At 36.0% G+C, this 57,671-nt stretch carries 54 protein-coding genes, 5 pseudogenes and 1 other annotated feature (2 of these 60 only partly in view); of the genes and pseudogenes, 7 read left to right on the top strand and 52 right to left on the bottom strand.

Annotated elements, in window-relative coordinates:
• From pstB to AC0L8O_RS05560, 9 genes and pseudogenes are all read right to left on the bottom strand, one after another.
• Positions 1–416, bottom strand: partial view of a phosphate ABC transporter ATP-binding protein PstB gene (gene pstB / locus AC0L8O_RS05600; protein WP_232230083.1) — the 5' portion only. It extends 388 nt beyond the left edge of the window; 416 of the gene's 804 nt are visible here — the first part of the coding sequence; it begins with the start codon at positions 414–416; its stop codon lies beyond the left edge, outside the window.
• Positions 417–459: 43 nt separating this feature from the next.
• On the bottom strand, positions 460–1,344 hold the full coding sequence (gene pstA / locus AC0L8O_RS05595; RefSeq protein WP_026558742.1) for a phosphate ABC transporter permease PstA: 885 nt from the start codon (positions 1,342–1,344) through the stop codon (positions 460–462).
• 2 nt (positions 1,345–1,346) lie between these two features.
• Positions 1,347–2,252 carry a phosphate ABC transporter permease subunit PstC gene (gene pstC / locus AC0L8O_RS05590; protein ID WP_051475377.1) on the bottom strand — a complete coding sequence of 302 codons (906 nt, stop codon included), beginning with the start codon at positions 2,250–2,252 and terminating at the stop codon, positions 1,347–1,349.
• Positions 2,253–2,432: 180 nt separating this feature from the next.
• Entirely contained in the window at positions 2,433–3,425 is a 993-nt protein-coding gene (locus AC0L8O_RS05585) for a PstS family phosphate ABC transporter substrate-binding protein (RefSeq protein WP_078432553.1), read from the bottom strand.
• A gap of 418 nt (positions 3,426–3,843) precedes the next feature.
• Positions 3,844–5,132 (bottom strand): annotated as a pseudogene (locus tag AC0L8O_RS05580) (MFS transporter).
• Between the two features lie 157 nt (positions 5,133–5,289).
• Positions 5,290–5,898 (bottom strand): superoxide dismutase SodA, encoded by a 609-nt coding sequence (sodA, locus tag AC0L8O_RS05575; protein WP_473446904.1) that lies wholly within the window; start codon positions 5,896–5,898, stop codon positions 5,290–5,292.
• Between the two features lie 157 nt (positions 5,899–6,055).
• A complete protein-coding gene (locus AC0L8O_RS05570) occupies positions 6,056–6,541 on the bottom strand; it encodes a DUF456 domain-containing protein (protein ID WP_473446903.1) in 486 nt (161 codons plus the stop codon).
• 192 nt (positions 6,542–6,733) lie between these two features.
• A complete protein-coding gene (locus AC0L8O_RS05565; RefSeq protein WP_473446902.1) occupies positions 6,734–8,527 on the bottom strand; it encodes a methyl-accepting chemotaxis protein in 1,794 nt (597 codons plus the stop codon).
• A 238-nt stretch (positions 8,528–8,765) separates the two neighbouring features.
• Complete coding sequence (locus AC0L8O_RS05560) at positions 8,766–10,397, bottom strand: Na/Pi cotransporter family protein (RefSeq protein WP_473446901.1); 1,632 nt, start codon at positions 10,395–10,397, stop codon at positions 8,766–8,768.
• A gap of 238 nt (positions 10,398–10,635) precedes the next feature.
• Here AC0L8O_RS05560 and AC0L8O_RS05555 point away from each other — a divergent pair, with 238 nt between their 5' ends.
• From AC0L8O_RS05555 to ispG, 3 genes are all read left to right on the top strand, one after another.
• Positions 10,636–11,415 (top strand): DUF1189 domain-containing protein, encoded by a 780-nt coding sequence (locus AC0L8O_RS05555; protein ID WP_394186399.1) that lies wholly within the window; start codon positions 10,636–10,638, stop codon positions 11,413–11,415.
• Between the two features lie 142 nt (positions 11,416–11,557).
• Entirely contained in the window at positions 11,558–11,878 is a 321-nt protein-coding gene (locus tag AC0L8O_RS05550) for a LysM peptidoglycan-binding domain-containing protein (protein WP_473446900.1), read from the top strand.
• A 140-nt stretch (positions 11,879–12,018) separates the two neighbouring features.
• Positions 12,019–13,131, top strand: a complete 1,113-nt coding sequence (ispG, locus tag AC0L8O_RS05545) for a flavodoxin-dependent (E)-4-hydroxy-3-methylbut-2-enyl-diphosphate synthase (RefSeq protein ID WP_026558733.1) — start codon at positions 12,019–12,021, stop codon at positions 13,129–13,131.
• 62 nt (positions 13,132–13,193) lie between these two features.
• Here the strand turns inward: ispG and AC0L8O_RS05540 are convergent, their stop codons facing one another.
• Positions 13,194–13,382, bottom strand: a complete 189-nt coding sequence (locus AC0L8O_RS05540) for a hypothetical protein (protein WP_473446898.1) — start codon at positions 13,380–13,382, stop codon at positions 13,194–13,196.
• Between the two features lie 100 nt (positions 13,383–13,482).
• Positions 13,483–13,872 (bottom strand): DUF4190 domain-containing protein, encoded by a 390-nt coding sequence (locus tag AC0L8O_RS05535; protein ID WP_473446897.1) that lies wholly within the window; start codon positions 13,870–13,872, stop codon positions 13,483–13,485.
• Between the two features lie 142 nt (positions 13,873–14,014).
• On the opposite strand from AC0L8O_RS05535, the pseudogene AC0L8O_RS05530 reads away from it, so the two are divergent.
• A pseudogene (locus AC0L8O_RS05530) lies at positions 14,015–14,585 on the top strand (hypothetical protein).
• A gap of 37 nt (positions 14,586–14,622) precedes the next feature.
• Here the strand turns inward: AC0L8O_RS05530 and AC0L8O_RS05525 are convergent.
• Genes AC0L8O_RS05525 through AC0L8O_RS05515 form a run of 3 tightly spaced genes read right to left on the bottom strand, consistent with a single transcriptional unit; the run spans position 14,623 to position 16,652 of the window.
• On the bottom strand, positions 14,623–15,036 hold the full coding sequence (locus tag AC0L8O_RS05525; protein ID WP_251683902.1) for a Fur family transcriptional regulator: 414 nt from the start codon (positions 15,034–15,036) through the stop codon (positions 14,623–14,625).
• The gene (locus AC0L8O_RS05520; RefSeq protein WP_473446896.1) at positions 15,033–15,875 is read right to left on the bottom strand and encodes a metal ABC transporter permease; all 843 of its coding nucleotides are present in this window, start codon (positions 15,873–15,875) and stop codon (positions 15,033–15,035) included. The genes AC0L8O_RS05525 and AC0L8O_RS05520 overlap by 4 nt, the downstream gene beginning before the upstream one ends.
• A 15-nt stretch (positions 15,876–15,890) precedes the next feature.
• On the bottom strand, positions 15,891–16,652 hold the full coding sequence (locus tag AC0L8O_RS05515) for a metal ABC transporter ATP-binding protein (RefSeq protein ID WP_026558727.1): 762 nt from the start codon (positions 16,650–16,652) through the stop codon (positions 15,891–15,893).
• A gap of 178 nt (positions 16,653–16,830) precedes the next feature.
• Between AC0L8O_RS05515 and AC0L8O_RS05510 the strand changes: the two genes are divergently transcribed.
• A complete protein-coding gene (locus tag AC0L8O_RS05510; RefSeq protein ID WP_473446895.1) occupies positions 16,831–17,085 on the top strand; it encodes a DUF2624 domain-containing protein in 255 nt (84 codons plus the stop codon).
• 128 nt (positions 17,086–17,213) lie between these two features.
• Here AC0L8O_RS05510 and AC0L8O_RS05505 read toward each other — a convergent pair whose 3' ends face one another.
• Both AC0L8O_RS05505 and AC0L8O_RS05500 read right to left on the bottom strand, forming a co-directional pair.
• The gene (locus tag AC0L8O_RS05505; RefSeq protein ID WP_473446894.1) at positions 17,214–18,107 is read right to left on the bottom strand and encodes a deoxyribonuclease IV; all 894 of its coding nucleotides are present in this window, start codon (positions 18,105–18,107) and stop codon (positions 17,214–17,216) included.
• 11 nt (positions 18,108–18,118) lie between these two features.
• Positions 18,119–19,435: a DEAD/DEAH box helicase gene (locus AC0L8O_RS05500; protein WP_473446893.1), complete on the bottom strand. Its 1,317-nt coding sequence runs from the start codon at positions 19,433–19,435 to the stop codon at positions 18,119–18,121.
• A gap of 204 nt (positions 19,436–19,639) precedes the next feature.
• Here AC0L8O_RS05500 and vrrA point away from each other — a divergent pair, with 204 nt between their 5' ends.
• Both vrrA and AC0L8O_RS05490 read left to right on the top strand, forming a co-directional pair.
• Positions 19,640–20,287, top strand: a complete 648-nt coding sequence (vrrA, locus tag AC0L8O_RS05495) for a VrrA/YqfQ family protein (RefSeq protein WP_473446892.1) — start codon at positions 19,640–19,642, stop codon at positions 20,285–20,287.
• Between the two features lie 149 nt (positions 20,288–20,436).
• Positions 20,437–21,381 carry a 4-hydroxy-3-methylbut-2-enyl diphosphate reductase gene (locus AC0L8O_RS05490; RefSeq protein ID WP_473446891.1) on the top strand — a complete coding sequence of 315 codons (945 nt, stop codon included), beginning with the start codon at positions 20,437–20,439 and terminating at the stop codon, positions 21,379–21,381.
• 44 nt (positions 21,382–21,425) lie between these two features.
• On the opposite strand, the pseudogene AC0L8O_RS05485 reads toward AC0L8O_RS05490, so the two are convergent.
• From AC0L8O_RS05485 to lepA, 36 genes and pseudogenes are all read right to left on the bottom strand, one after another.
• Positions 21,426–22,548: pseudogene (locus AC0L8O_RS05485) on the bottom strand (Nif3-like dinuclear metal center hexameric protein).
• Between the two features lie 2 nt (positions 22,549–22,550).
• Entirely contained in the window at positions 22,551–23,261 is a 711-nt protein-coding gene (locus AC0L8O_RS05480) for a tRNA (adenine(22)-N(1))-methyltransferase (RefSeq protein WP_473448685.1), read from the bottom strand.
• 97 nt (positions 23,262–23,358) lie between these two features.
• The gene (cccA, locus tag AC0L8O_RS05475; protein ID WP_026558719.1) at positions 23,359–23,721 is read right to left on the bottom strand and encodes a cytochrome c550; all 363 of its coding nucleotides are present in this window, start codon (positions 23,719–23,721) and stop codon (positions 23,359–23,361) included.
• A 332-nt stretch (positions 23,722–24,053) separates the two neighbouring features.
• Positions 24,054–24,590: a hypothetical protein gene (locus AC0L8O_RS05470; RefSeq protein WP_473446890.1), complete on the bottom strand. Its 537-nt coding sequence runs from the start codon at positions 24,588–24,590 to the stop codon at positions 24,054–24,056.
• A gap of 126 nt (positions 24,591–24,716) precedes the next feature.
• Complete coding sequence (rpoD, locus tag AC0L8O_RS05465) at positions 24,717–25,835, bottom strand: RNA polymerase sigma factor RpoD (protein WP_026558718.1); 1,119 nt, start codon at positions 25,833–25,835, stop codon at positions 24,717–24,719.
• Positions 25,836–25,970: 135 nt separating this feature from the next.
• A pseudogene (gene dnaG / locus AC0L8O_RS05460) lies at positions 25,971–27,796 on the bottom strand (DNA primase).
• A 32-nt stretch (positions 27,797–27,828) separates the two neighbouring features.
• Complete coding sequence (locus AC0L8O_RS05455; RefSeq protein ID WP_473446889.1) at positions 27,829–28,233, bottom strand: YaiI/YqxD family protein; 405 nt, start codon at positions 28,231–28,233, stop codon at positions 27,829–27,831.
• Positions 28,234–28,604: 371 nt separating this feature from the next.
• Positions 28,605–29,420, bottom strand: a complete 816-nt coding sequence (locus AC0L8O_RS05450; protein ID WP_026558715.1) for a pyruvate, water dikinase regulatory protein — start codon at positions 29,418–29,420, stop codon at positions 28,605–28,607.
• Between the two features lie 26 nt (positions 29,421–29,446).
• Complete coding sequence (locus AC0L8O_RS05445; RefSeq protein WP_473446887.1) at positions 29,447–30,076, bottom strand: helix-turn-helix transcriptional regulator; 630 nt, start codon at positions 30,074–30,076, stop codon at positions 29,447–29,449.
• Positions 30,077–30,464: 388 nt separating this feature from the next.
• Complete coding sequence (glyS, locus tag AC0L8O_RS05440) at positions 30,465–32,519, bottom strand: glycine--tRNA ligase subunit beta (RefSeq protein ID WP_473446886.1); 2,055 nt, start codon at positions 32,517–32,519, stop codon at positions 30,465–30,467.
• Positions 32,512–33,399 (bottom strand): glycine--tRNA ligase subunit alpha, encoded by an 888-nt coding sequence (glyQ, locus tag AC0L8O_RS05435; protein WP_026558712.1) that lies wholly within the window; start codon positions 33,397–33,399, stop codon positions 32,512–32,514. The genes glyS and glyQ overlap by 8 nt, the downstream gene beginning before the upstream one ends.
• A gap of 284 nt (positions 33,400–33,683) precedes the next feature.
• Positions 33,684–33,857 (bottom strand) — a binding site (T-box leader).
• 50 nt (positions 33,858–33,907) lie between these two features.
• Positions 33,908–34,663, bottom strand: a complete 756-nt coding sequence (gene recO / locus AC0L8O_RS05430; protein ID WP_026558711.1) for a DNA repair protein RecO — start codon at positions 34,661–34,663, stop codon at positions 33,908–33,910.
• Positions 34,664–34,696: 33 nt separating this feature from the next.
• A complete protein-coding gene (locus AC0L8O_RS05425) occupies positions 34,697–34,840 on the bottom strand; it encodes a YqzL family protein (RefSeq protein WP_078432371.1) in 144 nt (47 codons plus the stop codon).
• Between the two features lie 129 nt (positions 34,841–34,969).
• The gene (gene era / locus AC0L8O_RS05420; protein ID WP_078432372.1) at positions 34,970–35,881 is read right to left on the bottom strand and encodes a GTPase Era; all 912 of its coding nucleotides are present in this window, start codon (positions 35,879–35,881) and stop codon (positions 34,970–34,972) included.
• Positions 35,871–36,302, bottom strand: coding sequence for a cytidine deaminase (locus AC0L8O_RS05415; RefSeq protein WP_473448683.1), 432 nt, complete (start codon positions 36,300–36,302; stop codon positions 35,871–35,873). The genes era and AC0L8O_RS05415 overlap by 11 nt, the downstream gene beginning before the upstream one ends.
• 153 nt (positions 36,303–36,455) lie before the next feature.
• A complete protein-coding gene (locus tag AC0L8O_RS05410) occupies positions 36,456–36,839 on the bottom strand; it encodes a diacylglycerol kinase family protein (protein ID WP_026558708.1) in 384 nt (127 codons plus the stop codon).
• Positions 36,811–37,293, bottom strand: a complete 483-nt coding sequence (ybeY, locus tag AC0L8O_RS05405) for an rRNA maturation RNase YbeY (protein WP_473446885.1) — start codon at positions 37,291–37,293, stop codon at positions 36,811–36,813. Before ybeY ends, AC0L8O_RS05410 begins: the two co-directional genes overlap by 29 nt.
• Positions 37,293–39,446 carry an HD family phosphohydrolase gene (locus tag AC0L8O_RS05400; protein WP_473446884.1) on the bottom strand — a complete coding sequence of 718 codons (2,154 nt, stop codon included), beginning with the start codon at positions 39,444–39,446 and terminating at the stop codon, positions 37,293–37,295. Before AC0L8O_RS05400 ends, ybeY begins: the two co-directional genes overlap by 1 nt.
• 227 nt (positions 39,447–39,673) lie before the next feature.
• Positions 39,674–40,642: a PhoH family protein gene (locus AC0L8O_RS05395; protein WP_026558705.1), complete on the bottom strand. Its 969-nt coding sequence runs from the start codon at positions 40,640–40,642 to the stop codon at positions 39,674–39,676.
• Between the two features lie 3 nt (positions 40,643–40,645).
• Positions 40,646–41,833, bottom strand: a complete 1,188-nt coding sequence (gene yqfD / locus AC0L8O_RS05390; RefSeq protein WP_026558704.1) for a sporulation protein YqfD — start codon at positions 41,831–41,833, stop codon at positions 40,646–40,648.
• A gap of 150 nt (positions 41,834–41,983) precedes the next feature.
• Complete coding sequence (gene yqfC, locus AC0L8O_RS05385) at positions 41,984–42,271, bottom strand: sporulation protein YqfC (RefSeq protein ID WP_026558703.1); 288 nt, start codon at positions 42,269–42,271, stop codon at positions 41,984–41,986.
• A gap of 69 nt (positions 42,272–42,340) precedes the next feature.
• Positions 42,341–42,835, bottom strand: a complete 495-nt coding sequence (locus AC0L8O_RS05380; protein WP_473446882.1) for a hypothetical protein — start codon at positions 42,833–42,835, stop codon at positions 42,341–42,343.
• Positions 42,836–42,902: 67 nt separating this feature from the next.
• Positions 42,903–43,895, bottom strand: coding sequence for a flotillin-like protein FloA (gene floA / locus AC0L8O_RS05375; RefSeq protein WP_473446881.1), 993 nt, complete (start codon positions 43,893–43,895; stop codon positions 42,903–42,905).
• A 28-nt stretch (positions 43,896–43,923) separates the two neighbouring features.
• A complete protein-coding gene (locus tag AC0L8O_RS05370; protein ID WP_473446880.1) occupies positions 43,924–45,246 on the bottom strand; it encodes an NfeD family protein in 1,323 nt (440 codons plus the stop codon).
• A gap of 265 nt (positions 45,247–45,511) precedes the next feature.
• Positions 45,512–45,958: a GatB/YqeY domain-containing protein gene (locus tag AC0L8O_RS05365; protein ID WP_026558699.1), complete on the bottom strand. Its 447-nt coding sequence runs from the start codon at positions 45,956–45,958 to the stop codon at positions 45,512–45,514.
• Between the two features lie 14 nt (positions 45,959–45,972).
• Positions 45,973–46,146, bottom strand: coding sequence for a 30S ribosomal protein S21 (gene rpsU, locus AC0L8O_RS05360; protein WP_015595024.1), 174 nt, complete (start codon positions 46,144–46,146; stop codon positions 45,973–45,975).
• Between the two features lie 218 nt (positions 46,147–46,364).
• Complete coding sequence (deoC, locus tag AC0L8O_RS05355; RefSeq protein ID WP_473446879.1) at positions 46,365–47,033, bottom strand: deoxyribose-phosphate aldolase; 669 nt, start codon at positions 47,031–47,033, stop codon at positions 46,365–46,367.
• A gap of 164 nt (positions 47,034–47,197) precedes the next feature.
• A complete protein-coding gene (gene mtaB / locus AC0L8O_RS05350) occupies positions 47,198–48,559 on the bottom strand; it encodes a tRNA (N(6)-L-threonylcarbamoyladenosine(37)-C(2))-methylthiotransferase MtaB (protein ID WP_473446878.1) in 1,362 nt (453 codons plus the stop codon).
• 6 nt (positions 48,560–48,565) lie between these two features.
• Entirely contained in the window at positions 48,566–49,321 is a 756-nt protein-coding gene (locus AC0L8O_RS05345) for a 16S rRNA (uracil(1498)-N(3))-methyltransferase (protein WP_473446877.1), read from the bottom strand.
• A gap of 18 nt (positions 49,322–49,339) precedes the next feature.
• On the bottom strand, positions 49,340–50,278 hold the full coding sequence (prmA, locus tag AC0L8O_RS05340) for a 50S ribosomal protein L11 methyltransferase (protein WP_473446876.1): 939 nt from the start codon (positions 50,276–50,278) through the stop codon (positions 49,340–49,342).
• Positions 50,279–50,319: 41 nt separating this feature from the next.
• Positions 50,320–51,440, bottom strand: a pseudogene (gene dnaJ, locus AC0L8O_RS05335) (molecular chaperone DnaJ).
• Between the two features lie 250 nt (positions 51,441–51,690).
• Complete coding sequence (dnaK, locus tag AC0L8O_RS05330) at positions 51,691–53,523, bottom strand: molecular chaperone DnaK (RefSeq protein WP_473446875.1); 1,833 nt, start codon at positions 53,521–53,523, stop codon at positions 51,691–51,693.
• 29 nt (positions 53,524–53,552) lie between these two features.
• Positions 53,553–54,134, bottom strand: a complete 582-nt coding sequence (gene grpE / locus AC0L8O_RS05325; protein ID WP_473446874.1) for a nucleotide exchange factor GrpE — start codon at positions 54,132–54,134, stop codon at positions 53,553–53,555.
• A 103-nt stretch (positions 54,135–54,237) separates the two neighbouring features.
• Complete coding sequence (gene hrcA / locus AC0L8O_RS05320; RefSeq protein WP_473446873.1) at positions 54,238–55,269, bottom strand: heat-inducible transcriptional repressor HrcA; 1,032 nt, start codon at positions 55,267–55,269, stop codon at positions 54,238–54,240.
• A gap of 111 nt (positions 55,270–55,380) precedes the next feature.
• On the bottom strand, positions 55,381–56,517 hold the full coding sequence (gene hemW / locus AC0L8O_RS05315) for a radical SAM family heme chaperone HemW (RefSeq protein WP_473448680.1): 1,137 nt from the start codon (positions 56,515–56,517) through the stop codon (positions 55,381–55,383).
• 106 nt (positions 56,518–56,623) lie between these two features.
• Positions 56,624–57,671: the 3' portion of a translation elongation factor 4 gene (lepA, locus tag AC0L8O_RS05310; RefSeq protein WP_473446872.1), read on the bottom strand. Its footprint extends 776 nt past the window's final position; the window shows 1,048 of its 1,824 coding nt (coding positions 777–1,824); its start codon lies beyond the right edge, outside the window; its stop codon occupies positions 56,624–56,626.

Below are 57,671 nucleotides of genomic sequence, written 5' to 3'. Positions count from 1 at the left end.
ATCTCATCTAAAATAGCTTTATTTTTTATCCCATGAATTCGAGGTCCATATGCTATATTATCATATATGGATTTCGGGAATGGGTTAGGTTTCTGGAACACCATACCTACCCTAGTTCTTAAATCTTCAACCGTATAGCTTTTATCTAGTATACTCTTTTCTCTATACCTAATATCTCCTGAAATACGAACAACCGGTATTAATTCAACCATTCTGTTTAACGTTTTTATAAATGTTGATTTCCCACAACCAGAAGGACCAATAATTGCTGTAACTTCATTTTCATAAATGGAAAGATTAATGTTTTTTAATGCCTGGTCCCCACCGTACCATAAATTTAAATCCTTTGTATCATAAACAATTTTCTTTTTATCTACTTGATTCCCGTCTCTATCTATATTCGTTACTTTTCTCATTTCACGATCGGATAATACTGCCATTGTTAAAAACCCCCGAAAATTAAAATCTATTTTGAAACTTATTTCTAATGATAATTGCAATTGAATTCATTAAGAATAATACGATTAAAAGAACAACAATTGTCGCAGCTGCAAGATTTGCATACTCAGCCACAAGTGCTGAATCAACAGTCCAGTAATAGATCTGCATTGGTAACACTGTAAATTTATCAAAAATTCCATCTGGGAGTGGAATTAACAAAGCCGGAATACCAATAACAACAAGTGGAGCTGTTTCACCTATAGCTCTTGAAAGAGATAGTATTAAACCCGTTAAAATACCAGGAATTGCTGCCGGCAAGACAATGTTTTTAATTGTTTGCCACTTAGTAGCTCCCATTCCGTAAGATGCTTCCCTTAGATACTGTGGAACAGCGCGAATAGCCTCCTGGCTTGCAACGACAACGATTGGAAGTACCAATAAAGACATCGTTAGACCACCGGCAAGCACTATGTTTCCTAATTCAAAACTACGTACAAACACAGTTAAGCCTAAGATACCGAATACAACAGAAGGAACACCTGCCAAATTAGAAATATTCGTTTGAATAATAGATTTTAATTTTCCATTCTTTGCATATTCCTCTAAATAAATGGCTGTTCCGACTCCTAAAAACATCGTAACTGGAGCAACAACAACCATTAACCATAAAGTCCCTGCAATTGCGCCCATGATACCAGCACGTTCTGCGGTTGTTGACAGTTTACTTGTAATAAACTGAAAATCAATCCATCCAATACTATCTGAGTATACTCTATAGATTAATGTTAATAATATGACTAATCCGAAAAGTGTTGCTAATAGGAAAAGCCCTTTTGCAAGATTATTTGCAAATAGACGTGACCCCATTTTCTTTTGTACTTGTTCGACATTTACATATTTCATAATCAATACTCCTCCCTATATTTACGAGAAATATACTGGGCAACGAGGTTCATAATGAGTGTAAATACAAACAAAGTCATTGCGACAGCGTACAAACTGTAATAAATTGTTGAACCAGCAGGAGCTTCCCCTCCTGTTACTTCAACGATATAAGCAGTCATCGTCTGCATTGATTGTGTAAGATCAAACGTAAAGTCTTTATTACTTCCGCTTGCTATAGCGACAATCATTGTTTCTCCAATAGCACGGGAAATTCCTAATACAAATGAAGCAATCACTCCGGATATAGCTGCTGGAATAACAACTTTCCAAGTCACCTCAAGTTTTGTTGAACCGAGAGCAAGAGCACCTTCTCGCATTGAGTTCGGGACAGAACTCATTGCATCCTCAGAAAGTGAGGCTACCATAGGAATAATCATAATACCCATTACAATACCGGGACTCAGAATATTAGTTGGATCTAAAGCTGGGATAAAGGATCTCAATAAAGGTGTTACAAAAGTATATGCAAAGAAACCATATACAATTGTAGGAATACCAGCAAGAATTTCAAGTATTGGTTTTAATATTCTACGAACTTTATCGGAAGCATACTCACTTAAGAAAATAGCTGCCATTAAACCAACAGGAATAGCCACAAACATCGCAATTACTGTAGAGTAAATCGTCCCTGTCAGTAATGGAAGTACACCAAATTGTGCGTCATCACCTAGTGGATTTAATATAGTTCCAGTATAGAAGTCTAAAAAAGGAACATCTTTGAAAAAGTTTATTGTTTCAGTTAATAAAGTAATAACTATGCCAAGAGTTGTAAGTATTGAAATCGTAGCAATAGCCAATAAAAATTTAGGCATAACCTTTTCTGTGACAGAAGTTAGATTTGTAGAGCTTCTCTTTTTTTCAATCATGTCACGGATGCTTTCTTTGTTATCCAAGATCGAAAACCCCTTTCATCCTCCATTTATTTTATTTGGGGGAGGTGAAATTTTTAGTAGTTTATATTAATAGAGGAAACACATAAGAAGATGAGAAGCTAATCTTCTCATCAACTTCTCATCTTCTGTGAATAGGAAAAGCAATAATTATGATTATTTTAATCCTTCTAGGAAGCTGATAGACTCTTGAATTACTTCATCTTTTAATGGAGCAAATCCAGTTTCTGAAGCTACAGTTTGAGCATTTTCCATAGCATAGATTGCATAATCAAGCACTTGAGGCTTCTCTTTTGCCATTCCAACATTTAAATATGTGAAGACTGGGCGAGTAAATGGTTTATATGCTGCTGCATCATCCAAACCGATAGTATCTAAACTTGGAGCAACAGGACCATTACCAAAGTCAACATTTACTGCGTTTAGCTTGTCTTTATTGCTGTCGTAGTAACCATATCCAAAGAATGCAATAGCATTTTTATCTTTAGAAACAAGATCTACAAGAGTAGAATATTCTTGTTGTAAATTTACAGAATCAACAAAGTCTTTTTCTTCCATAATCGTTTCAAACATGAATTCGTTTGTACCATGGTTTTCATTAGGACCCATTGGTTTGATTTCTTCAGCTGGCCATTCAGGGTTGATATCAGACCATTTAGTTACTCCACCTTCAGCAAGGAAGATCTTTACTACTTCTTCTTGAGTCATTTCTGTTGCCCAATCGTTTTCTTTGTTAATAACAAATGTTAAACCATCAAGAGCAACTTGGAATTCTTTGTATTCAATACCTAATTCATCTGCTTTTGCCGCTTCTTCGTCTTTGATTTCACGTGATGCATCGTTGAAATCTGTTCCGTTTTCAGCTACTAAGAACTTTTCGAAACCAGCAGAAGTACCTGCACGGCTTACTTCAACGGAAACTTCTTCATTTTCAGTCATATAATTTTCTGCCATTTTTGCCATAAAAGGATAAACTGTACCTGATCCATCTATTACAACGCTACCTTCTAATGCAGTTTCTTCTTCATTTGAATCTCCGGATCCAGTGTTTGATTCTTCTTCTGTAGATGCTCCATTGCCACATGCTGCTGCGAATACTACTAAAATTCCCATTACTAAAAGTAATACTAAGCTCTTAAAGCTTTTCATTGCCATATTCCCCCTAAAGAGTGTTTTTTGTTTTGTCCTACGAGTAATAGAATAACGCTTGAGTATTAATGACGTTTTAAGCAAATGTAAAGGTTTTGTAAATTCGTGGTGGAGATTGTCACATTTTGTTTGATAGGGGGCATGCACGTGTATTAAACATAATTTTTGGAAGTTAATAAGAAAGTGATTGTAGGAATTGTTTGACAGAAACACAAAATTTGGGAAAAGAATTAATTGTAGATTTGGAAAGAAGAAATTTAAAAATGAAAAATAAAGCTGGATTATGAGGTATCTTCTACACCTAAACAGCCAATAGATGTTGAAGCATTTGGGGGAAAAAGAAAAATTAATAACATAAAACAAAAGTAAATATCCTAATGAATCTAACATAGGGGAAAATCGAATATAAGTTTCCCCTTTACCCACTACTATCACCATCAACAAGATTGTTTTTTAAAACTGGTTTATGTCCTGTGTGCTCAATGCTTTTATCACTTTCTTTCAGATGAACATGTTTTACAAAAAAGTAGATAACAAAGTGTCCCGCACCAATAATTGCAAGTAAAACCGGAATACTTTGTTTTTCATCAAAGAAAGAAATAGCAATAATAAACCCAACTATTGAAACAATTCTTCCTGCATTAAGAAAAATCTCTTTTACGACAATATATTCAATTCTCGCCTTGGCAGCACTCCATGCTTTTCCTATAACGTCATATGTTAACGACATGTATGGAACGAGTAACATTGGGTAGCCAATTGCAATAAGAGCTCCATAAATAAGTAATCTTTGATAGGTCACGTCAAAAAGTATTAAGAAAATCGAAACATACAGTAGCGTTCCACCTATTAGTATGAAACGTTTACGCTTCGTTTTCTTTATCACTCTTGTTGCAAGATAATAGCCCAGAAAAGCAACCGCGGAATTAACCAAACCAAAAGTTCCTAATGCCAGTTCACTTCCGGTAGAAATAAAAACAAATACACCAATTACAAAAGCAAAAGTCCCTTCACGTAAACCCTGAAAGAAATGTGCTCTGGTAATAAGCCCCCAATTTTTGTTCTTTTTCCTTTCATGGAAAATTCGGGCTAATATATAATCTCCTTCTGCTTTTCTTCTCTTTAAAAAAAGCTAAGCACTACTGCACCTGAAAACAATATGAGAGATATAGTGAAGATTGTTGTATAACCAGTAAAATTTTTTAACCTGGAAATAACAAAGCCTGCAACGATTGGACCAACCATTCCTGCTGTGGAATTCATGACACCTAAAAATCCATTAAAAAAGTCCCTCGTTTCAGGTTCTGTGATTTCAAATGTTAAAACATTGAATGCAAGCCAATAGAAACCATACCCTATCCCTAATGTACCACCTAAGAGAAAGAGAAATTTTGCAGCAGAGCCTCCTATCATGAGGACAATTAAGAAGAATGCTGCTAAGAAAATAACTCCAAGTCTTAAAACGATTACACGGTCAATTTTTTTAGCTAATCTACCTGCAAAGATAAATGTTAGAGGTTGCATGACCACTATTGATAAATTATAAATGGCCAAGTCAATAAACTTTCCTGATTGTTTCCACAAGTAAACATTCACAAACGTATTAGAAAGCGCAATACTTAATGAATACAATCCACCTATCACTAATAATAAAACTAAATCCTTACTGACATCTACATCACCAATAATCTTCTTCATTTTTGACATAACAACTACTCCCCTTCAACTTCTAATACATAGTTTGTCTTATCGGATTGTAGTTATGTATTTAGATTGTAAATAGTAGCAGTCATTTAAGAGAAGATTTCAAATTAAAAAGGACTAACAGAATGTTAGCCCTCTCTTTTCCGAAAAAATTTTTTTATTATTTCGCTGCGTTAAAACGCTTAGAAACTTCATCCCAGTTTACTACATTCCAGAAAGAAGCAATGTAGTCTGGACGACGGTTTTGATAATTTAAGTAATATGCATGCTCCCAAACATCTAAACCAAGAACTGGTGTTTTACCTTCCATTAGAGGAGAATCTTGGTTTGGAGTACTAGTAACCTCTAGCTCACCTTTATTAACTACTAACCAAGCCCAACCTGAACCGAAACGAGTAGTTGCAGCTTTCGCAAACTCTTCTTTGAAGCTATCATAGCTTCCAAATTTAGCGTTAATTGCATCAGCAAGCTCACCTGTCGGCTCACCGCCGCCATTTGGTGATAAGATCGTCCAGAAAAGACTATGGTTAGCATGTCCACCACCATTATTACGTACCGCTGTACGAATAGCTTCTGGAACAGCGTCTAAGTTAGAAACTAACTCTTCTACACTTTTTCCTGCTAAATCAGCATTGCCTTCTAATGCTGCGTTTACATTTGTAATGTAAGTGTTGTGATGTTTTGTGTGATGGATATTCATTGTTTCTTTGTCAATATGTGGTTCTAGTGCATCATAAGCATAAGGTAATTGTGGTAATTCATAAGCCATTGTTAATTCCTCCTTAATATATGTACGAGTTAATAGCCAATATAGGCTTCTCAATTCCTAGGTTACCAAAATTGTCCTATACTTTCAATTGAAAAGCCTTAAACACAAATAACAGTCTTCTCACAAAAAATAAATTATATGCAAGAGGAATTCCTTCCTACCTTAGAACCTGAAAGAGGAAATAACCAATCATTATTAATTGAATAAGTCCTTTTGCAAAAACACCTGAAATAAATCCTATTAAAGAACCAAAACCCGCGTGAAGGGCATCTTTTAAGGTCTTTTTATGGAATAAAAGCTCTGCTACAACCGCCCCAATAAAAGGACCAATTATAATTCCAAAGAATGGGATAATAAAAGGACCAACTAAAAGACCAATTGTACTTCCCCAAATAGCCGCTTTACTTCCTCCGAATTTTTTAACTCCCAATAGATTTGCAAGATAATCCGCTCCGAATAACAAAGCAATAAAGAGCCCCTGTATAATCCAAAAAATCCATGTTAATTCAGTAAAGGTAAAGAACAAACCATATAATAAAAATCCTATGACAATGAATAGCACACTTGGGATGATTGGGTAAATAAGTCCTATAAAAGCAACAACAAACATTAGGATGATCATTGACCAATAAATTATTTGCATGGCAAAAACCTCCTTGAAAGAATTTTTCTCGGCTATGTAAAACAAGTTTCAGTTCTTACTTAGAATCCTTCTCACTGTCTTAAAGCTATTTTATTATTAGGTGCATACACCTTTTCTCTAGTTTATATATATTGGATACAAATTATAAATGACAGGTTGTATAAATATGAGAATTTATACAACCTGTCATTTTTAGTTTACGTTAAATTGTTTGGAAATGCCAGATAATGAATTGGATAATCCTTTTAATTGTAGTCCAATTTCATGAGTACTTTCCATCTGTTGTATTTGATCATTACTTGTTGAAAGCATTTCTTCAGTACTGGCAAGGGTTTCTTGTGAAATGGATGCAAAGCTTAATGTTTGTTCTTCAAGGTCTGGAAGTACCAATTTTAATTTTTGAAGCTCTCCTTGCATTCCTTGGAGTTTCTTACTAACTGTATCGATTTCTATCATTAATTCATCAAATGATGATTTTGAATCGTTTGCTGTTTCAAGATAGCGTCTTATCTTTAGAAGCATTTCATCAAATTCATTTGTAGCACGTATAGTTACATCTTCCATTTCAGAAATTGATTTGGAGATGTCTACAGTAGCAGAAGAAGATTGCTCAGCTAGTTTACGTACCTCGTTTGCAACGACGGCAAATCCCTTTCCTGCTTCACCTGCTCTTGCAGCTTCGATTGTGGCATTAAGAGATAATAACTTCGTCTGATCAGCAACACCTTTTATTAAACCAACAAGATTTGTTATTGAAGATGAATGCTCTTTTACTTCTTGTATGGTTGATGTCATGTGTTCAAAATCTCTCTCAAAACTGTTAATGGTATTAATTAAGTATGTATTATTCTTTTCCCCACGCTTAGCTGATCTATTCATATCCTCAGAGCTTTGAAATACCATATCCATACCAGAGATTAATATTTGTATTTTTTGTTTCATTGATTGAAATCCATTTACAGTACTATCCGAGCTGCTTGCTGTTTGTTCAGCCCCGTGTTTTACAACATTAATAGCTGTTATTAACTGACGGCTATAAGAAAGGGCATCTTCAGAAGAAAGACTCAATTTTTCTCCGGTTGTTTCCAGTTCTGTTGTTGTTTCATTTATTTCATTTATAACGTTACTCATCTGTTCAATCATCATATTAAAGCTTACTTTTAGTGATTGAAGCTCTGGAATGGTTGTATTAATTAAGGCTTTTTTCTTTAAATTCCCTTCGCGCACCTCTGTCATAACATTCCGAAGTTCAGTCAAAGGTTTTGTTACACTGCGAACAAACAAAATTAGCAAGATGATTGAAATAACTAAACTCACTACAATTACAGCGAACATAAATTGTGCCATATCATTAATCGGTCCCAAATAAGATGCTGTTGGGACGATTAAAAGGTATTTCCCATTAACCTCAGGCATGTTAATAACAGAAATGGTATAGTCTTCTCCTTTAATTGTTTGGTGAAAAACCCCTTTTTCTTCTTTTGCAATCTTTTCTTTAAAAGCATCTGTGAAAGGGATTGTTGAATGATTACTAACTTTAAATGTGTTGATTTCTCCATTGGCATAATAATATAAATGAGATTGAATCCCGTCTGTTTCTAACTGCCGTTGTTGATCACGAATACTAATCTCTAACTGCTGCATAAAATATGCCTCATCACTTACATATAAAAACTTTAAGTTTTTCGCAACATATGTCATTACTTCAGACTCACGACTTATACGATTTTCGATTGTTTCAATAGTTGTATCCTTTGCCTTAATATAAGAACTAATACCTACAATAGTAACAGAAACAATTAATAAGAAAATAAATAAGAACAATAAACGATTTTGTAAACTAAACTTCTTAAATGCTTTATCAAATAAACGGTTGGATGCAGACAGATTTTTATTCATTTTTTTCTTGTTCTGATTATGTTTTTTCTGGTCAAACTTCTTATGTATAAAAGTATTATTGATGTGGTCAACCCATTTCTTTACCAAACCGAATCCTCCATCTCTCGTGTAATTTCGACTAATTATAACATCGAAATATTAAGCTAGTGTTAAGATTGAAATACGTCAATAAGACATATTTCTTATTTTCGATCAAGGATTTACGGCCTACTATTATCTTTTCTTTTAGTGTTAAAAATATATATAAGAAAAAGGCTGTATTAAATTCACTTTAACACAGCCTTAAAATAAGAAACCTTGTTTCCCTTATATATTCAATTTAAGATTAGTCTCTATAACCTAAAACAGCTTCTGCAATGTTAACGGAATGATCACCAATCCGTTCTAAATTGCTTATGATGTCAACAAAAACAATACCAGCTGAACCTGTACAGCTACCTTCGTTAATACGCATAATATGCTTTTTGCGAAGGGTTCTTTCCATCTTATCAATTTGCTCTTCAGATTTTAATACTTTTGATGCTAATGCTGTATCTTTGTCATCAAGAGCTGTTACTGAATCCTTTAATGTTTGAATCGTTAATTCAAACATATCTTCTAAATCTTTTTTAGCTGAATCAGTTAGTTTAACCTTGTTCGTTAATTGGTAACCAACTAATTCTACTACATTTTCAATATGATCACCAATACGTTCTATATCCCTAACTGTGTCCATTAGCATGCTATGTTCTTCAGACTCTGTCGGAGACATTTCACTTCTTGATATAAGTATTAAATAGTCTGTAATTTTTCGATCTAGGTTATTAATCGCATCTTCAAGTTGCATGGCGGTGTCTGCATTTTTTTGAGAGTATGTTGCTTGGTAATCTCTTGCTGCTTCTAAACCAATTGTTGCAAATTGTCCCATACGAAGGACTTCTTCCTTTGCCTGTCCCAGTGCAATAGATGAAGATTGTTCTATAAATATTGGATCTAAGTGTTTTGTTTTATACTCAATTACTGAATCTTCCCCCGGAATTAACTTCGTCACTATAAAGGCTAAGAAACCAATAAATGGTAATTGAATCAACGTATTTGTAAAATTAAACGTACCGTGTGCAAAAGCGATCGTCATTTCAGGATTTAAGTGTAATGCTCCTTGTAAATACATCATAAAACTTGTAAATATAGGTAAGAAAATAAGAAAAATGGTTGTTCCAATTAAATTAAAAATAACATGTGTTAATGCTGCTCTTCTGGCTGCTATAGAAGCACCGATAGATGCTAACACTGCTGTAATTGTCGTTCCAATGTTATCTCCAAAAAGTACAGGTAGAGCTGCTTTTATATCCACTAATCCCTGGCCAAATAACTCCTGTAATATTCCAATCGTTGCACTGGAGCTTTGTACAATAACCGTAAAAAGGGTTCCAACTACTACTCCCAATAACGGATTGCTACTCATACTAACCGTTAAATCATGAAATGCCTCTAAGGTGCGGAGTGGTTTCATTCCATCACCCATCAATTCCAATCCAAAGAATAGTGCACCAAACCCAAAAACAATTTGACCGATATTATGTATTCTTTTGTTTTTAAAGAAAAATAGTAATATTGCTCCGACAGCGATTATAGGCAGCGCGTAATCCGAAACTTTAATACCGATAATAAATGCCGTAACAGTTGTCCCAATATTAGCCCCCATAATTACACCGATAGCTTGTCTAAGACTCATAAATCCAGCACTTACTAAACCAACCGTAATAACAGTTGTTCCACTACTGGATTGAATTAATACCGTTACAATAACACCCGCTAAAACACCCATTAACGGATTTGTCGTAAACTTATCCAAAATGTCTCTCAACTTATCGCCGGCTGATCGTTGAAGACCATCTCCCATATACTTGATCCCGAAAAGGAAAATCCCTAATCCACCAATGAATTCAAATATCATCTTCTGGATATCTAATTCCAAAATTTCCAACTCCTCATTTCGTCTTTTGTCGACAAACATCTACAACCCTTACAATTATTAACGAAATACTGTTTTATTGTAAAGAGATTTATTAAAAATATTTACAAAAAATTTATAATATCTTTACAAAGTGAATTTTATATGATTATTCCTTTTATCTAGCTTCGATTCCTTGTCATTATCTATCAAGGCATATAAAATAGAGAGCGTAAACTTTTGAAGGATGTGTCTTCTTATCATGAATATATTTAAGCAACTTTATGTAAGTATTTATTCTCCAAAAACGATTTCGAAATTTCGGTTTCAAGGAATAGGCAAAACGATTCTGTTCGTCTTTATTTTGTCTTTGTTAAGCACCTTACCAACTGCTCTTTATTTTTCAAGCAGCTTAAGTGAAGGTTTGAAAAGTTTTGATGAAACACTCAGAAACGATTTACCTTCTTTTACAATTGAGAATGGTTTACTTTCAACAGACTCAGAAAAACCTGTAGAGATAAAGAAAGATGGATTTTTTATCATTTTAGACGGTTCTGGGGCTTATGGAGTGGAGGAGATGGAAGCAAAAGAAAATGCAATTGGGATTTTATCGGATAAATTTGTTTTTGCGGCAAATGGGCAAGCACAAACCTATGAATACTCCCTATTGAACATGACCATCTCAAAGGAAGATATCATGGAGATCACATCACAGTTCAACCAGCTGCTTCCAATCGTACTTACAATCATGATTCTTGTTATGTACTTATTTGGTGCATTCGTCAAATTTATTGAAATCACCATTTTAGCTTTGTTTGGCTTGGCATTCAAAAACAGTCTGCAGCGAAAAGTGAACTTTAAACAATTGTGGGTTATTGCAGCATACTCTACAACATTAGCGACCATCTTCTTTATCATCATGGATAGTTTGCAAGTGGTTGTTCCAAGCGGATTTTTATTGAATTGGTTTGTTCATTTAATCGTTCTATACCTCGTATTAAAAGAAATCCCACCAAATAAGAAGAAGATTGAAACCACTTAAAAAAACGCGGAGAAATCCGCGTTTTTTAAGTGCCGTGTATAATTTTCAAAACTTTATATAGAAGATACAAAAAAGCAGACATATTTAAATAGGACAAGCATAGGATCATTATATAAAATCATTTCATTGGAGGATCTAAAAAATGAAGCGATTCTCAATTTTACTCCTATGCTTTTTTATTTGTTATATTATTTATTATGATTTAAAAATTGGCACACTCCCAGTTATGAATAAAACGGCTATCGTATCCTCAGTACCCGTTAATATTGAAGATAAAAAAGCCGCTTATTATGAACATTCTGTCAAACAAGGTGATACTGTTTTAACGATTACAGAGAAATACCATGGTACACTTCCAATTTCAATTGATCAGCTTGTTAAGGATTTTGAAAAACTTAACCCTGATGTAAAGGTGGAGGAAATTCAGGTTGGTACTTCTTACTTTTTTCCAGATTATAAATAGTAGATCATCCTTGTCAATTCATAACCCTCCCTGTAAAATGAGGTTGGAAAGTAGAATTACTAGAAAAAAAGAAGAAACTCAAGTATCATAAAGCTATATGTTCATGAAATGCTTAAACTACTTTAAGGAGCGATTTACACGTGAGTGAAATCATACATCGTACGAAAACAAGACCTGTAAAAGTCGGTAATTTAACGATTGGTGGAAATAATGAAGTTGTTATTCAAAGTATGACAACAACTAAAACCCATGATGTTGAGGCAACTGTTGCTGAAATTAACCGTCTTGAAGAAGCAGGGTGTCAAATTGTACGTGTTGCATGTCCTGATGAACGTGCAGCTAATGCAATTGCTGAAATTAAAAAAAGAATTAATATTCCACTTGTTGTTGATATTCATTTTGACTATAAACTCGCGTTAAAAGCAATTGAGGGTGGAGCAGATAAAATTAGAATCAACCCTGGGAATATAGGGAGAAGAGAAAAAGTAGAAGCTGTCGTAAAAGCAGCAAAAGAACGTAAAATCCCAATCCGAATCGGAGTAAACGCAGGCTCATTAGAAAAACGAATTTTAGAAAAATACGGTTATCCAACTGCAGATGGTATGGTTGAAAGTGCCCTGCACCATATAAAAATCCTGGAAGATTTGGACTTCCATGATATTATCGTTTCAATGAAAGCTTCAGATGTAAACTTGGCCATTGAAGCATACGATAAAGCAGCTAGAGCTTTTGACTATCCTTTACACTTAGGTATTACAGAATCAGGAACACTTTTTGCCGGAACCGTAAAAAGTGCAGCTGGTTTAGGAGCAATTCTTAGCAAGGGGATTGGAAATACGGTACGTGTTTCTTTAAGTGCTGATCCGGTTGAGGAAGTTAAAGTTGCCCGTGAACTTTTAAAATCATTTGGCTTAGCAGCAAATGCTGCAACATTAATTTCCTGCCCAACTTGCGGAAGAATCGAAATTGATTTAATAAGTATCGCAAACGAAGTGGAAGAATATATTTCACACATTAAAGCTCCAATTAAGGTTGCAGTTTTAGGTTGTGCCGTAAATGGTCCAGGAGAGGCTCGTGAAGCTGATATTGGTATAGCTGGTGCACGCGGGGAAGGTTTACTTTTCCGTAAAGGAGAAATCGTTCGTAAAGTTCCTGAAGCGACAATGGTTGAGGAACTGAAAAAAGAAATTGATAAAATTGCTGAAGAACATTATGCTAAGCAGGCCGCTGAGAAGGCTGAAGCAAACGCATAAAATAAATTCATACAGAAAAAAGGATATACCACAATTTGTGGATATCCTTTTTTCTTTGTTTTTTATACATCTTCAGGTAAGATAAACGTTCCAAAATTGCTTGTGTTGGCCAATGAGAGGGCTGAATCCTCTTCCCTGCTATCATCTTTATAAAAACGTTCCTGGAGCTTCATATTAGCCTCATACGCACCATTATTTATTTGATTGGATTTCACAGGATTGTGAATAGATTGTTTCTTTTTCATTTCCATGTGCCCTATCCCCCTATCGCTAAAAAACTCCTGATTAAAATAATAAATTGGGGATTGACCATAAAGATCAACCCCCAATTTCAATGTCTTATCAGCTATTCTAAAAGAACGGCATGATAAAGATCCCTAAGATAATTGAAACGACACCTATTCCAATTGCCCAAGCTCCTGTTGTAAGAGCCCCTCTTCTTCTGGCAATAAACCCAACAATTATACCTGCTGCTCCTAAAATGACAGGTAAGATAAATAGTGAAATGATGGATAAAGCTAAGGCCAGATATCCTATCCCTTTGCCTTCACCAACTCTTTCACCTCGATCAGTCTCAGTACCAGCTGCCTTATAGGTACCTCCCATATTAACCGGGGCTGCAATTTCAGCAGCTGCTTCTGTTTCATAATCTGTTTCTATTTCTCGATCTAGCGGCGTGATTCCCCTATAATCAGGATTGTCAAAACGATCTCGTTCATTGAACTTATTTTCGTCTGCCATGTAGATCCCATCCTTTCTTAAATAAAGGAGCATTCTTATTATAAACTTAGTGTCAAAAAGTATAACTGTAAAACATTTCTGTTCGATTAAAAATTCTGTATGGTACACTATGTATTAGGACTTCATGAAGGAGAGAATAGACATGTTACGACTAGGAATCGACATAGATGGAACTGTTACTGATCCGCAAACCTTTTTACCTTATTTAAATCAGTCATTTAAAAAATCCTTAACATATCAAGATTTAACTCAATATGATTTAACAAAAATTTATAACATTACAGATGCAGACTTTTGGAGCTGGATGGACGAATTTGAGCCAATTATCTATAAAGAAGCACCACTTGCTTTACATGCAAAAGAAGTATTAGATGAATGGAAAGATATACATCAATTAATGTTTATTAGCGCCAGAAGAAAGCATTTAATAGAAATTACAAATCAATGGTTCAAAGATAAAGACCTTTTTTATCATCATATTGAATTAATTGGGAGCCATGATAAGCTTGCGGCTGTTAAGGAAAATAATATTTCCATTTTCTTCGAGGACAAGCATGATAATGCCTTGTATGATAAGTGAAGAACACGGTATACCAGTTATCTTATTTAATACGCCTTATAATCAAGATCCTGTTCCAAAAGGGGTTATTAGAGTAAATGATTGGCGTGAGGCAAAGAATTGGGTTCAGCAATGGACTGAAATAAAGATATAAGAAAAGGAAGGCTACTTACATGCAGCCTTCCTTTTCTTTATAGTTGACATTGAGGGCATCTTCCATATACTTCAAACTTATGACCGCTTATATCATAGTTATTAAGGCTATCCGTTAGATTTCCCATTGGACAACCAGGAAGTTCTTTCGTTTTTCCACATTTCAAGCAAATAAAATGATGATGATGGTGTTTTGTGCTACAAGTAAATCGAAAGTGCTTTTCACCAGACAACTCTGTCATTTCAAAAATTCCAAGATCAGCAAATAGGGAAAGGTTTCGGTAAATTGTATCGAAACTTAAACCTGGATAATCATCTTTCAAAAATTCCAATACATCTTTAGCTGTAAGATACTTATCATGGTCAGCAAAGAGTTGGAGCATTTCTTCCCTTTTACTTGTGTATTTGTATCCTTTTTCTTTTAATAAGTCGAGAGCTTCTTGAACGTTCATGAAACTTTCCCCTTTGTATATTTAGTCCATATGATTGTCATAATCAAAATAAGAACTGATAGGATGACAATTGTTCCGCCAGGTGCTAAATCTAAATAATAGGCTAGGAATAATCCAATAATAACAGATATTTCACCAAATAGTACAGAAAAGAATATCGTTTGCTTAAATCCTTTAGCAATTCTAATACTGGCAGCAACAGGTAATGTCATAAGAGATGAAACCAACAAAATCCCGACAATTCTCATTGAGCCTGCAATGACAAGTGCTAGCATAAAAATAAAAATAAAGTGAATAACTTTTGCACTAATACCAGATGCTACGGCATGTTCTTCATCAAATGATAACAAAAAGAGTTCTTTGTATAGGAAAAATATGACGAAAATAACTGCAACTGTAATTGCTGAGATCACATACATATCCGTACGACTTACAGCACTTATACTACCAAATAAATAACTGAATAAATCGGTATTAAAGCCGTCAGCAAGCGAAATAAATATAACACTAATCCCCACACCTGCTGATAAGATAATCGGGATAGCCAATTCCTGATAATGCTTATAAACTGTCCTAAGTTTTTCTATGAAAAGAGAACCACCTACTGAAAATGCCATGCCTAAATATAGTGGATTGATTCCTACAAAAGCTGTTACCCTTTTTTCCAATAATAAACTAGCAGCAATTCCAGCCAATGTAACATGACTAAGTGCATCTGCTATTAAAGACATTCTCCTTACAACTACAAATACACCAAGTAAGGGTGCAATCAACCCAATAAGCATTCCAGAAATAAAGGCATTTTGTAAAAATTCATATTGAAAAAGACTACTTAACATTTCATATTTCCTCCATTAATGGGAGTGATCATGTGATAACACATGTAAGGAGTGTCCGTAAAAGTCGGACATCTCATCATCCTTTAGTGATTCAAATTCTTTGGAGTTCCCATGAAAATGTAAATGCTTATTAATGCATGCAACATGTGACACTTTGTCTGTAATCGTGCCAACATCATGAGTTACCAAGATTAGTGTGATACCAAGATCCTTATTTAAGGATAACAACATATCATAAAAGCTTTGAACCGTTTGAGCATCTACCCCAACGGTTGGTTCATCTAAAATTAACAATTTGGGGTTGCTTACAATGGCTCTTGCAATAAACGCCCTTTGCTGTTGTCCACCAGACATTTCGCCAATATTGCGCTTAGCAAAAGCACTTAATCCAACAGCTTCAATCGCTTCATACACTTTTGTACGATCTTGTTTAGTCATAAATTTGAACAACCCAAGCCTCGACGTTAAACCACTTGACACTACTTCAAACACAGATGCTGGAAATCCGGTATTAAAGCTATTTGCCTTTTGGGAAACAAACCCTATCTCATGCCAATTTTTAAACTTTTGAATTTGATGGCCAAACAACTTTATTTCACCTTGCTGAGGTTTTAATAATCCTAATAAACATTTTAATAATGTTGTTTTTCCGGATCCGTTTGGCCCGACAAGCCCCAGAAAACTGCCTTGTTCTATCGTTAAATCTATATTTTCAAGTACTCTTTGCCGCTCATAAGTAAAGTTTAGATCTTTTATTTCTACAACAGGTTGATTCATTTGCATCTTCCTTTATGATTTAAGAATCGTTACGATTTATAAACGATTTCTATATGTTAGACTTTTACAACATAAGAATTGTACAGGAATCTTTATGAAATGTAAAGCAAATTGCGTTCTTAAAAAGCGGCACATTTTAATCAAACCTTCCATACATTGTTTTAGAGGAGGTTTAACTATGATCTTATTTCAAAAAATCATCAACCAAAAGCTTAACAACATTTCTGTTGAAGAACTCATGCAATATGCAAAGCAATTTAATATTACAATCGAACGTTCCCAAGCAATTAAAGTTGTAAAAGCTATGCATGGAAAAAACATCAATATTTTTAATGTGAATGAAAGAAAAAAATTACTTACTCAGATTGCAAATATTACCTCTCCACAAACAGCTCAACAAGTAAATCAAATATTCCAGAAATTTACGAACTAACCATACTTATGAGGATATTCAAATTCTGAATATCCTCTTTTTCAACTTTCTTTTATGCTTTTAAATAAATATTGATTTGGCACATAAAGAAGAGAACTACTTTTTGTATGTAGTTCTCTCCTCTTTCTCTATTGATTTACTATCTTTTCCAAAAGTCCCTCATCAAACCTTTTTTCTCTGAACATATTAATTTCAAATTTATAAGGAGGCTTTTTATATTTTTTATCTTCACCAACAAAAGGAGTTTCCAAAATCTTAGGAACATTCATTAGTGCTTCGTGATGAACGATTCGATTCAGTGCTTCAAAGCCAATATGACCGAAACCGATATTTTCATGTCGGTCTTTACTAGAACCCATTGGATTTTTGCTATCATTAATATGCAGCACTTTTATTCTGTCCAATCCAATAATAGAATCAAACTGTTTTAGTACTCCATCAAAATCATTAACAATATCATATCCTGCGTCATGTGTGTGGCATGTATCAAAGCAAACTGATAAGTGCTGATTATGTGTCACACCATCAATTATTTTCGCTAATTCATCAAAGGATCTTCCACATTCAGAACCTTTACCAGCCATTGTTTCTAAAGCAATCTGTACTTCTTGATCTTGTTCTAAAACCTCATTTAAACCTTCAATAATCTTTCGTATTCCTTCATCCACACCTGCGCCTACATGTGCACCCGGGTGTAGAACAATTTGTTTAGCTCCAAGTGCTTTTGTTCGTTCAATTTCTGAACGTAAAAAGTTTACACCTAGTTCAAATGTTGCCGGATTTGTCGTGTTTCCTATATTAATGATATAAGGAGCATGGACGATAATTTCCTCTATACCATTCTCTTTCATATGTGCTTGTCCCGCTTCAATGTTAAGGTCTTCTATCTTTTTTCTTCTTGTGTTTTGTGGAGCACCTGTGTAGATCATAAATGTGTTTGCTCCATATGAAACGGCTTCTTCACTTGAAGTTAGTAACATTTTCTTCCCACTCATTGAAACATGTGATCCAATTTTCAACATTTTTACTCCCCCTATTTTTGTTTCTTTGTTAATCTTCTTTTTCTCTTTTTAATTTGTTCCATTTCACGATTCATTTTTTTCTTATAACCGGGTTTTACCTTCTTTGGTTTTTGAACAATACTCTTTGCCAATGCATCAACTTCATCTGTTACCCGTTTTCGGTTTTGACGACGTTTACGGTCATCTATATCCTTCCACTCTCCAGCAACAAAATCTTTATTCACAAACTCAATTCCTAGTTTTTCCAGTTTGTTCAGTGCATCATCGTCAGAAGTTTCAAATAAGGTTACTGCAATCCCCGAACTACCTGCTCTGGCTGTACGACCCACGCGGTGAATATAAAAATCCAGCTCTGTTGTTGGAATTTCGTAATTTATAACATGACTTACTCCTTTAATATCAATACCGCGGGCAGCCAAATCAGTTGCTACCACGTATTGATATTCTAAATCATTTATTTGTTTCATCATCTTTTTACGATCACGGGGAGATAAATCACCATGTATTCTACCAACTTTTAGCCCTTTCTCAATCAGAGCATCTGCAACAATATCAGCATTTTTTTTCGTATTTGTAAAAACAATGGCTAAAAAAGGATTAAAATCAACTAACATATCATAAACGAGCTTTAATTTATCACGATGTCTTGCCGGTACAAGGACATGTTCTATTTTTGCGGCAGTTGCTTGTTTAGGAGCAACATGTGTAAATCGCGGATTTGCCAAATATTTCTTTAAAAAAGGTTTTAATTTTTCAGGGATGGTTGCAGAAAAAACTAAGATTTGCAGATCTTCCGGCATTTGACCGGCTACCATATCCACATCCTTGATGAAACCCATATCAAGCATGAGATCCGCTTCATCTACAACAAACGAACGAACTTTGTTTATGATCAATGCATTCTCTTTTACAAGATCATTAATTCTTCCGGGAGTTCCTACAACAATATGTGGTTGTGTCTTTAACTTTTCGATGGTTCGTTGCTTATCTGTTCCTCCGATATATAGCTTAGCTGAAATTTCATCAGGAGAATAAGTAATGATTTTTCCTACCTCCTGATAGATTTGAGTCGCTAATTCCCGGGTAGGAGCAGTAATGACCACTTGTACTTCTTTTTTCTCCGCTGCTATTCGATTTAATAAAGGCAATAAATAGGCATGAGTTTTTCCTGTACCAGTTTGCGATTGCCCAATTGCACTTTCTCCTTTTAGAATAGAAGGCATTAATCTTTCTTGAATTTCTGTTGGCTCATAAAATCTCAATTCTTTTGCTAATGCTTCTATAATAAAAGGTTTTAATGAAAAACGCTCGAATTTTGTTTGTTCCATCCGTATCTCTCCTTTTAGATAAAGCTCTCATATCATCGATCATAGTATTTATTTTCGAATCACTTTATCAGTCCATCATTAGATTATACCTTAATAAAAGAAAAACTCAAATTCAATTTGTATTACTGAAATACCTCAGAAACCAAATACCTCTCTTATGCATAGTCTAGGATAGAGGAACAATTATTGGAAAGGAGGAACAGTATGTTTCAACAAAGACCAATGCCTCCCATGAACACTAGAGGATTCTTCCCTCCACAAGGTCAAATTCCTATGGGACGACAAGGAATGCCCGGACCCGGTATGGGAAGAGGCCCGCAGTTTGGTTCGATGACGCCAAGAGGAACAGGTGGCGGTGGATTAAAAGGATTAATATCCCGTTTTCTACCAGGATCACAGGGTGCTGCTGCAGGTAACCCTCAAGGCTTTATTGGAGGGGCTAATGCAGTCTCTAATGCAACTAGGGCTACCGGAGGACTTCAAGGACTGATGAATCCATCAAATATTTCAGGAATGCTAGGAAACGTTCAACGGGTTCTCGGAATGGCACAACAAGTAACACCTATGGTCCAGCAATATGGACCACTTGTCAAAAATTTGCCTGCCATGATAAAAATTTACCGAGAACTAAATAGTAGTGATGATTCTGACACAACCTCAGTGGAATCGGAATCTTCTTCTACCGGAAAAGATGAAGAGTTAAACCAACAAACCAATACACAACCATCTAAGAAGCGAAAGGCTACTCAACCAATCGTTACGGAAGAAAAACAGGAAAAAGAAGCACCTACTACCATTAATAAAAAACGAAAGCCTTCACCAAGAAGTTCACAACCTAAAATGTATATCTAATATTCTTCTTTGTAATATTCCCTATTCTTCGTTATAATATTAAGAGATTGTTAGTGAAAAAGGCCGTATATACGGCTTTTTTGAGTGGAAACAGGACATGACTATTACTTTGCTCCTGCTCCTATTTGATCTCTTAGGGAGGCAGTTTAATGAACATAATTAAAATCGCACCACGTGGATATTGCTATGGTGTTGTTGATGCCATGGTTATCGCAAAGAACGCTGCTTTAGATAAATCTTTACCAAGACCCATCTACATTTTAGGAATGATTGTTCATAATAAACATGTAACAGATGCATTTGAGGAAGATGGAATTATTACACTTGATGGAAAAAACAGATTAGACATACTGGAGAAAGTAGATCAAGGAACAGTTGTGTTTACAGCTCATGGTGTTTCTCCTGAGGTTAGACGAATCGCAAAAGAGAAAGGGCTTGTTACACTAGATGCAACATGTCCAGATGTAACCAAAACACATGACCTTATCCGCGAAAAGGAAGCTCAAGGATACGATGTAATTTATATCGGTAAAAAAGGGCATCCAGAACCAGAAGGCGCAGTAGGTGTTGCTCCACAGATCGTACATCTTGTGGAATCATCAGAGGATGTCGTAAAGTTAAACATTCAAAACGAGAAAGTCATTGTTACGAATCAAACAACAATGAGTCAGTGGGATGTTGCTGATATTATGGAAACAGTGAAGGAAAAATTCCCTCATGTAGAAGTTCACCGTGAAATCTGCATGGCCACTCAAGTCCGCCAAGAAGCTGTTGCTGATCAAGCTAAAGATGCTGACTTAACAATAGTAGTCGGAGATCCTAAAAGTAATAACTCAAATCGATTAGCACAGGTATCTGAAGAAATTGCCGGTACAAAGGCATATCGTATCTCAGATTTAAGTGAGCTTAAGCTTGAATGGCTTAAGGATGTTCAAACTGTTGCTGTTACAGCAGGAGCATCTACACCGACACCAATTACAAAAAAAGTCATTCAATTCCTGGAGCAATACAATCCGCAAGATGAATCTACTTGGAATGTAGATGATAAAGTACCACTGTCAAAAATATTACCAAAAGTAAAAATAAAAAATTGACCAAAAAGCGTCTGAACTCAGTCAGACGCTTTTTTAATGCACATTTATATAAATTTAAAAGGATTCGTATCTACCCGTGAGCCAAACACATTTACTTCAAAATGATGTTCTTCACAAAGTTCCCTTAACTTTTTAGCTACTCCTTCAATCATGACCTTTTCGACATGATGTCCAGGATCAATCACATTCAGATTTAACATCAGCGCATCTTGTGCAACATGAAAATATAGGTCACCTGTTACATATACATCTGCACCCTTTATTTTTGCCTTGTTGGATATATTTGTTTCCATCGCCGCCTAATAAAGCCACTTTTTTCACCTTGCTGGAAGGGTCACCTACCATTCTTACACGTTCAACTCCAAGGCTATTTTTCACATGCAAAGCAAATTCTTCAAGGCTTAATTCATTTTCCACAGAGCCTATGCGTCCTAACCCCATTATTGGTCCTTTTTGTTCTAATGGGTATATATCATATGCCACTTCTTCATAAGGATGAGTTTTTAACATAGCTTGAATAACTTTCTTTTGTATAGAAGCAGGGAAAATCGTTTCAACTCTTGATTCATCAACATATTCCACTTTTCCTCTTTCTCCAATAAAAGGATTAGCTTTATCAAGAGGCAAAAAGCTCCCTTCTCCTTCAGTTGCGAATGAACAATGGCTATATTCTCCAATATGCCCCGCACCTGCTTTTCCCAGTGCATTTCGCAGCTCTCTTTCATGTGATGATGGAATATACACAACAAGTTTCTTTAGCTGGTCTTCATATGTAGGAATAAACACTTCCACATCCTTCAATTGCAAGGCTTCTGCTAATAAATCATTAACACCTCCATTCGCAACATCCAGATTAGTGTGTGCAGCGTATACCGCAATATCATGTTTAATACATTTCTCAATCATCTTTCCGTATGCAGAATCTGTTGTCATATTTTTAATGGGTCTAAAAATAGGAGGATGGTGTGCAATGAGTAAGTCTACTTTTTTAGCTATCGCTTCGTCGACAACTGATTCCACCACATCTAGTGTAACCATAACATGTTTAATTTTTTTATTAAGAGTTCCAATTTGAAGCCCAATCTTATCACCCTCTACAGCAAGAGACTTTGGTGAATATTGTTCAAATAATTGAATGACTTCATAGCCGTTTGGAATTTTCATCAATCTTACAATACCTCCTCAATCAGCTTTACTTGCTTACTCAATTCTTGGTATTTTTCATTATTTTCATATGTATAACCGGCTTGATCTAATTGTAGGATTATGGACTTTAAGTGCTTTAATTCTCCAGTCCATTTTTTCACGAAAATGTCCGATTGTTTTTGGGCTAAAAAAGGACCCAGAAATAAATTCGCCTCATAAGAGTATGTCTGATATGGTCTCTTTGGATCTCCTTTTTCGGCAACAAGAACCTCGTATATTTTATGGTCCTCTTCCATAATTTCTTCCGCTATTAATTCCCAGCCGTTTTCTACTAACCATTGGCGAATCGAAACTGCATGAATATTAGGCTGTAAAATTAAACGAGTGACCTTTGATAACTTCCTGGACCCTTCTTCTAAAATTTTACTAATGAGAGTTCCTCCCATCCCAGCGATTGTTATACAATCAACTTCATCTTCCTTACGAAGTACAGATAATCCGTCACCTTTTCGGACAGATATAACATCAGATAGTCCACATTTTCTCACTTGGCTGTCAGCTGACTCGTATGGACCATCAGTAATCTCGCCAGCAATTGCCCCACTAGCTTTTCCTTGTAAGACAGAATAGCAGGGTAAGTAAGCATGGTCTGAACCTATATCTGCAAACACAGCTCCTTCAGGAATATAGTTAGCAACTGTTTCAAGTCTTTTGGATAATTTCAATTCATTCATCATTTCACCACAATTCATTTATTTACACTTAAGAGTGAAGTAACCTATTCATCAAGTATAAAAAAAGTCCTTCACAGATGCAAAGGACTTCTTTTAATTATTTAATTTGTGATACCCATTCCGCCATTTCATCAAGCTTTTCGTCAGGGACAAGACCAGCTGGCATGATTCCTTTACCTTGCTGAATTGTTGTCTTAATTTCATCTACGCCAATTTTATCACCAACACCTACAAGAGCAGGACCTGCACCACCTTCATAGTTTTCACCATGACAGGAAATACAGTTTTGTTGGTAAATCTCTTCCGGGGTAGCGTTTGCAACATCTTCAGTGCTCGGCTCTTCTTCACCGCCGCTAGCTAGTTCTTCATGATCGCCGATACCTTTAAATGATAAAAGGAACATAAGGCCGATTCCTAGAACAGCTATTAATAAAAATGGAATAAGTGGATTGCGATTCATCATGTAAACCTCCCTTATGTAAATAGTAAACCTTTCCATTAATAGGCCTCATATCTAACCTACTAATGTATAGTAGAATTATCGTAAAAAATTCGAGCAGCTTCACTTGATAATTCTAACTTTTATTTTTCTGCTTATATGTTTTACTCTGCTGCCCGTTACTGCTGGATAATCAACATAAGTACAAATGTTTTTAAACAACCTCTATTTTACTGTAATTTTCCACTAAGGAAAAGACCTATCTTTTAACATCTCCATGTTTTTCACACTTTAGACAAAAAACAGACAAGAGTTTCGGATTATGCTAACAACCTGTTGACATTTCCTAGAGGCTAAATGAAGAGTGTTATCACAAATATTAGACTTGCCATTATTCCGCTAATTAGTAAATAGTAAATCCGAAATAAGCCCCCTATTGTCATCCAAAGCAAACAGTTGGTTACAACCGTCGTTGCAATCCAAAAAGAATTTCCATCTGTTGCATATTCAACAAATGAAAGAGATGTCATTAACAGCTGAATAAATGTTATTACTAAAGGCATTTGAAACTTACCTTTTCTAACCAAAAGGAAAGCGGTAACAAGAATTGAAGCTAAAAGTAAAAAACCTGATGTAACTGTTTGCAAAACAAAAGACAATTCAGTAAAATAGGTGACAAGAGCACTGATTAGAAGTAAAACAAAAACTGCACTCGTCCAAATTAAATGCGTACTTATTTTACTAATAGCAGAGGAAGCAGTTGTTTCTTCATAATGATTTCCTTCAGTATAAAGTGCTAGTAAAAAATCACAGTATGTATCTGGAAGTAGTTTATTTTCTTTCCAGTAATGAATCTCTTTAATGATTATTTCCTTTTTTTCTTTATCCATAAAAGCATCCTTAAATATTCTTTCTAATTGTACAAAAGCAAAAAAAAGCATAAATATGCTATGTTATGATTCCCTTAAACAAACTGTTTTTATGAAGAAAAGACGGACATTCGTCCGCCCTATTTCTTACTCTAAGAAATCTTTAAGACGTTTACTACGGCTTGGATGACGCAATTTACGGAGTGCTTTAGCTTCGATTTGTCGAATTCGTTCACGCGTAACTCCAAACACCTTACCTACTTCTTCAAGTGTTCTTGTTCGTCCATCGTCAAGGCCAAATCGTAAACGTAGTACGTTTTCTTCACGATCAGTTAATGTATCAAGTACATCCTCAAGCTGCTCTTTTAATAGTTCATACGCAGCATGTTCAGAAGGAGAAGTTGCATCCTGATCTTCAATAAAATCACCCAAATGAGAGTCATCTTCCTCACCAATAGGTGTTTCCAAAGAAACAGGCTCTTGTGCAATTTTAAGAATTTCTCTCACCTTATCAGGTGTGAGCTCCATGTCTTCTCCAATTTCCTCAGGTGTAGGTTCTCTTCCTAGATCCTGTAGTAATTGGCGCTGAACTCTAATCAGTTTATTAATTGTTTCAACCATATGAACAGGAATACGTATTGTTCGAGCTTGGTCAGCAATAGCACGTGTAATTGCTTGACGAATCCACCATGTAGCATACGTACTAAATTTATAGCCCTTTTCATAATCAAATTTCTCAACAGCTTTCATTAGTCCCATATTACCTTCCTGAATTAAATCAAGGAACAGCATTCCGCGACCAACATAGCGTTTAGCAATACTAACCACTAGTCGAAGATTGGCTTCTGCAAGTCGTCGTTTAGCTTCTTCATCGCCTTCTTCTATACGTTGAGCTAATTTAATTTCTTCATTAGCTGATAATAGATCAACACGACCAATTTCTTTTAAGTACATTCTAACAGGGTCATTAATTTTAACTCCTGGAGGTACACTCAGATCATTCAAATCAAATTCTTCTTCTTTTGCAAGATCTTGAATATTAGGATCCGCTTCCGCTGCCTCACCAGCTTCACCGATTAATTCTACACCTTGTTCACCAAGAAATTCATAATACTCATCCATTTGGTCTGATTCAATTTCAAAGTTGGACATACGTTCAGCTATTTCTTCATATGTCAAGACTCCTCGTTTTTTCCCGATTTCTGTTAACTGCTCCTTCACCTGTTCAAAGGTTACTTCAGTTTCATGGGTTTGTTTATCAGCCATAGGATCCCCTCCTTCCAAACTTATCATTGTAAGATAAGCTATCGGATTACTGTCTAGCAAGTACGTTACATAATTGATGTGCCCTTTTTACACAATCTTATGCTACAAAATAATCGTCTATTATTAGCTTACTTATCATGATTTTAGAGCTTGTTTTAGTTGAATAATTTCCATTGCAATTTGGGCCGCTTCTTTGTATTGCTTATTTCTTTCAGCCTCAATTTTTTCTACTTCTTTTTCTTTTATCATTAACATTTTTTGATGATTCAACACCTGTTTTATATAATCTGAAAGTTCTTGTTCACTCACCTCAGAATTCAGGGTAATCATCGCAATGTTGGATACAATATGTTGTAATTCAGGACTCGGCAACTTCGATAAAAATGAACTAACATTTTCTTCATTTCCTTCTTCATAAAAAGCGTATAAATAAGTAACAATTGCTTTATGTTCTTCGATATTAAATTGAAGTCCAAGTCGTTCCAAAACCTTTTCTGCCATATCTTTGCTTCTTAACATGTGACCGATTAACATTCTCTCAGCGGTATGAAATGCAGGTAATAACCGCTTGGATTGAATCGGCTTTCTTTTTGGCTGTTCCTGAGTAGTGATCTTTTGCTGCTGCGGAGTTCTTTGCCTGTTCTTCTGTTGTTCTTTTTGCAAAATCTGCTGCTTTAAAACCTCCATCGATAAGTCAAATTCCGATGACAGTTGTTTTAAATAGATCTCCTTTTCAACTGCATTGTCCAATTGTGCTAGTTCACTAATGACATTTTCAATATACTGAAGCCTTTCACCTTCATTTTGAAGATTTTTGCCTCTCCTGTAATAAGACATTTTAAATGTCATGACCGGCACACTGGCCCCTATTACATCAAGCTTGAATTTTTCAGATCCAAACTTATTAATGTAGTCATCAGGGTCTAATCCATCAGGGATCATCGCAACCTTTAGCTTACAACCTGCATCTTTAAGGATCTTTGCAGCTCTATTTGTAGCCTCAATTCCGGCTGAGTCAGAATCATAACAGATAACCACCTCTGAAACATTTCTTCGAATGATCTTTGCCTGTTCCTCTGTAATAGAAGTTCCCATTGTTGCAATTGCCTGCTCAACGCCTGCCCTGGTTGAAGAAATAACATCAGCAAAACCTTCAAACAATACAACCTGCTGATTCTTTCGAATATGTACTCTAGCACGATGGAAATTATAGAGTAATTTACTTTTATTAAATATTTTTGTTTCAGGACTATTAAGATATTTAGGCTTCTCGTCTCCAAGTACACGTCCCGAAAATGCAATCGTATTCCCATGGTGGTCCATGATCGGAAACATAATTCGATTCCTGAACCGATCAAAAAATTCTTCGTTTGAGTTGCTTTTTTTACTAATAATCCTGCTTCCTCCATTAAGGATAATGTAAATCCCCGCTTTTCTAAAAACTTTTTCACAAAGTCCCAGGAATCTAAGGAATATCCAATCTCAAACGTATCAATAATGTCTTTAGTAAATCCCCTGCTTAAAAGGTAGTCTAGTGCGTGCTGACCTTCCTTTGTGTTTACAAGTAAATGATGATAGAATTTTTTTAACAGCTCATGAGCTTCGATCATTTTCTCTGAGTCTTTTGAAATAGTGGGTCCTGAACCCTGCTCAAGTGAAGGTATGCTTGGTAATTCAATATTAGCTTTGTCAGCGAGATGTTGTGCCGCCTCGATAAATGAATATCCTTCGTGCTGTATAAGAAATGAAAAAACATTCCCACCAGCACCACAGCCAAAGCAATGAAAAATCTGTTTGTCTGCTGAAACTGAGAACGAAGGGGATTTCTCGCCATGAAACGGACAAAGTCCAAAATAGTTGCGTCCTTGTTTCTTCAATTGAACATATTCACTTATTACATCAACAATGTCAGAAGTTCTTTGTATTTTTTCGATTAATTCCTCGGGAATTCGATTTCCCATGCTAACAACCCCGTATTACAGTTATTCGATATTTATTTAAGATCTCCTGCATGTTTCGACAAAATCTTTTTAAATGTTGTGATAAAATTTAAGGTATCTTCATCTGTGAATTTTTTCGGACCTTTTGTAAATTTACCACTACGTCTTTCTATAGCAGATAAATAACGAAACTGAAGAGCTGTATCAATATTTTCTTCTGTATATTGCTTTCCCCTGGGTTTAATAAAACAAACGCCTTTTCGGATTAAAAGACCAGCTAATTCAATGTCTTGTGATATGATCATATCACCTCTGCTGACATGGTTAACTATGTATAGACCTGCTTCTTCTTTACCTGTATCAACAAATACCCATTGTCCCCCATAGGTCTTATCAGAAGTGTGGTTATAGGAAGCAACAAACACAACATCTGTTTCGTATTTGTTGGCAATTAGCATGATCTCTTTTTTTACAGGACAAGCATTAGCATCGACAAAAATCTTCAGCGTTTTTTCGCCATAATTCTCTATTCTACATCACTCCGCAATTTCCTTCTACCTAATACACTTTTGTACTGAATACTATTCGTGAGAAAGACTTTAAATTCCTTTTTGTCGAAAATTATTTTATTTGTTCTCTTGACAGTTTACAAATAATAGTTTATTCCCATAAGTCAAGTTCTAAACCTAAAAAAAGTATTTTTATCACAATTTTTTATTATAATACAAGTGTTTCTAAATTTCTATCATTTTTTCAACAAAATAATCGACTCACCTAATTGAGAAAAGGATGACCTACAAATCCCCTTTGTTATGCCATCCTTTTTAACTCATCCATTTTGATTATTCATAAAGTTAGCAATTATATTAGCTGTTTCCTCAACCGCTTTGTTTGAGACATCGACTACTTTGCAACCAATTCTTTCCACTACCTTATCAAAATAGTTAAGTTCTTCTTTAATTCGATCTATGTTTGCATAAAAAGCTTCATCATTTAAGCCAAGAGATTTGAGCCGCTCTCTCCTAATATTATTTAACTTCTCCGGCATAATACGCAGCCCGATGCATTTTTGCGGTGAAACTTTGTACAATTCTTCTGGTGGCTCAACTTCTGGTACAATCGGTACATTTGCTACCTTAAATCGTTTATGCGCTAAATATTGAGATAAAGGCGTTTTAGAAGTTCTTGATACACCTATTAATACGATATCTGCTTTTAAAATCCCTCTTGGATCTCTTCCATCATCATATTTTACAGCAAATTCAATCGCTTCCACTTTTTTAAAGTAATCATCATCCAACTTTCTAACTCGTCCAGGCTCATACTTGGCTGTTATTCCATATGAAGTTTCCATTTTATCAATTAATGGGCCGATTATATCGTAATAAACAACTCCTTTTTTATTTGCCTCTTCAATTAGATACTCTCTCAGTTCAGGGACAACAAGAGTGAAACATACGATTGCATTATCTTTCTTAGCTAAAGCAAGAACCTCCAGAATCGTTCCTTTATCCTCAACATAAGGAATGCGCTTTATTTTTGTGTTTGCTGAGACTCCATTAAATTGACTTGCTGCTGCTTTTACTACCAGCTCAGCTGTTTCACCAACAGAATCTGATAAAACATAGATCAATTGATAATTCATTTTCATCCCCATTTCTTATGATATATTTAGTCATTTAGGAAGCTAACCAAAATTTTCGTCATATTTGTTTTCGTAATTCTCCCGATTACCTCATAGCCCTTTTCAGTATCTTTGACAACAGGTAATGCATCAATCTGTTTATCTATTAGCACTTGTGCAACGTCAATAATGTAGTCATCAGGTTTGCACACCGTAATGTTTGGCATTCTTGTCATGATTATATTGACAGGAATTGATGTAAGTTCCTGCTTGCCAATACTCGTCCGCAAAAGATCCTTTCGGGATAGCACGCCAACTAAATTAGATTGCTCATCTACAACAAACAACGTTCCTACATCTTCTAAAAACATCATGCAAATCGCATCATAGACAGATACATTGATACTGACGACTATTGGAATAGACTGATAATCCTTTACTTGAAGCTTTCTTAGCTGTTCTGTAAGCATATGAGTATTTGTTTTTCCTGTAAAATAATATCCTACTCTAGGTCTCGCCTCTAAGTAGCCAGACATTGTTAATATAGCTAGATCCGGACGAAGTGTTGCTCTTGTTAAATTTAATTGATCAGCAATCTGCTCACCCGTTATTGGTCCATTTTCTTTAACAATTTCAACAATTTGCTCCTGCCTTTTATTCAGTTCTATTTTCCTCACCGCCTTGCATATTCATTTTTAAACAGAAAATTTGTGGCACACATGATTTATACTTGTTTTGTTAAGAACAAAAGCGCAAGCGCCCTCATGCAAATAAGACGTTCTTTGTCTTCATTTTTTGTGGCTAGACCCTAGAGGGGCATGGCGCTGGAGCTGGATGTCACGCACTTATCCACAGTTCAAAGAGTTTATAGTTTCTTCAGCAATTAAAATAAATAGATTGTTACTAAATTTTATCTCAGTTTAAATATAATAGATTTCAGATTAAACAGAGCCTAAACTAATTATATACTTTACACTGTTTTTGAAAAGGAATAAGTTTTAAATCTAAAGACTATAGAAAAAGGGCTGACGTCTTTGTCAGTCCCTATTCATCTTGGATTATTACTTACTTCACCAAAATAACATTCACTTTTGCGAATGATTCAATTAGTTGAGATAATTTATGCATTTGTGCCAATCGATTACGTTTTATTTCTTCATTATCTGACATTACCATCGTATGGTCAAAATATTCGTTAATGACAGGCTTTAAAGATGCCAGTGCTTTATACACATCCTCAGCTTTGTTTAAAGAATCTATTTTCATGTTTGTTTCTGTATAGGCATTAAATAATGCTGTTTCATAATCACTTTCAAAAAGCTCACTATTAATGTCGCTTTTCGTAGCCTTTTTCGCTATATTCATCACACGGGCAAGTGCCTCGATTGTTTCTTTGAAATCTGTATGAGATGAAACATCTTGAAGTACTTTTGCTCGAGCTACAATTGAATTAACCTCTAGCACCGAAGATTCTAGCACAGCATCATTTAAATCATAGCGGATTTTCTCTTCAGCCAAACGGTATTTTAATCGCAATTTAAAGAATGAAACTAACTCCTCAACTGCCTCATTTGATTTCTTATCTTCATATTGACTAAGCGCCAGTTCAAACAATTGGGGTAAGCTTATTGTCCACTCTTTTGATAATAATATTTGCAGAATTCCACTTGCTTGTCTTCTAAGTGCATAAGGATCCTGTGATCCGGTTGGAATCTTACCGATCGCAAAGAAACCTACGATTGTGTCCAACTTATCAGCCAGTGCAACGATTGCCCCTACATTGGAGCCCGGTGCAGCATCCTCAGCATGTCGTGGCATATAGTGCTCATTTATAGCAATCGATACTTCTTCGTTTTCCCCACTTAGACGTGCATATTTTTCCCCAATTTTCCCTTGAAGTTCAGGAAATTCATAGACCATATGAGTAACTAAATCGAATTTACAAATGGATGCGGACCGTTCAACATTTTCTTTTTCATCATTTTGCAATTGCACCATATCTGCTAATTGTTTAGACAGATTGACTATTCGGTTAACCTTTTCACCCAAAGTTCCTAACTCTTCATGGAACACGATTTTGTCCAGCTTTTTCACAGCATCCTCTATCTTAAGTTTTTGATCTTCTTGATAGAAGAAATTTGCATCAGATAATCTTGCACGTAATACTTTTTCGTTTCCTCTTGCTACATTTTCTAAATGGTTTTGATCACCATTTCTTACTGTAACAAAGAATGGCTGTAGTTGTCCGTCATTATTTCGCACAGGGAAGTAACGCTGATGTTCCTTCATTGTTGTTACAAGCACTTCATCAGGTAAAGAAAGATACTCTTGTTCAAACGACCCATAAAGTGCGGTTGGGTATTCAACAAGATTATTTACTTCTTCTAGAAGGTCTTCATCCACTGGGATTACCCAATTTTTTTCGTGTTCTAAATCAACCAATTGTTGACTAATCGCTTCTTTTCGTTTGACAGGATCAGCGATCACAAATTGCTCTAGCAAAGCCGCTTCATATAGTGAAGGAGAGGCAATCTCTACCTTTTTTCCGAGAAAACGGTGGCCATATGTAAAGGAATCTGTTTTAGCACCGGCAATTTCAAATGGAATAACATATTGACCAAAAAGTGCAACCAACCACTTAATTGGGCGAATATACCGTAACTCCTGATCTCCCCAACGCATATTTTTAGGGAAAGTAAGACCTGTGATTAATTCACGAGTTTCTGATAGTAAATCTTTTGCTTCTAGCCCTTTAACAAATTTTTGGACATGAACATATTCAACACCATTGATTTCTTTAAAATAGATATCTTCAACAGATGCACCTTGCCCTTTTGTAAAACCAATTGCAGCTTTTGACCAATTTCCATTTTCATCTAGCGCTATTTTTTTCGCAGGACCCTTTGCTTCTTCCTCAATATCCGGTTGCTTTTCTAAAACATCCTTTACAAGAACAGCCAATCTTCTTGGAGTTGCATATGTTTTTACTTCTCCATGGGATAACTGCTTTTCTTCAAGCCATTTTGTAAGCTTTTCAGCAAATTGGTTCATCGCAGGTGTTACATAATGGGCAGGTACTTCTTCTAGGCCAATTTCTAGTAGTAAATCTTTTTTACTCATGTTCTTTTCCTCCTTCCTGTAACATTGGGAAGCCTAATTTTTCGCGCTCATCATAAAAGGTTTTTGCTACTTTTCTTGCTAAGTTTCGAACCCGACCAATATAGCCTGTTCTTTCTGTAACCGAAATTGCCCCTTTTGCATCAAGTAGGTTAAAGGTATGTGAGCACTTTAATACATAATCATAGGCAGGGTGCACGAGACCTTCGTCCATTTGTCTCATTGCTTCTTTTTCATAGGTCGAAAACAATTCGAATAGCATATCAGTATTAGATGTTTCAAATGTATACTTTGAATGTTCATATTCCGGCATTAGGAAAATATCACGTATTGTATATCCATCTGTCCATTCTAAATCAAAAACATTTTCTTTATCTTGAATATATGACGCGAGTCTTTCGATACCGTATGTTATTTCTGCTGATACCGGCTTACATTCCAAGCCGCCAACTTGTTGGAAATAAGTGAATTGTGTAATTTCCATCCCATCAAGCCATACTTCCCAACCAAGGCCTGCACAACCTAGAGAAGGATTTTCCCAGTTATCTTCAACAAACCGTATATCATGCTCTAAAGGGTTGATACCCAAGGCACGTAAAGAATCTAAATATAACTCTTGTATATTGTCTGGTGAAGGCTTCATAATAACTTGAAATTGATGATGCTGATAAAGTCGGTTAGGATTTTCCCCATAACGGCCATCAGCAGGTCTTCTGGATGGTTCTACATAAGCAACCTTCCATGGTTCTGGTCCTATACTTTTTAGAAAAGTATAGGGACTCATTGTTCCAGCACCTTTCTCAGTATCATACGCCTGCATAAGCACACACCCTTGATCAGACCAGTGCTTTTGAAGAGTTAATATCATGTTTTGAATATTCATATCCAAACACCTCCGTGAATAATAAAGTGAGACTTCCATCAGTGGGGGTTTCTTTATCCCCCACTGATGGTTAGCGAAACTTATCATGCTCAAAGCGCCACATCCTGTGGTTGAGCCTGACTTGGACGTCCTGTGAATATCTTTACGGGCCGTTATCTACCACTTATCTTCTATGTTTCTCTCGAATCTTGAAGAGGGGGTCTTACTGCCCGTTAAGAATGGGATAAATAATCTCTGACAAAAGACAAAACAAAAAAGCTCTCATCCCTATGTCAGATTGTTGACATAGGGACGAGAGCTAACCCGCGGTTCCACCCTAATTGCTTATATGTATAAGCCACTTTAGAAGAATTTGCTCCGGAATGCCTTTCCTTACGATTTAATCCTTAGCTTTCACCATCCTAAGGTCGCTTTCATTTGAGTCTTTCGCAAGTACTTCTTTCCATCTACGCAAAATGTTAAATTATAATTGCATCTTAATCGAATTTTTGAAGGATGTCAATATCCCCTATTTAAGCTTTCCCTTTAATGAGTCTAATTGATCAAGAAATCTTTTAGATTTAATTGTTAGACCGGAGTACTCTTGATAATACGCATCAATAACTAACTTTAGTTCGTTTTTTGTTTCTTTCTTTACTGAAATATTACCCAATCTATTTAAGTCAAAATAAAAGAACAGACGAAGAAGCTTTCCTGTCATAGGAGTAATTTTTAAACGATATGGGTCAACTTCAAAGCACCTGTGACATAGGAAGCCACCTTCTCTGATCGAAAAATGAAAAGTACCATCTTTCTGCCCGCAATTTGTGCAACAATCCAGTTGAGGGTGAAGACCTAATACAGGAAGCATTTTCATTTCAAAGATATAAAGTAATATGTCCGGATCTACATCTTCATCCAAATAGATAAAAGTTTGCATTAATAACTCAAATAGAAATGGATTTCTTTCCAGATTTTCTGTACTCTTGTCCAACAGTTCTGCAATATATGAGGCATATGCTGTTAGGAAAATATCTTCTCTAATTCCTCTTAAAGACTGTATAGTCTCCCCTTGCTGGAGACTCCCTAAACCACTGGATTTTTGAAATAAAAAGGAGCCATAAGTAAAAAGCTGGGTGATTGACGTAAGGCGACTGCTTGGTTTCTTAGCGCCTCTTGCCATAACCCCAACTTTTCCTAGTTCTCTTGTATATAGGGTAATAATTTTGTTTGTTTCACCGTAATCAGTTGATCGGATCACAATTCCTTCACATTTTTGTAGCAAAATATCCCTCACCTTTCAAAGGTTCAGGCAAGATCAGGAAATTGGAAAATCTAATTCAGCTAGTTCATCTTCTTGAGAATCGGGTCCTTCATCATTCTCCTTTTCCAGTTCCTTAAAAAGAAGATACGTATCAATGCTACCTGTTTGCGAAAAAACTTTCCAGGTAAAATCCAACATATAAACCCCACCTTTCAGTTGTTAAGACTAGCAAGCATCAATCCAATTTCTTTATCGTTATCTTGACCTTTTCTTCTACTTTTCATGTTAAACAATTTTTGCTAAATGTTAAGATGAATATTTTCTTTTTTAGTACTCATCTTCTCTAAAGCCATAGTCTCTAAGCTGTGAAGCTTTGTTCCGCCAATCCTTTTGGACTTTTACCCAAAGCTCCAAAAATACTTTTGATCCCAAAAGCGCTTCAATGTCCACTCGGGCTCTTTTTCCGACTTCTTTTAGCATACTTCCTTGCTTACCAATGACTATTCCTTTTTGAGAATTACGCTCAACAATAATGGTTGCCCCTACATAGATTGCAGCATTATTCTCCCTGCGTTCAAGGGTATCCATTACTACCGCTATAGAGTGTGGAATTTCTTCCCTAGTTAAATGTAAGACTTTTTCACGAATTAATTCTGTAATAATAAAACGCTCTGGATGGTCTGTTACTTGGTCTTCAGGATAGTATTGTGGCCCTTCTGGTAAAAGATCTTCAATCTGCTGCAATAATGTATCAATATTATTTCCTTGCAGAGCAGAAATAGGGACAATTTCTTTAAATGGATAAAGCTTTTTATATTGTTCAATTAAAGGTAAAAGTTCATCCGGGTGTATTTGATCAATTTTATTAATAATTAAAAATACAGGTGTATTGGTTTGTTTTAGCCTCTCAATGATAAATTCATCTCCGCGCCCGTAACCTTCTTCAGCATTGATCATAAATAATACTAAATCAACTTCTTTTAATGTATTTTGTGCTACTTTCATCATAAAGTCACCCAGTTTATGTTTGGGTTTATGAATGCCAGGCGTGTCGATGAAAATCGTTTGAGATTGGTTCGTCGTATAAACTCCTTGTATCTTGTTTCGAGTTGTTTGCGGCTTATCGCTCATAATGGCAATTTTTTGTCCGATTACTCGATTGATGAATGTTGATTTCCCAACATTAGGTCTTCCTATTATTGAAACAAATCCTGATTTATATGGTTGATTATGATTCATGTAAATCCTCCGCTGAAAAAGCTCCCGGTAGTAATTCCTGTACTGTAAGTTCTGTAATGTCACCATGGAGGTTTGTTAATATAACTTTCATATCTTTTGGACAAAGCTCTGAAATAACTTGGCGGCATGCACCACATGGAGGTACAGGTCTAACCGTGTCTGCTACAACAGCCAAAGCAGAATATACCTTATCTCCTTCTGAAAATGCTTTAAAAATAGCTGTTCTTTCAGCACAATTACACATGCTGTATGCCGCATTTTCAATGTTGCATCCCTTATAAACTTTGCCATCTTGAGTTAATAAAGCCGCTCCTACTTTAAACTTAGAGTAGGGAGTATAAGCCATTTCCCTTGCTGCTTTTGCTTCATCGATGAGTTGTTCAATTTTCACTAAAAATTCTTCCTTTCTATTCTGGCTAATGACTTTACTCTTCTTTATTTTACCTAATTTTCACAGTAATTTCACGCCTAATTCTTCATTTGTAATTTAATTGTAAGAATTTTCGAAAATCAATCAAAATAGACTAAAAATGATGTTCGAACTCCTTACAAGTATCTTGAAAACACTTTTGTTTTATGAGGCAAAAAGGTGATTGGTAATAAGGATTATTCCAATTATAAATGAAAGGATCGCATAAACCAAAACAGCCCCTGCCGCTGCATCCTTAGCAGCTTTAGCTAACGGATGCTTTTCACTTGTTATCATATCGACAACATGCTCTATCGCTGTATTAATTAGTTCAAGCGCCAGCATTCCACCGATTAAAAACAGGACAATCATCCATTCAATTATTGAAAAACGTAATACCATGCCGGCTATAAACATAATAATTGATATGGCAACATGTATTTGAAAGTTTCGTTCTGATTTAAATGTGGATACAATTCCATTCCAGGCATATTGGAAGCTCTTATAAAAGCGTACCCATTCAGAATTCTTCGGATCTTTTGAGTCCATAATTATTTAATATTTCCTTTTGTTTTGTAAACATCACTTTTTCCTCAGAATCTGTCATATGATCATACCCTAGTAAATGTAATAAGCCATGTACTGATAAAAAGCCCAGCTCTCTCATGAAAGAATGACCATAATCTTCTGCCTGCTCTCTAGCTCTTGGAATTGAAATAATAATATCGCCGAGCACACGGGGCTGATCAACCCCTACTATTTCTAGTTCTCCCTCGATCATCTCTTCAAGAGCAAAAGAAATAACATCTGTTGGCTGATCTTTATCCCGATATTCACGGTTCACTTCTTGTATACGTTCATTTGTTACAAATGTGACCGACAGCTCTGCACCTTCAGATACGTCTTCCACATCAGCAGCAAATTGAAGAAGCTCTTCAACAGTCTTTATTTGTTCCTCTGTTAATTCATTTGTTTCATCATGACTGTCAATTGATAGTCTCATTATTTCACCTTCTGTTTTTTAGTTAATTCAGGGTACTCAATCCGCGAATGAAAAATCCCTTTTAAAGATTCGCAGAATGATTTAGCAATAATATCTAATTCTTTTAATGTGATATCACATTCATCTAATTGATGATCTTGTAATCGATCAGAAATAATCGACCTGACCAATTTTTCAATTTTCTCTGGCGAAGGGTTTGCCATAGAACGGACTGCAGCCTCTACACTGTCCGCGATTGAAATAATGGCAATTTCTTTTGTTTGCGGCTTAGGTCCTGGATAGCGAAACTCTTCTTCATAAATAGAATCATTAGATTGTTTAGCCTGATGATAAAAGTATTTTAGAAGTGTTGTGCCATGATGCTGCTCGGCAATATCGATAAACTCTTTCGGCATTTTATGTTTTCTTAACATATCAACCCCATCTGTTACATGAGCAATGATAATATTCTTACTCAGTTGCGCTGAAAGTTTATTATGTGGATTCTCAATATTCATTTGATTTTCTATAAAATACTGAGGCCGCTTTGTCTTCCCTATATCATGATAGTATGCGGCAACTCTTGCAAGTAATCCATTTGCCCCAATGGCCTCACATGCTGATTCACTCAAATTAGCGACCATTACACTGTGATGGTATGTACCAGGTGTTTCCGTGAGAATTTTTCTAAGTAACGGATGATTTGGATTTGATAACTCGATTAATTTCATTGTTGATAAAATACCAAACCCTGTTTCAAAAAATGGCATGAAACCTATTGTTAATACAGAAGACACAAGCCCAGATACGCATGCCATAATAAAATAGGAGCTTATTTCAACATTTGAGTAGCCACCGTTTCTGATTAGCATAATCGCTGTTAAAGCAAGGATATTAACTCCGGCAACAAATAAACCTGCCTGCAGGATTTTTGAACGAAGATTGTGTTCTCCTAAAAATAATACTGCTGCCAGACATCCAAAAAGATAGTAAATTCCAACTGAAAAGTTAAAACTCCCTGTTACACCCTCATTAAAAATAACACTACCGCAAACTGCAAAGATCATACTTGTCCATATAGCTAGTCGCTCATTTAATAATAATTTGACCAACATGACTCCCATTGCAACCGGCACAATATAGCCAATATGCGTATAATCAATTTTCTGAAACAAGCTAATGATCTTCATAAGAAGAATTGTAATGGCAAATATCAAACAATATAATAACAAAAAATTATTCTTTTTAGAAATTGGACTATCTTTCTTCTCAAAGAAATACACAACGCCTGATATAATCAGGAGCACAAATATCCCGAGTCCTAAAAAAGGTTTAATGGATTGTTGATCATCCAGCAAACCAACAAGACCTAACTTTCTGTATATCTCACGATTAATCAGCTCATTTTCTTCTACAAGAATTTGGCCCTGTTTAATTTGGGCTTCTTTAACGCCATCAATGGCTAACTGCCGCTGTTCTTCCGTTGCGGTTAAATCAAATACATAGTTTGGTGTAATGGCGAAACGAGCTAAAAATATGGCAGATTCCATTATTTCAGTTCGCATAGACGTGTATTGCAGTTCTTCCTCGACCTGTTTTTTTGCTTCTGTCAGCTGAACAATAGGAATTTCTTTGCTCATGACATTGTTTACAACTGTTACAACAGCGTCCTTTGCCAAAACAACTTCATCATCCGTAGTTTCTAGTAATGGAAGAAATGTTTCTCCAGGAATTTTTTTATTAATCGAAGGTGTTAGTTTTTCCTGTACTTTATCAACTTGCTCCTCCACAGTTGGTTTTGCAGAATCTATTGCAGCCACTTCTTTTCGCACTTCAATAACTGTGTCAAAAATCGAAGAAATTAAATCTACTTGTTTTTCAGTTATTTCTTTTTTCAAAACATATTGATCTTCTACAGAGTCATACGCCTCTTGGCGTTTCCGCTCAGTTTCAACCTTATCCTCGACAGTAGCTGGAGCATATATCGTTTCATCAGAAACAGTAAAAAGCTCAATATCAAGCGTCTCAGGCTTTACATTACTATATAAAGCAACAAATAGTACAACAGCTAATACTGCATATAAAAAAACATATAAAAATCGATATTCTTTAAATTTCTCTACTATTCTATTCGTTTTTTTCACTTCTTTTGAGTTAGGTTTTTTCTTTTTCAACTTTGCACCACCCTCTAAACACCTTCAAATGAAAGGCTTTTTTTACCGTTCCTCTTCCATTATTCAATTTTATCGAAAAATGTTCAACTATTAAGACAAAATATGACAAAAAAAGCTATCTTTGCAAGCACTTTCATTTGTAGTCACTACTAAAATACACATAGTTCTCTAGCTATTTTTGACACCGATCTGTGAAAAAGAAAGTGACCCGTTTTAAACTTCTCGGGTCACGATCCTTCTTTGGAATTTTCATATGCCGTAATAATTTTTGCAACAAGCGGGTGTCTAACAACATCAGATTGTTCAAGATGAACAAAAGACAAGCCACTCACATTGGTTAGAATGTCTTTCGCAACAGACAATCCAGATTTTACTCCTTTTGGCAAATCTACCTGTGTAATATCACCTGTTATGACCATTTTTGATCCAAATCCCAATCGTGTCAGGAACATTTTCATTTGCGCAGGTGTCGTATTTTGGGCTTCATCCAAAATAACAAATGCATCATCGAGGGTTCTACCTCTCATATACGCCAACGGGGCGATTTCAATCGTACCACGTTCTATTAAGCGTTGAGTATGTTCCATACCTAACACATCATGTAAAGCATCATATAAAGGTCTCAGATAGGGATCTACTTTCTCTTTTAGATCACCGGGTAAAAATCCAAGGCTCTCCCCTGCTTCAACTGCAGGCCGTGTTAAAATAATTCGTTTTACAGACCCCAGCTTTAAAGCATTCACTGCCATTACAACGGCCAAATAAGTTTTTCCAGTTCCGGCAGGACCGATTCCAAAAACAAGGTCTTTATTTTGAATAGCCGAAATATAGTGGCGCTGCCCCAATGTTTTGACTCGAATGGATTTACCTTTGGCTGTTTTGGCAATTTCTTGAATATAGAGATTCTCTAACTGATCTAACTTTTTTTCCTTTGCCATACTAATGGCATAAAGAACATCGCGTTCACTTATGTTTATCCCTTTTCGGATGATGAGAAGTAAGGATTTTAATAATTCATCTACAAGTTGTACATGTTCAGCATTTCCTGAAACATATACACCTTCTCCCCTTGTTACAATGGATACGTCTAGTTCTTCTTCAATTCTTTTTAAATGAATGTCATGGTTTCCAAAAAGCGCTATCGCTTCATTTGGATTTTCTACTTGCTGATTCATTGTCACTAATTCTTCTGGCATTCTTTAGTCTCCCTGAACAATTGGTGTGGTTTTCACAATATTTTCAATTGCTTGATATAATACGGTTAACCTAACTTTACCATTCTCATTCGTTTGGTGCAAAACTTTTTCTCCAGTTACCTTCTCTTTATCATCTAAATTTCCCTCTATATCCTTTCGGCCACGATCTAATGCAGCCTCCTTGGCTTGTTCAACTGTATATTTCCTCGTAACTTCTTCTTTTTCAAGGTAGGTTTCATTTGCATATGCAATCGGCAATGTAAAATTCAAAAACTTCAGGTGATAAACATCATCTTCCACTTCAAACGTTTTATACGTGTTTTTTCCAAATCCCCATATTGGAATCCTAAAATTGCCTATTTGAAGAAAATGCTTATCTTTAGTATCCCCAGTTAATACTTGAAAAGTCGTATTTAGTGGAATTGTAATTGTCGTTTTATACCAGGTCTCACCGTATATTTCAGCTTTTGCTGGAACTTTCTTTTGGTCCTCTTCCTTACCGATCAAACCAGAAACTAAAACTTGTCCTTTTGTTACATGTTCATTTAATGTAGTTAATGGCTGCCCCTGCTCGACAAACATCTTTTTAATAACTGCTTCTTTTTCTGCGACAATGTTTCTAGGACTTACTAGCTCTTCTTCTTCTGGTTGATTTTTTTCTACAACTTTTAAATGATAGGTTGTTCCCATCAGTTCAACTCCAACCCATGTAATTTGCTCAATATTATCGGTTAAGGATTTTTGTATATCATCCGGATTCTCAACGAAAAATTGAAGCTTACCTGTTTTCACTCCAATTCTTGCTAATTCTTTTTTTATAATATGTTCTGTTTCCGGTGATGCACCCTCAACCTTTATTCCCCAAATCATATTTGATAAAACAAATATAACAACTAAAAATGCCAATAAACCGAGCACAAATCCACTGTTTTTCCAAGACTTCCTTATTAAGAAAGGAAAACCTGCTCTCCTTTCAAATCGGCATTTACATTCATTTTTTCTTACAACTGAACGAAGGGCATGTACATCTTGGAGGCGAATAAAAAAGCTTAAACTATTATTTTTGCTGCGCTTTACCTTCCAAATAACGATACTTTCCCTCATACAGTCATTTAAAAACCTTTCTGTTCCTCTTCCCTCGATATTGACTTTTACAACACCAAATAGATAACTAGTCCATTGATTTTTCATCCTTCTCCCCCTTGTAAACCACATTACACTTAAATGCTCTATTCTATTTTGTCTGCTGTGTTTCTCTGTGATGATCCACAGCAGACGCCAGAGATCATGTCCCTAGATCCTTTTTGGTTTTTATTCTGAGTACATTTACAAAAAAAGAAATTATGTTTCATCGAGATATAAAACTTGAACGATTTTTCCTTCTAATAAAATTTCTTCCGGTAGGATCGTCTTTATGACAAAGGCCTCGCCTTTAATTAATAATTGTCCCTGCTTGAGTAATAGGCGAAGCTCAGTATCAGTAAATTTTAGGAGTCCACGATGATTTTCTATGTAAATATGAAGCTGTCCAACCATCGTAATTCTAGGAAGATCCATCATGACATCCGGCGGTAGTTCGATTGTGTTAGTGATCCATCGTGTAAGTTGCTGGCGCCATTTTTTTGCCATAAAAAAAGACCCCCTTTCATCTCATATGTATGAGAGAAAATGAAGTCTTATAACAGATTATTTGATAAGTTACGAATGTCTTCTCGTTTTTGTATAGTATGGATTTTTCGCACGGGGCGGACCTAATATTTCACTCCAAATAACACCTTGTGCTGCCTTATTTTGATCAATAACAAGATGATTTTGACGAACATTCCGATTAACTGAAAGTGTTCGTTCCTGAGGCATGTCGGACTTTGGTTTAGGTTGTTCTTTTACAACCCTTACCTCTATCTCTTTTTCTGAAGTACGCTGTTTCATCTTCTCATATGCCTCTTGTACCGTTTGAAGAGGTGGCTTACTTACGTCTTTTCTTTGTTTAGATTCAACAGTTGTCATAACTGGTTTAGGTACCGACCTTGTATTTGGTCTATTATTTTGCCTAGGATCATGCTGATTTTTGGGCTGACTAGGTACTTTTGGCTTGTTTTCCTCTTGATTATTTTTATTAGTAAAGAGTCTTGAAAACAACCATACAAGAAATGCCCATACGATTGGATTGGAAATGATATCTGTAATATCCATGTTTTCTCCCTCCTTTTGTGAGGAAAGGGAATGAAGCCCAATCTTTCATCCCTTCATTATTTACAAATTAATATTGCTCAGGATCACTTTGATCATTATTTGTTTTTCCAATTGAATCTCTCATTTCAGTATCAGCTGAAATATTTTTGATGTTCATATAATCCATCACACCAATATTCCCTGAACGTAATGCCTCAGACATAGCAAGCGGAACCTGTGCTTCTGCTTCCACAACTTTCGCTTTCATCTCTTGGACACGAGCAAGCATTTCTTGTTCCTGTGCTACAGCCATTGCCCTTCTTTCCTCAGCTTTTGCCTGTGCAATTTTCTTATCTGCTTCAGCCTGCTCTGTTTGTAATTCAGCACCAATATTTTTACCGATATCAACATCCGCAATATCAATCGAGAGAATTTCAAATGCTGTACCTGAATCCAATCCTTTGCCTAAAACAGTTTGAGAAATAAGATCCGGATTTTCTAATACTTTTTTATGGTTATCAGAAGAACCGATTGTACTTACAATCCCTTCTCCAACACGGGCAATAATTGTATCTTCTCCAGCACCACCAACTAATCGTTCGATATTTGCTCTTACAGTAATTCTAGCTTTTGCTTTTACTTCTATACCATCCATTGCTACACCGGCAATAAATGGTGTTTCAATAACTTTTGGATTTACACTCATTTGAACAGCCTCTAAGACATCACGACCTGCTAGGTCGATAGCAGCACAACGCTCAAATGTTAACTCGATGTTTGCACGCTCTGCAGCAATTAATGCATTAACAACACGGTCCACATTACCACCGGCTAAATAGTGGCTTTCAAGTTGGTTCGTTGTAACATCAAGACCAGCCTTGTGAGCCTTAATTAACGGATTCACAACACGACTAGGAATAACTCGACGTAGTCTCATCCCGATTAGAGTGAAAATACTAATTCTTACACCAGCTGCTAATGCTGAAATCCAAAGTGCAATTGGCACAAATGTAAAGAAAACACCTAGAAAGATTAATCCTAAAATAACTAGACCTATTAATAAGATAGCAGATGCATCCATTGTAATATTCCTCCTATATTCTTAAATATTAATCATTTAACTCTCTCACAACAATACGTGAGCCTTCAACTTTAATAACTTTAACCTTATGACCTCTTATAATATACCCGCCTTCAGTTACAACGTCCAGTCGTTCCTCGTTAATAACCGCTGTCCCAGAAGGTCTTAATGTTGTTAACGCAATACCTTCTGCTCCAATTAATTCACGTCTGGAAACATTTGACACATACCCACTTTCGGTATTTGTTGAGTCACGCAATATTAGCTTTTTAAAGATATTCATACGCTTTCCAAACACCTTTACTAATAGAATAGATGCTGCAGATGCTACAGCAAAAGAAATCAATAATGATATCGTCATATGAACGAAATTCCCTGACGCAACATACAAACTTCCAATAACGCTAGCAAATCCTAGTATACCTAATATCCCGCCAGGAACAAATAATTCAGCTATTAAGAAAATAACCCCTAATATAAAGAGTATAATGGCTTCCATCCCTGCCAGACCTGCTACTAGGTGTCCGTAAAAGAATAAAAGCAATGCAGAAAGCCCCATAAATCCAGGAACTCCAAATCCCGGTGAATAAAGCTCCACAACCAACCCTAAGCTGCCTATAGATAAAAGAATGGGAACAACAACAGGGTTTGTAATAAATCGGGCTATTTTCTCTGCAAGACTTTCCTCAGCTTTTAAGACTGTTGCACCCTCAAGGTCAAGTTGAGTTAACAAGTCTTCTAAGCTGGCAGCAGTTCCTTCTGAATAGCCAACTTCTGATGCCTGCTTTGTTTCAAGTGTTAACAAATCACCCTTGCCGGCACCATATTTAGGAATATCTACATCTTTATCGGCCATGGCTAAAGCAAATTTAGGATCACGGCCATTTCGTTCTGCAGATTCCCGCATTTCAGACAGCCACAAAGATTGTGCTTTATCATCAGCTGCATTCCCATCACCTGTGATAATTGCTGCAGACCCCATTTGACTTCCTGGCGCCATATAAATTTGATCAGCATTTAATGCAATATAAGCTCCTGCAGATATAGCACGTCTATTTATATAAGCTGTTATTGGAATTTCACTTGAACGAAGGGTATCTGAAATTTCCATGGCTCCGTCAACTGCTCCACCAAGAGTATCAATTTCCAGGACAATGTGATCCACTTTTTGTGTTTGTGCTTCATTAATATTTCTTTTTATATATTGAGAAAGTCCTTTTTCAACAGTTTCTTCGACAGGAATGACATACACTTTTTGAGTCGAATCAGCTTTAGCTATTGCCTGATACCCTTGATAAAAACTTAGCAAAAAAGCAAAAGCAATCAAAAATAGAAAAAACTGCTTTTTCACTTATTTCCCTCCTTTCACTTTAATCGTTCACAGACGCATATTGCTTTTTGTCTAGAGCTCTTAATAGCTCTAATTGAACACTGAAAATCTAAAGCTTAATCAGATAATAGTAATACGAATGTAAGTGCAAAAGGTTTCATTTTATTTTATGTATACGTTATCTCACTTCTTATTAGTCTTTTTCTTATATTAGTATGTCTTAAAATAAAGGTTTACTTTTGTAGATAGTAAAAACACCTTGCTAAGGCAAGGTGTTTTTACTCATTTATGATAGCTGTTGTTGCACAAGCTTATTAACAAGACTTCCGTCTGCTTTACCTTTTACTTTGGGCATAAGTGCTCCCATGACTTTCCCCATATCGGCTTTAGAAGTAGCATTCACTTCTGAAATAGTCTGTTTTACAATTTCAGAAACTTCTTCCTCGGAAAGCTGCTCAGGCATATAATCGACAAGTATATCGATTTCTGCTTGTGTTTTTTCAACTAAGTCCAAACGATCAGCATTTTTGAATTCCTGGAGGGAGTCTTTTCGTTGTTTAAGCTCGCGAGAAAGAACCGTCAATTCTTCTTCAGCAGACAATTCGTTATTGCCAAGTTTAATTGCTTCATTTTGTAAAGCAGCCTTGACCATACGAATAACAACTAATTTGTCTTTTTCTTTGTTTTTCATCGCTTGTTTCATGTCTTGATTCAACCGATCAAGAAGACTCATACGTACACCCTCTTTTAGAATTTGCGCTTTCTAGCTGCTTCAGACTTTTTCTTACGCTTTACGCTAGGCTTTTCATAGAATTCGCGCTTTCTAGCTTCTTGTATTGTACCACTTTTTGATACAGTACGTTTGAAACGACGAAGAGCATCTTCAAGCGACTCGTTTTTACGAACGACCGTTTTTGACATTCTCTTTCCCTCCCTCCGAATACAACCAATCGACATCTTGTAAATAAAACATGTCTATAGATAAACATGTACTTTGACATTATAATATAATGAATAATACAGGTCAACTCATATCATAAAAAGATCTTGTTTTATGAATAAGTTTAAATGTTAAGTTTATTTTATGCAGATTAAAATTGTTTGATTGTACAAATTGACCAGATGTCATCACATTTAAATTAGTAATCTGATGTTGAAGCTTCTCCTTTTATAATGGATACTCCAGAGCTTGCTCCTATTCGTGTTGCACCAGCTTTTATAAGTGCCTCTGCACCTTCTGTATCTCTTACTCCCCCTGAAGCCTTTACACCTATCGTAGGACCCACTGTTTTTCTCATAAGCGAAATATCCTCTACAGTAGCTCCTCCTGTTGAAAAACCTGTTGAAGTTTTCACAAAGTCTGCCCCTGCTTTTACAGAAAGTTCACAAGCTCTAACTTTTTCTTCTTCAGTAAGCAGACTAGTTTCAATAATAACTTTCGTTAACGCTTTCCCATTTGCAGCGTCAACTACTGCTTTTATGTCTTTTAGAATAAGATCATCGTTTTTATCTTTTAGTGCTCCGATATTAATGACCATATCCACTTCTGTTGCACCTTTTTCAATGACATCCTTCGTTTCAAATGCTTTTGTTTCAGGTGTGTTTGCCCCTAGTGGAAATCCAATTACTGTGCAAACCTTAACTTCTGAATTCTTTAGTAACTGAGCAGCTGTTTCAACCCATGTAGGGTTTACGCAAACGGATGCAAATTGATACTCAGTTGCTTCCTGACAAAGCTTTTCAATAACATCTCTGGTTGTATCTGCTTTCAAGGCTGTATGGTCAATCATATTCGCTATTTTAGACATTATGTATCGTCTCCTTATTAATAGTTGTCCGACCTCTTACATCTTAACATTTATTCTGTATAAAAACGAGTACAAAATTAATTTGTACTCCATCACTGCTTTTTATCACATTATCATTATATAATTCAAAAGGGCCAGCATTTTTATGCTGACCCTGTTTGGAATCATGATGTTAATCGAACTTTTTCAGTTGGTTTTTGAATGTCTCCCATTACTTTTACAAACTGACCCTCATTGTAGGGATATCCAGCTTTCGTAATTTTTACTTTAACAATTTTCCCAACCATTTCTTCATTTGCAGGTAATACAACCTTCAAGTAGTTATCTGTATAACCAACATATAAATCTTCGTTTTGCTCTTCTTTATATCTTTCTTCAGGAATAACCTCTAACACTTCATTTTCAAATTGAGAAGAATATTCCTTCGCAAGTTGATTTGAAAGTTCAATTAATCGATGAACACGATTATTTTTAATTTCTTCATCTATTTGATCATCCATGCGAGCAGCAGGTGTTCCTGTACGCTTGGAATAAGGAAATACATGGAGCTCAGAGAACTTGTATTTTTTAATGAAGTTATAAGTTTCCATAAATTCTTCTTCTGTTTCACCTGGAAACCCAACAATAACATCAGATGTTACGGCTAAGCCCGGCAATGCTTCTTTTAAGCGATCTAAACGTTCCGCAAAAAACTCCATTGTATATTTTCTGCGCATACGCTTTAACACTGTGTCAGATCCAGACTGAATTGGAATGTGCAAATGACGCACAACTTTTTCAGATTTCTTAAGGACCTCAATAACTTCATCTGAAATTTGACTCGCTTCAATAGAAGAAATACGAATACGTTTCAATCCTTCTACTTGTGCATCTAAATCTCTTAATAGCATAGCAAGATTATAATCTTTTAAATCTTCACCATAGCCACCAGTATGAATTCCTGTTAGTACGATCTCTTTATATCCAGCGTTAACTAGCTGCTGAGCTTGTGCAACAACCTCTTTTGGATCACGTGAACGCATTAACCCACGAGCCCACGGAATAATACAGAAAGTACAAAAGTTATTACATCCTTCCTGAATCTTTAATGAAGCTCTTGTACGATCAGTAAAAGATGGTACATCGAGTTCTTCATATACACGTGTCTTCATGATATTTCTAACACCGTTAATCGGCTGTCTTTCTTTTTTAAATTGTTCTATATACTCAAGCATTTTCACACGATCTTGAGTTCCTACAACAATATCTACACCTGGTATCGCCATAATTTCAGCAGGTGAAGTCTGGGCATAACATCCTGTTACGCAAATAACACCATCAGGATTTTTTCTAATCGCACGTCGAATAACTTGTCGACTTTTTTTATCACCTGTGTTTGTTACTGTACACGTATTAATGACATATACATCCGCAACTCGTTCGTATTCTGTCCGCTCATAGCCAGCTTCTTTAAATAGCTGCCAAATGGCTTCTGTTTCATAATGATTTACCTTGCAACCTAATGTATGAAATGCTACTGTAGGCATTATTTATCACCTCGATAGTTCGAAATAATAAGAAACAGCAGATAATAAATATAATGGCGCTGTTTCCGTTCTTAAAATTCTTGGTCCAAAACTGCATATATAAAAACCAGTTTGTTCTAATCTTTCAATTTCCTTCTCTGTTAGCCCACCTTCAGGTCCAAATACAACCAGAAGTGAACTGCCTTCTTCTAATTTTTCGAAAGCTTTAGCCAGATTTTTCTTTTCCCCTTGCTTTGCCGACTCTTCATAAGCTACGACCTTCACATCATAGCTTTTTGCTAACTCTATTATATGTTGAAAATCACAAGGCTCTAAAACCTCAGGTATTTTATTGCGGTATGACTGTTCAGAAGCTTCCTTTGCAATCTTATTCCAACGCTCAAGCTTTTTCCCAGTTTTCTTTGCTTCAAGCTTCACAATGGAACGAGCAGCATTAAAAGGGATAAATGAAGAAGCACCTAATTCGGTGCCTTTCTGAATGATCCATTCAAGCTTATCCCCTTTAGGCAACCCGCTCGCAATGGATATAGATACAGGTAATTCACGATTCACTGTCATCCATTCTAATACAAAACATTGAACTTGGTCATTGGTAATTTCAACAATTTCACAGAGAGCTTCAAAACCATCCTTCGTACAGCATATAATCTTATCGCCTGCTTGCATACGCAAGACCCGAGAAATATGATGGACATCATCACCATTAACATAGATGGTTGTCTCGATATTAGTTTTATCTTCTTTAATAAAGTACCGTTGCAAAAGTAACGCCTTCTTTCTTTACTTCTTTTTTGCTATAAACGCTACCCAGTCTTCCATAACCATTGTTTCTTCAATGACAAAACCTGCATGTATGAGGGCTTCTTTTACTTCCTGTTTTTTATTTTGAATAATTCCGGACGTGATGAACGTTCCGTTATCTTTTAATACGTCATAAGCTTTGTCTATGAAACGAACAATAATTTCAGCTAATATATTTGACACAACTAAGTCAACTGGTCCTTCAACACCATCTAGTAAGTTTTTTTGTGAAACATTTACAACGTTTTGAACCTTATTTAGCTTCACATTCAGTTTTGCGCTCTCAACAGCTACTTGATCTAAATCAAAGGCATCAATTTGTTTAGCACCTAATAATCCAGCTGCAATACTTAACACACCAGACCCTGTACCGACATCAATGATCGTATCTTCCTTTTGTACGGTACGTTCTAATGCTTGAATACATAAAACTGTTGTAGGATGTGTTCCTGTACCGAATGCCATTCCTGGATCAAGTTCAATGATCAGTTCATCAGAACTTACCGGCTCGTATATTTCCCATGTTGGAACAATGGTAAACTTTTCAGAAATCTTAACGGGATGATAATATTTTTTCCATGCCGTCGCCCATTCCTCTTCATTTACCTCACTTATGGTAATATGATTTCTTCCCAGATCAATATCATATAACAATAGATTGTTGATACCAGCTTTAATTGCATCAACTGTTTCCCCAAGAAAGCTATTCACGGGTAAATAGGCTTTTACAACAACGCCCTCTTCGGGATAATCGGTTGGATCGAGTTGGTAGATTTCACCTAGTGCGGTACTACGTTCTTTCATTAAATCTGCAAGGTCCTCAATGACTACACCACTCGCTCCAGCCTCATGCAGGATATTTGAAATAGGTTCAACTGCTTCTTGTGTTGTATGAACACTTAATTCTGACCACTTCATATCTACCAACTCCAATCCTAAACCATTAAAAAATTCTTAATTCAATCACCTTTAAAGGCTCTTTTTACTTTATCAAAAAAACTTTCTTCATGTTCATCAGGCTTTGAACCGCTTATGTCAGCAAATTCTCTTAAAAGATCTTTTTGCTTTTCAGTTAAGTTTGTCGGCGTTAACACACGTAAAATAACGTATTGATCTCCCTGACCGTACCCTCTTACGTTCGGAACACCTTTCCCAGACAAACGGAATTTCTTACCAGTCTGTGTTCCAGCTGGTACTTTTAATTTTACTTTTCCATGCAATGTCGGTACTTGGATTTCATCCCCAAGTGCTGCCTGCGCAAACGTTAATGGCATTTCACAATAGATATCATCGCCATCTCTTTCAAAGAATTCATGATCTCTTACGTTGAACACGACATAAAGGTCACCTGGAGGTCCACCATTTACTCCTGGTTCTCCCTGTGCAGAAACACGTAATTGCTGACCATCATCAACACCTGCAGGAATTTTGACCGAAATTTTCTTGCGCTTTTTCACCTTTCCGGTTCCACGGCAAGTTCCGCATTTATGTTTGATCATTTTCCCAGTACCTTCACAATGGTGACAAACACGGCGATTTACAATACGGCCAAATGGTGTATTTTGCTCAACACTTTGTTGCCCGCTACCACCACAATGTGTACATGTTTCCGGTTTTGTTCCTTTTTGCGCGCCTGATCCATCACATGTTTCACATGTTTCTTCTCTAGGAATTTCAATTGTTGTTTCTTTACCGAATACAGCCTCATCAAAATCCAATGTCATTGTATATTGCAGGTCCGCACCTTGTCTTGGTGCATTTGGGTCTCTTCTACGAGTTCCGCCACCAAAGATTGAGCTGAAAATATCTTCAAATCCAAAGCCGTCTCCACCAAATCCGGCACCACCACCGAAACCTTGGTTCGGATCAGTATGACCGAATTGATCATAGTGAGCTTTCTTTTGATCATCACTTAATGTTTCATAAGCTTCCGTAATTTCTTTGAATTTTGCATCAGCATCAGCTTCTTTGTTAATGTCTGGATGATAGGTTTTTGAAAGCTTTCGATAAGCTTTTTTATCTCATCCTTACTCGCGTTCTTACTTAACCCGAGGACTTCATAGTAATCACGCTTGCTCATAATTTCTCACTCCCGATTTTCTCACATAAGGTAAATTGTATCACTCAAAAGAGATGAAAAGCAACATAATTATCTATCCATATCATGCTTTTCATGTTAATAAAAAAATTCGGCTTGTCACCAGGTCTTAATGGGGAAATCCAAGTATTTCATATACGATCATCCATACTATTTTTATATTTTCTGATCGTGCAAAAAAAAAGTCAAAGTCAAGACGCACCCTGACTTTGACTTTTCACCTTAGATTGACTTATTTTTTGTCGTCATCATTTACTTCTTCAAATTCAGCATCTACAACATCATCAGCTTTGCTGCCTGCATCTCCGCCTTGTTGCTGCGCACCTGCTGCTTGCTGAGCTTGTTCATAAAGCTTCACTGATAGCTCTTGTACGATAGTTTGAAGAGCTTCTTTTTTCGCTTTAATTTCTTCTAAGTTATTACTTTCAATCGCTGATTTTAAAGCATCCTTCGCTTCGTTAGCTTTTGCTACTTCAGCTTCGTCTACTTTTCCTTCAAGATCTTTTAGCGTTTTCTCTGTTTGGAAGACTAATTGATCTGCTTCATTACGAAGTTCCACTTCTTCTTTACGCGCTTTATCAGCATCAGCGTTTTCTTCCGCTTCTTTTACCATGCGGTCGATTTCTTCATCTGATAAGCCAGTGTTTGATTTGATCGTAATGGCTTGCTCTTTGTTTGTACCTAAGTCTTTTGCACGAACATTTACGATACCATTTTTATCAATATCAAAGGATACTTCAATTTGTGGAACACCACGTGGTGCTGGTGGAATATCAGTTAATTGGAAGCGACCTAATGTTTTGTTGTCAGCTGCCATTGGACGTTCACCTTGTAGTACGTGAATATCTACTGCTGTTTGGTTATCAGCTGCTGTTGAGAACACTTGTGATTTACTTGTCGGGATTGTTGTATTACGTTCAATAAGCTTTGTAAATACACTACCCATTGTTTCAATACCAAGTGAAAGTGGAGTAACGTCAAGTAATACAACATCTTTAACGTCTCCAGTAATAACTCCACCTTGAATTGATGCACCAAGTGCAACCACTTCGTCAGGGTTTACACCTTTATGCGGTTCTTTTCCTAATGCTTTTTTAATTGCTTCCTGTACAGCAGGAATACGAGTAGAACCACCAACAAGGATAACTTTATCAATTTCATTTGCTGAAAGATCTGCATCACTTAGTGCTTGACGAACAGGTCCCATTGTTCTTTCTACTAAATCAGATGATAATTCATCAAATTTCGCACGAGATAGGCTTACTTCTAAGTGAAGTGGACCAGCTTCTCCAGCTGTAATAAATGGTAATGAAATTTGAGTTGATGTTACACCTGAAAGATCTTTTTTCGCTTTTTCAGCTGCATCTTTTAAACGTTGCAGGGCCATTTTATCTTTAGAAAGATCAATGCCGTTTTCCTTTTTGAATTCAGCAACTAAATAATCAATAATGACTTGGTCAAAGTCATCTCCACCTAGACGGTTGTCCCCAGCAGTAGAACGTACTTCGAATACACCATCACCAAGTTCAAGTACAGATACGTCAAACGTTCCGCCACCTAAGTCATAAACTAGGATTGTTTGGTCTTCGTCTGTTTTATCTAACCCATATGCTAAAGCTGCAGCAGTAGGTTCGTTGATAATACGTTCAACTTCTAAACCGGCAATTTTACCAGCATCTTTAGTAGCTTGACGCTCAGCATCATTGAAGTAAGCTGGAACAGTAATAACTGCTTTAGTAACAGGCTCTCCTAAATACTCTTCAGCGTATGATTTTAAGTGTTGAAGAATGATGGCTGAAAGTTCTTGTGGTGTATAGTTTTTACCTTCAACCTCTACTTTGTGATCAGTACCCATATGACGTTTAATTGAGATAATTGTATTTGGGTTAGTGATTGCTTGACGCTTTGCAACCTCACCAACTTGACGTTCACCGTTTTTGAAAGCAACTACAGAAGGTGTTGTACGGTTTCCTTCTGGGTTTGGAATTACTTTCGGTTCTCCGCCTTCTAAAACTGCGACACATGAGTTTGTTGTACCTAAGTCGATACCGATAATTTTACTCATTGAATAGAACCTCCTAATATGTAAGTTTATTATTGATTTACTTTTACCATGGCAGGTCGTATGACCCGATCCTTGAGTTTGTAGCCTTTTTGTAGTTCTTCTACTACAGTGTTGGATTCAAAGTTGTCATCCTCAACCTGCATAACTGCTTGATGCAGATGTGGATCAAATGGTTCACCAACAGATTTAATTACTTCTACACCTTCATTTTGAAGGGCTTGAACTAACTGGTTGTAAACCATATTCATACCTTGTAATAATGATTTTGTTTGTTCATTATTAGCTTCTATTTGTAACGCTCTTTCAAAGTTATCAAGAGCAGGTAAAATGTCAGAGACAATACTTTGAGCACGATACTTTTGAGCAGCTTCCTGATCTATGCGAGTGCGGCGTCTAAAGTTATCGAAGTCAGCTTGGTTTCGAAGCATTTTATTTTCTGTTTCGTCAAGCTTCGCTTGTAATTCAGCAATTTTTGCAGTTGTTTCATCAGCAGTTTCTTTAGCTTCTTCAACAGTTACATCTTCTGCATCGACCACTTCAACTTCGACTTCTTCAGTATCTTGTGTATCTACTGTTTCTTCTTGTTCTGCAACGTTTTTCTCATTTGACACGATGTTTCACCTCCCTTAAAGAAATCGTTATATCATATGATTTATATGCATAGGAATCGGATGGAATAGAGTATATCCCATCCATATATCAATATAACCAAGCTTATCTTTCGTGATACAATTCGGTAAGGGTTTTAGAAAGGTCACGGGTCATTCTTGTTAATAAGCTGATCACTCGTGAATACTCCATTCTTGTTGGTCCTAATACAGCAATTGTACCGAATTGATTTTCCCCTAGAGAATATGTAGCTGTAATTAAGCTACAATTTTCCATTGCGGAATTATCATTCTCTTTACCGATTTTAATTGTAATTCCCGTGTTGTCGCTTTTTAATAGACCATATATTTCTTTTTCATGTTCAATCATCGTTAATAACGACCTGATTCTGCCAATATCAGAAAACTCCGGTTGGCTTAGCATATTAGTCTTACCGCCAAAATAAATCTTTTCAGTTGAGTCTAACTTTAATGAACCAGCCATAATCCTTAATAGCATATCATAGTTTTCAATATGATCTTTAAGAACTGTGACAACTTCCTTAAAAATTTTATTCTGCAGCTCAACTAGAGGAACCCCGACTAATCTTTCATTTAAAATATTTACCATTTTTTCGATATCACCAGGGTCAAGTGATCCTGGAAATGTAATGGTTCGATTTTCAACATGACCGGTATTTGTCACAATAATAGCTACCGCTGTATCATGATTTATCGGGACTATTTGTAACCTTTTTAAGCGATTTTCATTCACTTTGGGCCCCAGAACAATCGATGTATAATTTGTCAATTCCGACAAAATTTGTGCTGATTTTTGAACAACCTTTTCTAGTTCAAATATTTTCTCAGCATAAATTGATTTAATTTGTGATACTTCTGTTTTCGTTAATCTCTGTGGAGATAATAAATGGTCCACATAGTAGCGATATCCCTTCTCAGAAGGAACACGTCCAGAAGAACTATGGGTTTTTTCAATAAATCCAAGGTCCTCTAAGTCAGCCATCTCGTTCCTAATAGTAGCCGAGCTAAACGTTATATCGTCTTTTTTCGCTAATGATCGAGAACCTACAGGCTGAGCTGAATGAATAAAATCATCAATTATTACTTGAAGGATTAACAATTGGCGATCTGTAAGCATTATTCATCACCTCTGTTAGCACTCTTTATAAGTGAGTGCTAAATATATATAAAAAGTTATCAAAACCAAAATAAATTGTCAATTAATAAATACATGAATTTTTATCCAGATTTAAGAGATCAAGAACTCTTGAAATACTTCATTACCCAATAATTTACCTTTTCGTGTTAAGAAGATAGACTTTTCAGCATCAACTAATAATCCTTTATGAACTAGCTGCTTAATTTGTTCTCCAAACTTACTTTCTAATGTTACATCAAATTTTTCAAAGAACCTTTCCTTATAAACACCTTCAACTTTGCGAAGTCCTAAAAACATTTCCTCTTCCATTGCCTCTTCAATGCTCACTCGATGTTGAGATTGAAAAGCATTTCCTAGTTCAAGTACATTTTCCATATATTTCTTAATAGGTCCGATATTTGATGTTCTAATTCCATCTTCATAGCCATGTGCGCCGGCTCCAAAACCATAATAGTACTCATTATTCCAATATGTGATATTGTGGTTACTTTCATAGCCCGGAATCGCATAATTACTAATTTCATATTGTTTGAATCCCTGTTTCTCCATTTCTTCCATTGCCAGCTCGTACATAATCGCTTCCTGCTCTTGAGGCGGCAATGATAATCTCCCCTTTTGCATGAGATTATAGAATACAGTTTTAGGTTCAATAATTAATGAATAAGCTGAATAATGTTTAACATTTAATGTAAAAGCAGTTTCAAGAGTTTTCTTAAACTGCTCTACGGTTTGGCCAGGAAGAGCATACATGAGATCTAAACTTATATTATCAAAGCCTGCTTTTTCAGCCTGATGGACCGTTCTAAACACATCTTCCGTTCGATGTACACGCCCAATTTTCTTTAATAACTCATCATCAAAGCTTTGAACTCCTATACTTAAACGATTTACACCCGCATTTTTTAATACGGACAGCTTCTCTTCTGTTAGCTCTCCGGGATTTGCTTCAACTGCAAACTCTACAAGCTGATTTCCAGGAAGTAATTCATCCGTAATTCCCTCAAATAGCCGATCTAACTGTTCTGCCGATAACGCAGTTGGTGTTCCCCCACCTATAAATATAGTCTTAAGAGGGTGTTCCAGGCTAAGTTCACTTCTATGATGCATCTCTTTAATGACCATTTCAATATATTCATCAACAGGCTGTTGTTTAAAGAATACTTTATTAAAGTCACAATAGTGACATATATGATGACAAAAGGGGATGTGAATGTAAGCTGATTGAATCATTATTTCACCTTCTAATTAAGAAGCCGCAGACATCGCTGCGGCATCAGTTTATTTCAGTTTAATGGTATCAAGTATATCACAGGCTACTTTTTGATGAAAAAGATCAGCTTTCATCCATTCGTAGTACTGCCATAAATGCTTCCTGCGGCACTTCTACTGAACCGACTTGCTTCATACGTTTTTTACCTTCTTTTTGCTTTTCTAGGAGCTTACGTTTACGGGAAATATCTCCACCGTAACATTTGGCAAGTACGTTTTTGCGCATAGCTTTAATTGTCGACCTAGCTACAATTTTTTGACCAATTGCTGCTTGAATTGGTACTTCGAATTGTTGACGTGGAATTAGTTCCTTTAGTTTTTCAACAATCATCTTTCCACGGTCGTATGCAGAATCACGATGAACAATAAATGAAAGGGCATCTATTTTTTCAGCATTTAACAGAATATCCATCTTCACCAATGTTGATGTCTTATACCCTATTAATTCATAATCAAATGAAGCATATCCCTTCGTGTTTGATTTTAATTGATCAAAGAAATCATACACAATTTCAGACAACGGAATCTCGTAATTTATACTCACACGATTTTCATCCAAGTATTGCATGTCTATAAAGTTCCCGCGTTTTTTCTGGCAAAGTTCCATAACTGCTCCAACATAATCGTTCGGAACCATAATTGCCGCCTTTACATAAGGCTCTTCAATATGATCTATCTTTTGAGGGTCTGGCATGTTAGAAGGGTTATCTACTCTAATTGTCTCTCCATCTGTTAAATGAACATCATAGATAACACTCGGAGCAGTTGTAATTAAGTCAATTTTGAATTCACGTTCAATTCGCTCCTGGATAATTTCCATGTGTAGTAATCCCAGGAACCCGCAACGGAACCCAAACCCTAACGCTTGTGATGTCTCTGGCTCAAATTGAAGAGAAGAGTCGTTTAACTCAAGCTTTTCTAAAGCTTCACGTAAATCATTATATTTTGCCGTATCGATTGGATATAGACCACAGAAAACCATAGGATTAAGCTTACGATAACCCGGAAGTGCCTCAGTTGCACCATTTTTTGCATTTGTAATCGTATCTCCGACACGAGTATCTCCGACATTTTTAATCGCTGCTGTTAAAAAACCAACGTCCCCGACATTT

This window comes from Metabacillus sp. KJ11-3 (assembly GCF_055808295.1).
Note: the sequence above shows the minus strand (reverse complement) of the source record. Positions and strands in the feature narration are given on the sequence as shown.

Excerpts from the sequence above, each read along its gene's own strand:
- pstA (WP_026558742.1), bottom strand. The coding sequence starts at position 1,344 with ATGAAATATGTAAATGTCGAACAAGTACAAAAGAAAATGGGGTCACGT.
- pstC (WP_051475377.1), bottom strand. The coding sequence starts at position 2,252 with ATGATTGAAAAAAAGAGAAGCTCTACAAATCTAACTTCTGTCACAGAA.
- AC0L8O_RS05585 (WP_078432553.1), bottom strand. The coding sequence starts at position 3,425 with ATGAAAAGCTTTAAGAGCTTAGTATTACTTTTAGTAATGGGAATTTTA.
- sodA (WP_473446904.1), bottom strand. The coding sequence starts at position 5,898 with ATGGCTTATGAATTACCACAATTACCTTATGCTTATGATGCACTAGAA.
- AC0L8O_RS05570 (WP_473446903.1), bottom strand. The coding sequence starts at position 6,541 with ATGCAAATAATTTATTGGTCAATGATCATCCTAATGTTTGTTGTTGCT.
- AC0L8O_RS05555 (WP_394186399.1), top strand. The coding sequence starts at position 10,636 with ATGAATATATTTAAGCAACTTTATGTAAGTATTTATTCTCCAAAAACG.
- AC0L8O_RS05550 (WP_473446900.1), top strand. The coding sequence starts at position 11,558 with ATGAAGCGATTCTCAATTTTACTCCTATGCTTTTTTATTTGTTATATT.
- AC0L8O_RS05540 (WP_473446898.1), bottom strand. The coding sequence starts at position 13,382 with ATGGAAATGAAAAAGAAACAATCTATTCACAATCCTGTGAAATCCAAT.
- AC0L8O_RS05535 (WP_473446897.1), bottom strand. The coding sequence starts at position 13,872 with ATGGCAGACGAAAATAAGTTCAATGAACGAGATCGTTTTGACAATCCT.
- AC0L8O_RS05525 (WP_251683902.1), bottom strand. The coding sequence starts at position 15,036 with ATGAACGTTCAAGAAGCTCTCGACTTATTAAAAGAAAAAGGATACAAA.
- AC0L8O_RS05520 (WP_473446896.1), bottom strand. The coding sequence starts at position 15,875 with ATGTTAAGTAGTCTTTTTCAATATGAATTTTTACAAAATGCCTTTATT.
- AC0L8O_RS05515 (WP_026558727.1), bottom strand. The coding sequence starts at position 16,652 with ATGAATCAACCTGTTGTAGAAATAAAAGATCTAAACTTTACTTATGAG.
- AC0L8O_RS05510 (WP_473446895.1), top strand. The coding sequence starts at position 16,831 with ATGATCTTATTTCAAAAAATCATCAACCAAAAGCTTAACAACATTTCT.
- AC0L8O_RS05505 (WP_473446894.1), bottom strand. The coding sequence starts at position 18,107 with ATGTTGAAAATTGGATCACATGTTTCAATGAGTGGGAAGAAAATGTTA.
- AC0L8O_RS05500 (WP_473446893.1), bottom strand. The coding sequence starts at position 19,435 with ATGGAACAAACAAAATTCGAGCGTTTTTCATTAAAACCTTTTATTATA.
- vrrA (WP_473446892.1), top strand. The coding sequence starts at position 19,640 with ATGTTTCAACAAAGACCAATGCCTCCCATGAACACTAGAGGATTCTTC.
- AC0L8O_RS05490 (WP_473446891.1), top strand. The coding sequence starts at position 20,437 with ATGAACATAATTAAAATCGCACCACGTGGATATTGCTATGGTGTTGTT.
- AC0L8O_RS05480 (WP_473448685.1), bottom strand. The coding sequence starts at position 23,261 with ATGAATGAATTGAAATTATCCAAAAGACTTGAAACAGTTGCTAACTAT.
- cccA (WP_026558719.1), bottom strand. The coding sequence starts at position 23,721 with ATGAATCGCAATCCACTTATTCCATTTTTATTAATAGCTGTTCTAGGA.
- AC0L8O_RS05470 (WP_473446890.1), bottom strand. The coding sequence starts at position 24,590 with ATGGATAAAGAAAAAAAGGAAATAATCATTAAAGAGATTCATTACTGG.
- rpoD (WP_026558718.1), bottom strand. The coding sequence starts at position 25,835 with ATGGCTGATAAACAAACCCATGAAACTGAAGTAACCTTTGAACAGGTG.
- AC0L8O_RS05455 (WP_473446889.1), bottom strand. The coding sequence starts at position 28,233 with ATGCTAATTGCCAACAAATACGAAACAGATGTTGTGTTTGTTGCTTCC.
- AC0L8O_RS05450 (WP_026558715.1), bottom strand. The coding sequence starts at position 29,420 with ATGAATTATCAATTGATCTATGTTTTATCAGATTCTGTTGGTGAAACA.
- glyS (WP_473446886.1), bottom strand. The coding sequence starts at position 32,519 with ATGAGTAAAAAAGATTTACTACTAGAAATTGGCCTAGAAGAAGTACCT.
- glyQ (WP_026558712.1), bottom strand. The coding sequence starts at position 33,399 with ATGAATATTCAAAACATGATATTAACTCTTCAAAAGCACTGGTCTGAT.
- AC0L8O_RS05425 (WP_078432371.1), bottom strand. The coding sequence starts at position 34,840 with ATGTTGGATTTTACCTGGAAAGTTTTTTCGCAAACAGGTAGCATTGAT.
- era (WP_078432372.1), bottom strand. The coding sequence starts at position 35,881 with ATGAATCATAATCAACCATATAAATCAGGATTTGTTTCAATAATAGGA.
- AC0L8O_RS05410 (WP_026558708.1), bottom strand. The coding sequence starts at position 36,839 with ATGGACTCAAAAGATCCGAAGAATTCTGAATGGGTACGCTTTTATAAG.
- ybeY (WP_473446885.1), bottom strand. The coding sequence starts at position 37,293 with ATGAGACTATCAATTGACAGTCATGATGAAACAAATGAATTAACAGAG.
- AC0L8O_RS05395 (WP_026558705.1), bottom strand. The coding sequence starts at position 40,642 with ATGCCAGAAGAATTAGTGACAATGAATCAGCAAGTAGAAAATCCAAAT.
- yqfD (WP_026558704.1), bottom strand. The coding sequence starts at position 41,833 with ATGAAAAATCAATGGACTAGTTATCTATTTGGTGTTGTAAAAGTCAAT.
- yqfC (WP_026558703.1), bottom strand. The coding sequence starts at position 42,271 with ATGGCAAAAAAATGGCGCCAGCAACTTACACGATGGATCACTAACACA.
- AC0L8O_RS05380 (WP_473446882.1), bottom strand. The coding sequence starts at position 42,835 with ATGGATATTACAGATATCATTTCCAATCCAATCGTATGGGCATTTCTT.
- floA (WP_473446881.1), bottom strand. The coding sequence starts at position 43,895 with ATGGATGCATCTGCTATCTTATTAATAGGTCTAGTTATTTTAGGATTA.
- AC0L8O_RS05365 (WP_026558699.1), bottom strand. The coding sequence starts at position 45,958 with ATGAGTCTTCTTGATCGGTTGAATCAAGACATGAAACAAGCGATGAAA.
- rpsU (WP_015595024.1), bottom strand. The coding sequence starts at position 46,146 with ATGTCAAAAACGGTCGTTCGTAAAAACGAGTCGCTTGAAGATGCTCTT.
- deoC (WP_473446879.1), bottom strand. The coding sequence starts at position 47,033 with ATGTCTAAAATAGCGAATATGATTGACCATACAGCCTTGAAAGCAGAT.
- mtaB (WP_473446878.1), bottom strand. The coding sequence starts at position 48,559 with ATGCCTACAGTAGCATTTCATACATTAGGTTGCAAGGTAAATCATTAT.
- prmA (WP_473446876.1), bottom strand. The coding sequence starts at position 50,278 with ATGAAGTGGTCAGAATTAAGTGTTCATACAACACAAGAAGCAGTTGAA.
- dnaK (WP_473446875.1), bottom strand. The coding sequence starts at position 53,523 with ATGAGTAAAATTATCGGTATCGACTTAGGTACAACAAACTCATGTGTC.
- hrcA (WP_473446873.1), bottom strand. The coding sequence starts at position 55,269 with ATGCTTACAGATCGCCAATTGTTAATCCTTCAAGTAATAATTGATGAT.